This is a genomic window from Rhizobium sp. LC145, from assembly GCF_001005825.1.
In the GTDB taxonomy this organism is placed as follows: Bacteria; Pseudomonadota; Alphaproteobacteria; order Rhizobiales; family Rhizobiaceae; genus Neorhizobium.
The window spans coordinates 389979-444432 of the sequence record NZ_LBHV01000001.1; the positions used below are offsets into that span (position 1 = coordinate 389979).

Consider the following 54454-nt stretch of genomic DNA (forward strand, 5'->3'; position numbering starts at 1 on the left):
CACATGGACGATCGCGGTCGAATTCCAGTTCTACCTTCTGTTCCCGCTGCTTTTCGTCATTCTCAACCGCAGGGGTGGAGTTCAATCCATCCTCTGGATGATCTTGGCGTTCTATTTCCTTCGCCTTTTCCTCGGCCTAAGCAAAGGGGCCGAGATATATTACAATTCATACCACACACTGCTATCAAGGACCGATCAGTTCCTGATAGGTATGTTGGCCGCAAAGATTTGGATCACTAGTCGGCTTAACCGGAACGCCGCCCTATTTTTGTTATTCGCCGGACTTGGCATACTGACTGCCGATGTCCTTAACCATAAGGTCAACCTATATCGATTGACGATGGGCCTTACTGTCGAGGCGATTGCCTGGGCATTCGTAATCCTGGGATACGCCTCTATCTTCCGAGGGACTGGACTATTTTCCCGGCAGCTCGCGAAATTGGCGAATCTGACATTTTCCCTCTATCTTCTTCATCTGTTCTTTGGACGTCAGTTGTTTGAACGTGCGATTGAAAAAGGGTGGGGATTAGGTTCCCCGAGCCTAGATTTTCTACTCTATGCCTATCTCCCGACCCTCGCCTTGTCGGTCGTGACCTACATGGGGATAGAAAGACCCTTCCTGAAAATGAAGGTCAGCTATTTCCGCTAGACCACCCACCCCCTCAAAGTAGCGGTTCGGGACCGCTCCTTCTGTCTTGTTTCAGCTTCTTGATCGCGCGCACCGAAGAACCACATAAGGATCGCGGCAAGGCGCTCACCTCAGCAGCCAGCCGCAGGCCGGTGCCCAGTCTTGGGGTGCGCCGGCCGAAAGTCATCCGGCCGGCCACTCGATCGGCGCTATGCAGTCTCCAGCAGAGATATCCGTTCCGCCATCGCCTTCATTTCCGCTCTCTGCTCCAATACCATTAGCGTGAGGCTTTGAACGGCAGCTACGAGGTCAGGCGTCAATCGTCCGTGATCCACGGCCTGGTAGACCGGCCGTGTTCCCATCTTCACCCACTCAGCGCCCTCGATCTCGCCATTGCAGACGTTCTCAAAGACCTGTGCGGGAATGATCTGCTCCGACTGATCGCCCTGCGGCGGAATAACCTTCTCCGGGATGGTTGCCGTGCCGATGTCCTCCTCGGCATCTTTCTGGCCGCTCACAGCATGCGGTGCCGCCTGCTGAAGTTCGTGCGCGATGAAACCCGTCTGCAGTCCAGTCTCGGGATACTCCGACCAGGTGAAGCTCACCGGACGCATTGCCATCACCCGCAGGACCGCATCATCCAGCAGGTCGAATTGTTCGTCGGTGAGTGAGAAGCTTACCAGAGGCTCGACATTCGACTTCAGGCGGTAGTCGGACGCCGTCGAATAGGCGGTACCCGTGGCACTTGTATTAATGCTTCCGACATCGGTGTTCGCAGGGTTCTTGAACAAAATTGGCGCTGCCGTATCGACCCCGGCCCGCATGACAATGCCGTAACCTTGGTTGGCTCCGTAGCCAGACATGTAGAGCCGAGTGGCGTTCGCGACGGAACTGATGTCTAGCCATCCCGCAGGCGAAGCGTTTCCCATCAGGGCAATTGCGCCACTGGGAGTAATGCGGAGCCTACTGGAGTTGACCAACCCGCTGAAGAACCCGACGTCGAGCACTCCATTGCCAGCCAAATCCTGAAGAAGCGCCCAACTCCCAACCTGAATTCCGGCGCGTCTGGAAGCAGCGTGAGTAGACGCCGGCGCTACGAAGGCCGGCGGCGGAAAAGCTTCAGAGCTGGCCGCACCGGTAAGCACGCCGGTCATTGTGTCGCCAGCCTTGTTTACAGGGGTGAAGCCGAGCGAGTCCTGCTTGCCCGCGAGCGCTGCCTCGGTGGCAGTACTGACGGGCTTGTCGGCATCCGAGGTGTTGTCGACTTGATCAAGACCAATCCCTTGGCGAAACGCCGCCTCGTCTGCGTCGTCCAGGAGGGTCTTAGCGAAAGCGGATACACCCAACGTCGAAAGCAGCGCCGACGCATCCGGATCGTCCAGCAGCGTCCGAGCAAATGCCGTCAGCGCTGTGACATCCATCTGCCCCGCGCCGGTGAAGTACGGAAGCGTGTCTGCCGTGCCTTCAAGGCTTCCAAACGCCTCAAGATTTCCAGAACCGCCTAGCAAGTCCATCAAGGCGCGCGCCTGGGCGGAGAAGCGCGAGCCGTCACTCTGGTAGCGCAGGCGGTAGGAAGCACCCGAGAGCGCCCCTCCCTGCCACGGCTGGTCGAGCGTGAGGGCAGTGTTGCTTTCGACTGACCTCACGACGCCCGTATAGCCGTTTGCGAACAGCAGATCGCCCTCGCGGAAGCCTGCCGCCACCCAGCCTGTGTCAACACCGGTTACTGCTGTTCCGTCGGCCGCAACCGAAATCGTGCCGGAGGTGTAATCACTCAGCAGCGCCATTGTTCACCTCCTGCGGCTTAGTTTCAAGCGCAGCCGCCCTGGCTGCTTCAAGTTCCGCCCGCAACTGGTCGCGCTCGCTCGTCAGCTCGACGATCTGCTGCGCAAGGATGAGGGTGCGATTGCGCAGCATGGCTGCGAGCGCAGCTTCTTCGCGAAGCTGCGCCTCAAGACTGATGTTCATGGATTTCCTCAGCGTTTTTGCCACATCATCTTCGTGTCGAAGTTCGCGCCTGGCATGGTGCCGGTCGATTTCATGATCTGGACGCGGTAGGTGTTATTGCCGCGGATGTCGGCCACGGTGAGCGCCATGCTGTTGATGTCTCGGCTTTGCTGAGCCGACGAGCCCCCGGTCGAGAACGAGAACGAGTTGCTGAAAGCGACTTCGCCGGTCGTTTCGTTAACCACCCGCATGCTGAAGGTGCCGCTTGTATTCGGGCCGAGGCTACCGCTGTAGTTCCCGACGATGTGAAGCAAGACGGCCGTCGGGTTTGGGTTGGCAATCATCAAGGTGCCGATCGTCCACCAGACATTGTTCGCGTCGGTGAGCGCCAGACTGCCGGATCCATTGAACTGCGCACGAGCCGAGACGGAGTCGTAATCAAGGTTCGTCGTCCCAAATACGGCGTTGTTGATGACGGCATTCTCGATTTGCGCCCAGCCGATATTGACGTCGGTGATCTGCGCCCAATTGACGAACAACTCATTGGCGAAGATGGAGCCACCCTGCACCACGAAGGGGCGCTTGACGTCGTTGCCAGCGATGACCACGAACTGGTCGGCGTTGATCGCAACCCGGCTCAGGCCGCCAGCGATAGCATCAAGAAATATCGACGCCGAAGAAGTCTGGTCTCCTTCTGAAGCCGCAACGCTCAGGCCGATACGAGCAAGCGCGCCGGAAGGCGTCGCCTCGGTAGAAACCCGGAACTTGCCTTCAGCGGAGAACCGCCCAACCGTGCTATCGAGCTCGAGAATCGAGTTCGATACGGCGGTCACCTTCCCGTCGATCGTGCTGACCTCTGTCTGCAAAGCCGAGACAGCCGTAGCGACTGCTGGCAGACCGGTGTTCGGGTCAAAAACAGACGCGGTGAGGGTCTCAATACGCAGCGCAAGGGCGTGATCGGCTTCCGCCAGAACCTCAACCCTGCGCTCGTACTCAGCAGTCACCGTGTTATAGGTGACCTTCATCTGCTCACGAAGCTGCTGGCGCTCGTAGCTATTTCCACCTTCCTGGTCCGCGACACGCGCGTCCAGTTCCTCGAGCGTCTCATGGATGTCGCGAAGGCCGGTTCCGAGCCAGTCCTGATAATTCGCAAGATCAGGGCCGAGTTGGTCAAAGCCGACGACGCCGCTGTATGGATCGAAATCCAGGCCAGGCATCAACTTCACGTTATCGGTTGTGACGTCCAGCCAGCCGGACCAGTCAGCAGAGCGCGGCGAATCCGGCACGAACTGGCCGCGCACCTGATAGGTGGTGTTCGGCAGAAATGTACCGTTCAAAACCCACTGGTATGGCGCGTCATAAGCGGTACTGTCGCTGTCGAATACGACATCGCCGGAGGACTTCAGGCGCACCTGCACCCAGACATTGCGCACGTCGTCCTGATCCGGAGCGCAAATCACCCGGATCGAAGGGCGACGCGGATTTCCGTCGGAGTCGTAGAGGATTGCCGGCTCGACCTGCCACCCGTACATGGGCTGTGGTACAGGCCAGCCTGGAGCGATCGTGCCATCGACCGGCGGCCGATAGTCTGTCTCTTGATCCCAGTCGTAGTCGGTCGGGTCGACCTCGGTGATGTCGAGCACCACATCAAGGTTCGGCTGATCGATGACGCCATCAACGCGGAACTGCTTGTTGATGTAGCCGTTGCGCTCGCTCGTCCAGGCGATGACATCGCCGGGTTCAAGCACCCAGAACCGCGGTGGCATGACGATCGTGTGCCGGCGGGCTCTTCGAGCCTCAGCCAGCGCCGATTTCATCAACCGCTGGACCTGCCCCTTGTAGGGAACGAAGTCCAGATCCACGTCAGCGAGCAGCCGGCGGTTGCCGTCTTCCGCTTCATAGCCGGGATTGTAAAGCGGGGGCGCCTCTGCCGGGTTCCAGCCATTGTCCGGAGACGGATAGGTTGCCGTAATGCCGTTGACGGTATCGGAAAGTCCGAAGAACGGCGTGAAGCTCTGCGATTCCGTCGACAGGATGTCGTCGTCGGAGAAGAACATTGCCGGCGCGTCGGGTTCGCCCACGTATGGTTTGTAGACGCCGCCGATTTCGGCAAGCCTGCCCTGCCCTGCTGTAAGAATGCCTTCCAGCGCGTCTCGGATCGGAGCACCGACCTGAACCTCAGCGCCGGAGCGATAGGTTGGCTCGTTGCCATCTGGGCCAGCGATCAGCGCGCGGCATTTGGCAATCTGCTGGATCGCATGCGCAGCCGGAATGCGACGGATGCTGGTGTTCTGCAGGCCGTAGAGCCACTGCGTATTCCAGCGGATGCCGAGCAGCAGGTTGTAGACCTGAACCACCGGCAGATAGTCGCCGTCACCGCCCCATGTCGCCGGGTCGTTACGTCGCTGCGGTCCTACACCGCCCACCGTGTCATCGCGCGACGGGTCGTACTGACGCATGCCGTCAACGATGAACTTGAACTGCGGGAAGCCGGAATAGAGCTCGTCGTTTACGCGAGACGTGCAAATTGCATAGGCAATGCCTCGTCCAACGCGGCTTGGCTCATAGGGCCGCTCGCTACTGGAGACGGTGTTGACCACGAAGGAGTCGGACGTTGCCTGCGTGCCGTCGTAGAACTTTACCCAGAGGTGGTCTTTGCCGCCCTTGCGGTATTCGAGAACTGGAAAGCCATACTGCGCATGGGCCTGCGTTCCGAGCTCGCACAGAATGCCGTTAACCAGAATCCCGGTCAGCGCCTTTACCGGATAGTCGGCGAGCGAAATGACCTGGGTGATGTAGGCGTTCGGGGTGCCGCCCGACGAACCCCAGGTGTTGGCATAGACCAGCGATCCGGCCGTGGCGGTCTGTCCGACGACAATCGAGCGGGGAACGGTGCCACCGGTCTGAAGGCGCCCCTGCACGGAGAAGGATGCCTTGTCCTGCGGTTTGCCGGCGATCGCGCTGGCGAGCAGGTTGAGGCCAATGCCGGCGGCGGCCTTCAGGAGGGTAGCACCCAGTGCCGCCCAACCGCCAAGGAACGACGATACAGCCCCACCTATAGCAGCGCCAATCGCGCCGACGGCGGCGACGATGCCCGAAATAATAGCCATGATTGTCCTTGGGGATCAGCCGAGAGGCTTCACGAAATGCGTTTCGGCCGCGCGGTAGCCGCGGCGCTCGTAGATGCGCGAAACATCATTGGTGGAGAGCGCGGCCATGCTGATAACGGCGCAGCCCTTCGATGCGGCCCACGCCTCATAGGCGTCGAGCATGCGCATGCCTGCGCGGCCTCGATGGTCGGGCGCGATGTACCAGACCGTTTCCTTGGCCCAGAGGCCCGCGCCGAATGGATGATCGAACGCGGCGGCGAGCAGGACGCCTTGCGCCACGCCATCCACGTCGAGAACAATTGCGCACGCGGCATCGTCCTCCAGATGCATTTGAAAAAGCTTGTCGGCGCGTGCCGCTTCAAACGGGAAGGTGTAGCCGGCAGCCGCGTGGCTTTCCTCCAAGAGGCGGATCGCCCGCCACCTGTCGGATGGGGTTGCGCCCCTCACTATTGCCGCGGTCATTTCTCGTAGATGCCCTTGAGAAGCGGGCTGTCGCTCGACTTCTTACTGTCGATCTTGCCTTGCTTCCGGCCCCAGAACAGTTCCCACTCGCCCACGACCGCTGTGTCCTGATAGAAATTGTCGTTCGGATCGCGCAGCCTCTGGCTTGCGTCGGAGCGCGTGTCCGGGTTAGACCGCAGGATCTCCTGCGTATGCGAGGCGCAGGTCAGGACAACACCGCCGTCCTCGTTCTCGGATGGCGTCGTGATGTCGATCTTGTCGACGAAGCCGACGAAGCGCGGCTCTGCCGCCGCAACGAGCGTGCGGCTTTCCGGCGAAAACAGGCCTCGGAAGATTTCTACCTTCGCCTGTTTACAGTCGTAATCGCGCACCGTCTGCTGAACGAGATTGTCGATCTGGGACATCCGGATGCGAATGTTCTGGACCTCCATGGTGGAGACCAGCGGAATAGGATCGACCGAGATCAGCGTGCCGGAGCCGTGGAATGGCCGCACCACATCGGTGCCCGTTTCCGGGTCGATGACTGGCGCGTCCACCGAGCCGACGTCCGACCAGAAGCCGACCGATTCCGGCATGCCGGTGGAGCGGTTGCGCGCCACGATCCAGAGAAAATCGCGCGCGACAAGGCGCCTGTCGGCCAGAGCCGACAGGATTGCCGCTGGTAGCTGTCGCATTAGCGAGCCTCGATAGCCTGGAAGGAAATGCTGCCGCGCCCCGTTGACGGGTCGGCATCTGAATTGATGGAGCCGGGAACGATCCGCATTGGGCAGGATGGCCGCACAAGCGTTACGGCCGCAGGTGCTGATGCACCGGGCCAGAAGTGCGGGCGCACCTCAAACACCGGCGTGATGCCGGACCCACTTGCGGTCACCGCCTCCATGACGCGATGAAGGCCACTGCCCGCCACTTCGATGAGATCGCCGATGCTCAGCATGTAGCCAGCAGGCAAACCCACCAGCGTGCCGCTCTTGCGGTTTGTGCCGATCGACCCAAGCGTGACTGATCCGACGCCGAGGGCATCGTAAGCTGCCTTGGGATATGCGATCGGGTAGCACCGCGAGAGCGGATAACCCTTAAAGGTCTGCAGGCCGTTCTCGAGAGCGCCGAGGCGAGCGCGCCAAGTGTCCAATTCGTTCGGACGCAAGGAGCGAGACGACCAGGCCCCCTGCCAAAGCGGGGAGCCAAGGTCTTTCACATAGGTGACGCCGCCGGCCGTGCGCGACTGCTCTTGCCGAAACATCGGCTCGAATTTCGTCGACCAGCCGGGGAAGTCCGGAAGGAAGTCGATTGGGTAGGTTATTGCCATCTATTCAGGCCAGGATGGTAACGGTGCCCAAGCCAAAGCCAATCAGCATGACCTGGCGCGGTTCGCCGCTTTCGCCTTTTTCTGGCTGCCGGCTCTGGTCCTCGAACGAGGAGATCATGGCTTTTACATCGGCGACCGATCCGACAATACGCCCATCAGCTACAACAAGAGGATTGCCGTCTGCGTCGAAATGACGGCCAATTTCAACGTGCGAGTATTTCATTGCGGAGTCCTTTCGGGTGTGGTTCGATGCCGTTTTCTCAACAGGGGGTAGAAAATGGGCAACGACGGTCGGAACGAGATTGTGGATGGCTCAGTGGTGAAGCTCATCAAGGGGCCTCAGGGCTGGAGGCTCGAAATCCAACACAAAGACGGGGGCGTCTCAGGCCCGATGGCACCTTTCGAGACCCTTGAAGACGTCACCGGTTGGATAAAGGGGCACTACAACGTGAAATGATCGCCACTTTCACCCACCCCGACGGACGCCGGCTCGGCGCTCGGCGCTCACAAACGCACGCATGACCGCCAGCTCGATGTTATCCCAACGGATCGTCACCGGGTCTTCGCTAGTGTGTTTCTCAAGCGTCTGCTGGAGCCGGTCGATTTTGGACGCCGCCTCGCTCTTCTCAACGCACATTGCAGTTTCCTTCCCGGGGTTACCGAGCCCCATTCATCCGAACGCCTCTGGCGTTGGCGTCACTCACCGCATTAACCACGCGAGCCTCAAACGTTGCCCGATCGCGGGCCATCACCTGCTCAAGCCGCGCCACGGCCTCAACTGAGGCGCCGCGGGCGTCGATCTGAGGGGCGTAGGTTATGGATGGCGCGTTGCTGTTTGCGGCCGATTGCAGCCGTGGCATCCGCGGAGCACCGACCAAGCCGCCCTGCGCGTAGCCCTGCAACCTGCGAAGATTGTCCACGCCGATACGGCGCGTAGCCTCCGCGTCGAATACGTACTCGCCCTTATGGACTATGCCGGCAGGCTGGTACTTGCCGCCGGGGCCGGTATAGCCGCCGTCCGAATACAGCCCGACGGGAGCCGCGGGGAACTTAGAGCCGCCACCGCCGAAAAAGTCCAGTATCCCTGACAGGAAACCGCCGCCGCTGGATGCGCCATTAACCTGCAGAATGCTGTTCAGCACATCGTCAATGAGCTTGTCAGCAATCCTGCCGAGCGCATTTGCGAAGGCATCAGCAGCCTTCACTCCGTTCATCAGGTCGCTGACGAAACCCTTGGTGACGTCTTGAACGAGCTCGTTGTTCTCTTGTGCTACGCGAAGAGCTTCCGCCTGCTTTGCGTAGGCTTCGGCCTCACGCTGTATAGCGGCAATCTTCTGGTCGGAAAGTTGAATGCTTTCGACGTCAGTTTGATCTTTTTTGCGGGCCTCCTCACGAAGATGTTCAAGCGCCCTTTGCTCAAGCTCCAGCGCCGTTCGGCGCGCGATCTGCTGCTCATTCGACAAGCCGACGAGCTGCATCTCCTGCGCAAGTGCGGCAGTCCTATCCTTAATCGCCTGAATTTCTTCGCGAAACTGGTCGTCTGCGGTTTTTCGTGGCGCGCGAGAGGAACCACCCCTTGACCTAGAAGGAGCGTCTCCAAGAGTAACAGGGCGGCGACCCGGCGTTGGAACACCGGTCGTGTTGCCGTCAGAATTGATAACCGTAGGGTTCTGGTTGTTTATCCGACTTACAGCCTGCTGATACGCGTGCTCGATCTCTCTGACCGCGGCCTCGGTATTGTTCCGCGGGTCGGATAGGGCTTTGTCGCGGATCCGAGCGGCTTGCTCGAGGTCGGTGAACTGCGTTGGCGCAATACCGGAAAGATCCTGCAGTGCTTTCGATAGCGCGGCCACCCCTGCAACTTGGTTGACAGCGGTTCCGCCGATCAGTTCAAGCTGGTGCACCATCCCCGGAATGGATCTGGCAAGTTTCACGACCTCAGGATCGAAGTCGCGCATTTCCTTTGCAAGTTCTCGAACCCTCTCCGGCACTTCTTCATCGTTGGCGATTTCCGCCATCGCATTGCGGAAACTGATAAGGTCCGGCTCGCCCTCGCGGATTGAAGTGCGCAGGTCGATGAACGCTTGCCGCCACTCCTTGACGGTTTCTGTGCTCGTCTGCCCAGCAAATGGATCGATGAATTGCGAGTATGTTGATCTGGCTGCCGCGGCGTCGATGATGCCCTGGCGAGCGTCCTCAAGCCGGTCTCTTATGTCCGTAATCGTTCCGGACATGCCCTCGTTGACGTACTCTCGCAGGCCTTCGGCCGCCTCTCCGTACCGCTCCCTCAGAAGCGAAATGGTTTCCGCGTGACCTTTAAGGATTTCGTCTGCAGACTTTACATCACCCGCACTGGTAACGTACTGGATGAGCGCTGCGGACGCGCCGATAACACCGATCGTAACCAGCGAAACCGGATTAAGTATCTGCGCGAATGCGCCTGCAACGGCAGGACCGATGGCAGATCCACTCGCGCGTATGTCGTTGAAAACCTGCGATACTTGCGGACCCTGTTGAAGAGCGACCGTCCACCACGGCATGAACGCGGCTGTGGTCGCAACGTCGAAACCCTGCGCCGCTAGATTCGAGGTGTTGAAGCTGTTAGCTCCACCCGGCCCACCGGAGGTAACAACCCTCGCCTGTAGCGCTTGGTTGCGTCCCTTGATTGCCGCAGTCGCAGCTAGAGCCGCTTGCCGCTCCCGCTGGATCGCGGATGTCATCTCATCGGCTGAAATGGCTCCGAGAGCGTGGGCGCGGCGAATGTCTGTAACCGCGGTCTTGTATGTGTTTATGGTCGCGAATAGCGGCGAATAGCGAGCGCGGAGGCGCTCAAGCTCTTTCGCCTGGTCGGCGAGAGCGCCGTTCCATTCTTTGGTTGCTTTCACGCCAACGCCGGTTAGCGCGTCAATGCGCTGCTGCATGGCGGTCGTCATTGATTTGTCAATGCCGCGGCCCAACTGGGCGAATTTCTTCTCGATGGAGCCAGTCGTTGCCCCGATATCCGCCTCGAGCCGACGGATGCCCCGCTTGACCGCCGCCAGATCGGTGCTGATACTAATGACGAGATCGTCACTCATTTCATTCATGTGACGGCGTCCTAAAACAAAAAGGCCCGCGACAAAGCGGGCTGGAGGCTGGAGGGGAGATGGCTAAGTGCAACCAGTGCGGGCTGGATAAGCCCAAAGACGAGGTCTATCTCGGCGTATGCGATGACTGCTACCACGGGAGGGCTGCCCCCGCACCGACAGCGGCGAAAGTCACCGACAGCCACGACCACATCATCCTGACCACTTCCATCGACGTGCCAAAACGGAAAGTAGATTCAGTAGTCTCTATTGTGGCGACTGAGGCTGCTCTGGGGATGAATATCTTGCGCGATATCGCGAACAGCTTCCGCGACACGTTCGGAGGCCGATCGGAATCTTCACAGAAAGTGCTGGCGGAAGCGCGGCGAGCATGTCTCGATGATCTTAAGCGGGAGGCGGCGAAAGTTGGCGCCGATGCAGTCATCGCGGTCGATATTCATTACAACGAGATATCGACGGGAGGTTCGGGCGGCGGCATCTTATTCGTTGCCGCCTCCGGCACGGCTGTAAGACTCGAGCCGCCTGCGAGCCTCGCCCTCGCGTCCTAACCGCCATACTTCCTAGCCAGCGCCTCGACCTCGTCTTCAGACGGAGCCTCGGTCTTCGGCTTGACGCCGTTCGCGAGGTTCCAGCCTTCGATGGCCTGGAAGAATTCTGTGATCGTGGCAGACCAGAACTCTGAGGGGCGCCAACCAAGCGCCCCCAGACCGCTCTTCATCCAGTCTCGCCATGGAAACGGCGTTTCTACGTCGCCGCCTCGGCTGCGGCCTCGGCGTTTCCCTCGTCACCGTCAAAGTGGTGGGACAGGGCGGCGGAAAATGCTGCCGCGCACGCCGTAAAGTGCTTAAGCTTAAGCGCATCTATCGCGGCAAGTTTGTCACCCCTCACAGTCAGGCAGTCAATGGCGGCCACCGTGGCAGCTACCTCGACACCTGAGAGGCGCACGAATAGGTCAGCAAGCGACTTGCATTCGAGCCGGGTTGAAACCCTGGAAAGGCCTCCCAGTTCCGCGGCAATCACAAGCGGAACCTTATCGACCCATAGGCCAACTTCTCCGCGGGCGCCATTCACTTCCAACGGGAACGGCTTCGCTTCAGTAGCGGCCATGGTTTATGCCTCGACTTCAAACGTAAGCGGGCCAGCTGCAACGAAGGTTGCAGAGAAGTCCATATTACCTTCCATCTCGCCGCTGAACTCGAACTCCGAGACGAACCAGGCGCCGGTATAAGTGCCGAGACCCGGAACAATGACCTTCGCGTTGAACACGGTCGCGTCGTTGACGTGGGTCATGAAAGTGGTGGAGTTGGCACTCTTCACGAACTTTCCGGAACCACTAAACGTGCGGTTTTTGATGCCAGGCTCTGCGGTACGCTGCGGTGTGTTACCGGGATTGGCGCAGTCTGGAATGGTCGTGTCGACTTCGTTCGCCGACATATTGAAACTGCGGGTGGTAATGCCGCAGAGATTCGAAAATACTTCTGGGGTAGCGCCGTTTCCGATCTGAATCAGCAGAAGGCGGCCAACCTGTTGTCCGTCAGGCATTTACAGTCTCCAATGTGTGGTGTGGTGGTGCCCGCCTCTGTTGGTCAGGGCGTCTCTATGATCGCGGCGAAGTCCACGACGGCATGGCCGGTAATGCCATCTACGTCATAGAAGACCCGCTCACCGTGGTGCTCGAGTGTCACCAATCTTTTCGTTGGTAGAGCCAGCGGATAGTCATGAAGGGCCGTTGCCACGGCATCGGCAATGGCGCGAACGTCTTGCAGAGAATTACTAGAGATGCTGTAGGCATGGACCGTCAGATCGACGGTCGTAGACCTTCGGCACGTAACATCGCTACGCCGGGTGACAGCCTCCCCCATAGCAACATATGGCGGGCGCTCCTCGTCGGGGACTCGTAGGAAAACCCTATTGGCGCCAATCAGCGCCGTGAGCGGCGCATACGTCCGCAATCTGGCGGTCGCTAGACCAACCAGTTCATGCGATGGCGCACTCATGCTACTTCTTTCTGGATTGACGGATTGCCCTGTTGAGGGCGTTCCGAACATTCTTTAGCGCAGTAGGGCGATATTCTCGCCACGTCGGAAAAATGTGGGGGAAAGGCCGCGACCCAGGGTGTTGATAGCCGCCCCCCTCTCGCACCTTCATCTGACCCAGCACGGTTCCGCCGCCCTTTTGGGTATTGTGAGGAGCCGTGCCAAACTCCAGGAAACGCCAAATGAATTTGGCGAAGAGCCCTGCCGCGGTGGGATCCTTGCTTGACGCCCGGCCCGCGGCCTCCTGAATAGGCCTGTCGCTTAGTTGGTCACCCTCGATGCTTTCCATGTAATCGAGCGTTGCACCAGTAGGCGCTCTGGTACGAACGCGACTGGCCAACTCGTCCATTGCATTGAGCTTGGCCTCTGCCGTGTACCGATCCGCATTCGGAACGAGTTCATTGAGACGGCGCATTAACGCCTGCCGGCCGACGACTTTAGCTTTCAGCATCAGGACGGCTCTCCGTCAACGATCAGCATCTCCAGGTATTGGTTCTTCTGATCCGGATCCGATATCGCCTTGATGTTGAAAACCCTTTTATCGTTCCGCGCATCCACGAGACGCCATGCGGTGGTCACCTGCCTCGTGTTGGGGCTGGACCTGACGCGGGCCGTATAGGGTTGAATGCCCTGCAGTCGGCTTGCCATGACGGACTCTCCGCCAAGACGAGGAACAAGTTCAGCATAATCCTCAAACACAGTAGCGAACACATCGGAAGGTATAGGGTTGCCGTACTCGTCAGGCCCCATTCCTTTGGCTTGAAAGAGCATGCGCTGTCGCAGCCCACCCGCACCGGACTTACGAGCCATAGGGAACCCTCTCCGCGTCGTTCGGGCGCCTGACTATCTCGCCGCGTCCGGTCGCCACAGCTTTAGCGGCAGCGTCTCGTGTGACGAGCTTGGTGGTGCCGGCCTTAAAGGCGACCGTGAAACCAGGCTGGCGCCAATCAAAGTCTTTGGTGAAGCGGACCCAGGGCATGTTCAGCGCCGATCGTTACAAAGAAGTGCGTCAAATGCCGTCCAATCAGAAAGCGCATCGTTCTCGCGCTTTTCGTATGCGTCGGCTATCCAAAGCAGCATTGCATGCTTGATATTGGCCGGAAGCGTTTGGTACCCGACCACCGCAGTCAGCTTGATTCTCGACCCCGGTCTAATTGCTGGCCACTGATGGCCGTATTTTAGGACGATTGCTGCGTCGAGATTGTCGAATCGCTCTTCGTAAGCCGTTGTCGGAAGGGTCTGCTCGACGCCAGCGGTGTCGACATAGGCGATCGAAGTAACGGACTGAGCGGGTGTGACGGGAAGCCTGGCCATATCGCAAAAACCGTCGCACTTTACTTCAACGGTTTGGGTAGCCAGGGCTGTCCCTGTGTATTTCTCAACATAATCCCGAGCGGCAGTGATGTAACCTTCCAAAAGGTCATCGTCATCGTCGTGCAGGACGTTGCATTGCCGCTTTGCATCCGAAATGGATATAGGATTAGTTGGCGGCGCCGTCACCTTCGGTGGATACCACATCAGCCTTACCCTTCCTCGTGCGGCGCTCTGGAGCCGGCTGCGCTACCGCGCGCTCAATCTTCTCCTCGGCCGATGGCACGGCATAGCCGACGCTGATCAGCCGAATAGCTTCCTCGTTTGGAAACTCCCGCTCATCGCCAGGAGCGAGCGAGTATTCGTTGCCGGACAGGCCGACCAACATTCTGATATTCATGTCGTCTCCTTGGGTAGGAGGCGGGCCGAAGCCCGCCATCCAAACTCAGGCGGCAGCCATAACGAGGTGCTTGACCGCAGCGGTATCGCCGAGTTCACCGTCGAAGCGGATCAGACCCGCGATACCCAGATCCGGCCAGAAGCGCTCACGCAGAACACCGATAACCGGCGAGCCGACCTTGCGGACGAAGTACTTGGAGAAGTCACCGAAGATGACCGGCCTGGTGCCGGCGGCAATCTGCGGGACGTCGTCGTTGATCTCGTAGCGGTAGCCGAGAAGCGTACCCGGTTCGCCCTTCTGGATGTCGCCCATCGTCCAGATGTAACGGTTCTCCGAATCCTTCAGCTTGCGGATAGCAGCAAGGGTCAGGTCGGCGAACTGCCAGCGCGTCTTCGGCGAACGACGGTAAGCCGCGTTCACCGAGTGCTGCAGGTCGATAAGCTCATCGGCCGTAAGGGCGGCCGCAGCGGCTGCGGTCTTGCCGAGCGAAGACGCCGTCACCACGCCATGGGGATCGTCGGTGCCGTCGCCGATCGTGAGTTCGCGGTTGGCGATACGGCCAAGGCGCTCACCAAGCAGCACACCGAGCAGCGATTCCATGTTGAAGATGGAGTCGGATGCAAGTTCCATCGAGAACTTCACGAACTCGGTATCGTAGACATACGCCGAAAGTTGCTTCTGACCGAAGGCCGCGTCCTTGCCACCGTCATCGGTCAGCGGAGTACCTTCCGTGTGCTTCTCGGCCGTAACTGCGGTGTCGTCGACGGTCGGGATGTTGATGATGTTACCGGCGGCTGTGTTCAGCTCCGTTACAACGTCCGTGTCGTACATCGGACCCCAGTCCTTCATCGACTTGACGATGAAATCGGCAAGCTCAACCGGGACCGTATAGCCGCCGGCAGTGTTGGTACCGGTCGTCTGCATGCGGAATTCCTTGGTGGACTGGACACCAGTTTTCAGAATTCCTCGCTCTTCTGCGTCGAGTTCGCCCAGATCGGCGCCCGAAGCGAGGAACTTGTAGAATACCTCGCGGTACTCCTTCTTCTCGCCACTGTCTTGGCCGCGGGACTCACCGCCGGAAACCGGACGCTTGCTTTCGCGGTCTCTTCGCTGCCGCTCCTCAAAACGGGCCTCGATTGCCGCCAGGCGCTCCTCACGTTCGATGTTCTTCTCGATCTTGTCGAACTCGGCCATGATATCATCGTGGCGCTTGTCGAGCTCAGCAGAGCGGGCGTCGTCGGTGTTCTTGGTGATTTCGTCAAGAGCCTCGCGAGCCTGCGTCATAAGGCGGCCGCGCTTCTCCTGCAGTTCGGTAAGTGACATACTGGTCTCCATTATCGTGGTGGTTCGTGTGATGGCAGGATGATTGTCCGGCCCTCCGGCTCAAGCCGGGTGACTACGAGGCGCCCTGCCCGTCACCGACCGGTGACTGGATGCCCCGAAACTTTTGCTCCATACCGGCACGCTTCTCAGCGATCCGGCGAGCAGCGGCAGTCTTGTTGCGCGCGCCCGCCTCGGCGCGAGCCGCATCTAGCGAGCGCTTCGCGAGAATGGTGTCCTCGTATGCGGGCCAGGCGACGGCCGAGACCTCAAGGAGGTTCAGCTTCTCTATCGTCCTCACCGGAACGTCCCCGGTCTCGTCCCAGGTCTCCCTGGTGACGCGGAAGCCGAAGCTCATACCGGAGATGTCGCCGCGTCCGACCAATTCCCAAAGGTCGTTGCCTTCGGTCGTATTCGGCACATCGATCTCGACGTGAAGCCCGATGCCATCCTCCTTGAGCCGCAGCGTGCCGCTCTTGGTTCGTCCGATTACGCGCCCAGCGTCGTGGTCGACGAGCGCGCGAATATCGCCCTTTATGGCATCAGCAAATGCTCCAGGAGCAATCTTTTCCTGAAAGTAGCCGCCGATATCAGCGAGCCGCTCAAACACGGCGGCGTACCCCACCAACGTGCGCTTGCCATCGTCGGCGCGGTGCTCAACACCCCCAACGTAACTGCGCTTTTCAATGTCTGTCATGCGGCTTCCGCCTCATCTTCTTGGTTGTCGTTGGCTGGTGCAGGCGTTCTGCCGTCCTGCGGCTGCTGACCAAGGGGCACGGTTGCCCCCTGGATAAGCAGTTCGTCGCCATTTTCCATGCTGGGCCGGTTTTCCAGTGCGCGCGCTTCATTCGGCGTGATTTGTGCCGTCTGAATCGCTCTAGCCAAACCGTCAATCCGGCTCTTGAAGTCGCCCCGCATGAGGCCATCCAGCGAATGCTCAATCCATCGGCCGTTGTTATTGCGACCAAAAAACTTCAGATTTAGCTCGTCCTCCAGCGCCTTGGCCCATTGGCCGATAAGGTGCTTCACGAGGTGTAAGTCCTGCTGTTCCGCATTGCTGAACGTCGCGCGGGACAAATCCTGCAAGAACACAGGCGGCAACTGCCAGGCGCGAGCAATTTCCTCGACCTGAAAACGCCGCGCCTCGACCATCTGACCCTTCGCAGGGTCAAGGCCTACCGGTTGCAGCTTGTAACCAGCCGGAATAGCGAATACGGGCTCGCTTGCGTTCTTGGCGCCCTCGACCGACCTCATAACATCAGCGGTCGCACGCTTCATTGCGTCGGCATTTGCCGGCAATGGCCCTTCCAACGACAGCGGAGGGACGCCCCCACCGGCAAAGAAATTCGAACCGTAGTCGTTCATAGCAATCGCTAGTTGGATTGCCTTGGTCGCCCTCTGGATCGGCCCGTAGTGTTTCAAGCCGTCCGAATGAAGCATGAAGGGAACGTCGACCACGTCCTCTGCCGGATAGTCGCGCCCATCGAACTGATAGACGACCCGGAACCCGACCCGCTTGATCACGGTCTTTGCCGGGTCCATCGGCCACAGCGAATCGACGCCCTGCGGCGTTCGCTCAATGTAGGCCAGCCCACGGCCACCGGTAAATACCTGCTGCCAAAACCATTGCCAGAAAGCAAACGAGCCCATCGTCTCATTCGGAGAGCAATTGACTACCGTCTGAAGCTTACCGCCGACACGCTTAGCGCCGTCCTTACTGTCTCGATAGGCGTGCCGCGGGAGCGCCGCGAGGGTACGAGACATGAAGGCGACGGCAGCAAGCACAGCTGGCACGGTCAAGGCGGCGTCGATCGTAACCCGCGGCAGGCTGGCCTGCTGGACGCCGAAGAATGCCATGAAATTCTCGGCACTCACCGGAACGGTGGGATTTTCTATGGATGCCCGGGATTCTGTCGCGTTCGGGCGGAAAAGCCAGTCTTTTATAGCCATTATGCCGCCTTATTGAGTGAGAATTCCGGGTCATCCCAGGGGGACGTTGCTGGCAAAATGGGCACGAACTCTTCGGCGCAGGAAAGCGCCATGACGAGCGATGTCATTCCGTCAATACGCCCACGGCTGCCTGCTTTTGTCAGCTTGCGGTTCCCGGCGTCGTCCTTTTTAACGACGGCATTGCCGGCGCACATCGTCAATACGGGGTGGTCGCCATGCCGAATCTTGCCGTTCAGCAGCAGAGATTCCGTCGTTCGAAGCGCCGGAGACATGGACACAAAGCCCTGCCCGAACTCGACGAATTTTCCTTCGATCTCTTCCTCAGTGAATCCGGCTCGCGATAGCCAAGGTCGCAGGTGACGGAAGTTGTATCGGTCGAACGCCATCTTCTGGACGTCCATGTCGTCACAGACGTCGCGAAGGTGCCTCGCGATGTGCTCGTACTCGATGCTCTTGGCGCCCTCTACGGCCTCAATGTACCCGTCGGCAGCCCAAACATCGTAGCTGACGCGGTCCAGCCTTGCTTTTGCCGCTAGCCCCTCTCCTGGTAGCCAGAAATGGGGCCTCACGTCCCAAACGGTGCCCCCCTCCAACACGTCAGGGGCAACCAACACAAGGCTCGTCAAGTCGTTGCATTCGCTGAGGTCGAGTCCCCCAAATACGGGGCGACCGCCGAAGTCCCGATTAGGTTCAGACGCGTTCCCCATCCACACCTTGCGGGACACAAAGGGGTTGCTCGTTTCTACTCGCCTATTCAGGACGAGGTTTTCAAACTCCGCTGCACGGGCCGGCATGTTCCGCGCATCCTCCATCATTCCCAAGACTTCCTCTTGGTTCATGAAAAGATCGAATGCCGGATTCGCGGCCCTCACCGCCTCAACGGTGAACGGGTCCAGGTCGGGAGGAGCGGTCTGAAAACGCAGAACTGTCCGTGGATCTCGACCCTTTTTGGCATCATCGATGAGCACGGAAAGGAGGTCTGCATCGGTCGGAGCCTGCGTGCTGATGATAATCGAGAGAGGCTCGCCCTGCGCTGCGGTGGCCGTCTCCAATGCATCATACAGAGGCGACCGAGGCCCCTTGACCTGGCCGAGCTCATCGTGAATCGTGAGTACGGGGCTCAAACCGTATGCCGTGGCCGCGTCAGCGGACAACGCACGGTAGACGGTGCCCAACTGACGGCACACGATCCGCTTGCCGCTGTCCTTCGGCTCAGCGAATGCATTCAGGATCGGAGACATCCGGATCATCTTGGCCGCAAGCTCAAACAGAATAGCGGCCTGGTCACGAGACTGAGCCGCGCTGTACAACTGACTGTTTGGCTTTGCCTCCGGACCGCACAGATGCAGCAGAAGGATCATAGCGCTTTCAGTTGTTTTCGCGTTCTTTCGGCCACGCGAAATGATCGCGCGTCGCGTTCCGCTCGGATTATCGTATATCGCGCGCAGGTCATCTTTCATGAATTCAGCGAGCTTGATCGGCTGACCTACGAACTGCCCCTCGGGGATACGAATATGCTTTTCGAGCCATCTGATATTCCGCTCCGCGCGGCTAATCGTCTTCGCCATCATCTTCCCACGGTGCAATTATCTGGCCCGGCTTCTTCGCCGATTCAGCACGCACCGTTGCCTGCTGCGTGATCCTCATGCGGGTGGCGAGCGAGGATATCGCCCTGCCCTCGCGCTCCTGCATTTTTAGAAGCTTGTCATAGGCGTCGATATCGAAAGTCTTCGCCTTTTCCGCGCTCGCGATCAGTTGCGCGATCCTGCGCGCCGCAACAACGTGCCTGCAATACTGGGTGAGCATCCCATGCGTTTCGCGCGGGAACCAATCCGCCGGCATGCGGTCAACGACCGCTCGCCACTCGACCGCTTGCTCAATCGTCAATTCATTTGGCGGCTGCGGTCGATTGATAACCTCAACGTTGGAGGCAATCACAATCTCGGTGCTTGCCGCCGACTTGCGTCCGCGCGCCGCCATTCAAATCTCCGGTCTGAAAACTTTTTTTATACAAAATTAGCGAAAGTTGCCTTGGCCCCCGGTACGGGGCCGGACACTGCGAGAGCGCCAACCTCCCCCTCCCATCATCGGCCTTCGCGCCACTCCGGCCATCCGGTCGCATCGAGACGAGTGTCGATGCTGCCGCGCTCGATGCGCTGCTTAGTACCATCATGGTGGGCTTTGCAGAGGGACTGTAGGTTAAGTGGATCATGAAAGAGGTCGACTTGCCCGCGATGTGGGCGGATGTGGTCAACTACCTCGGCAGCCGTGATTTCTTCTGTTTCTAAGCAGAACTCGCAGAGTGGCCGCAGTGCAAGCTGGGCTTCCCGCAGGCGCTTCCACATGGCTGTTTGGTAAAGGTGATGGTATTCACTACGTGCCATGCATCACCATGATTGGTCGACTTGTGGTCTGCCATCGTGAACCAATCTGCGTCATTATGAGGTAAACGAGAGCAAAGTGCAGGAGGACTACTGAGTGTCCAAGCTCAACCACAATAGGTCCGCATTGAGGTCGATCGATCTGCGTAAGGGGAATGACAGATGGTCGCATGCGGAGCATGCGACATCATCATCGACATCTGCGCAGGCGAAACGCCGACACGAGGTTCGGATATCCTTTATCCGCGCATACACTTACGCGTCGCTCAAGGAGCTGGAGAAGCCAGAGATACCAAGTTTGTTGAAATCAAGGATCATGAAGTCGCACGGAGATACGGTCGACGAAAAGATCCAGTCATGGCTCAAACTTCAACAGGAATACAAGCGCATTGCTAATCAAGCAGCGGCCCGGCTTTCCTGACAACGAAAGCGGCCGGCTCAACCCTTTCGGGGAGCCAGCCGCACGTTGCCTGGCAGCGACGAGGAGTAGAGCGCGCCAAGGCAAGCTGAATTAAAGCGACGGGAGCGGGACGGCCGTCCAACCGCTCAACCGTCGCACACGCCAGCGCGGGTCGCAAATCGCGCCGGGCGTTCGTTGTTGTGGTAGTGGGATGGCCTCTATTTGGTCGATGTCGCCCTCGATTTCAAGTGGCCACCGCAATGGATTTGAGGCTGTCCCGGCGATCTTCGCGAGTTTGAACGTCCGCGGATCGGCAGCGCCCCAAAATGAAAACGGGCGCAAAACGCGCCCGTCGGAGTTTCCACCCCTTCATACTAAAGGGGTATATTCAGTGCATAAAGTCAGGCAGTTGATACGATTTTTTTTCGCTTCCTGAAAATTGTCGTTGGCCGCGACGAGCAAACGGCGCCCAGCCGCGATTGCATATTTCCCAGAATACCCTCGTGACTCACCCAGTTCTTGGAGGCTTCTTGCTGACATGGCCTGCGTCAGCGTCTGGACGTGCTCGTCTTTCATTCCCTGGAGCCATTTAGCAAACTCTTCGGCTTCGGCACGTTCCGAGTAGACATCTTCCCATCCCTGACTTCCGCTGTCACCGGTAGCCACCTTCACGAGACCCGGCCACAGTTGAGCTAGTTGCGTTGGCCCTGCGGGAAAACCCGTTGGGCATCTCTTTACTTCAGGCATGACAGGCGTATTGGCGATAGCATCCGCCAGCATCTGGCGAGCTTCAGCTTTGGTAATATTGCGCCGCTCCTCCGGTCCCGCTTTTCTTTTGACGCGGCGCGGCTTCTTCGCCTGGAACAATCCGCCCGGCATGTTCTCTGTAGGCCTCCCGGCAAAATAGTGGTTGGAGAGAGCAACCTCGACTGGATCCGCAACCGAGCCTTTGTCTCGTGTGGCTTTTTCCCGACAACCCAGCATCGCCCCGACAGGCATTGCAATCTCTGCTTCGACAACCTCACCCATAACAAGTTTGAGGCCCTTCTCGGTTTGATTGCCATTGCTGAAACGTAACCTTCCGATACGGACAATTGTCTTATGTCGCTTACCACAATCGTCGATGTGGTATCCGTATTCTATGTCCCCGGCCACTGGGTTGGCGTGAACCTCGCGGTGTGCTGCGCTATTCCAGAGTGGCATCTGGTGGCCGTCCGAAAGCATTACCGGCTCGGGCCTCTCAAACACATCCACATCCTTCAGCGATCTCTCGATCATTGCGAGCGATGGGATGTACTCAAACGCCTTCTCTCTCCCGCACCCCTCTTCCTGCACTTTGTTATCGTTCGCAGGTGACAAGCGCCAATTCGACTTGACCGTCGGCAGCTCTTCCGACGGGACGCCCTCAGCAACTCCGACCGGCCGCCGGTAGAATTCCAATAAAGCGCTGAGTTCAGCCAAGCCGCGGTGTCGGCGAGACTTCTCCCCTTTGGCTTTCTTCGGCTTTTCCCACAGCTCGATGTCGTCCGTAGGTGCTGTTGCCCTCCAAGCCTCGATTGCGTTGCGGTGTTCTTCGGTGCTTCTCGTCAAGCGGCATCCTCCTTCTTACAATTGTCATTGGCCGCCACGAGCGAGCCCGCGTCGGTGACATGCGGTCTCATGGCAGCGGCGTCATTCAACGCCTCGAACGCGGCTCGCTTGCCACGGGGCAGCACTTTGTCATGCACCATTGTCGGGGCGGCTCCGCGGCCTGGAAACGGGCCCCCTAGGTTTCGGTAAGAAGTGCGCGTGGGCATGGGGTCTCCTTCTATTGGAGGGTTGGTCGGCTGGGCGGTGTGATGATGGTGGCTGCAGCCAGTATATAGCGCCGACGTACGGGATCGGCTGGGACGGGCTGTGCCGCAGGTGGCGTGATGTTGCATGTCGGCCACAGGTAGGGCGGCGGTACAGGCTACCGTCCGGCACGGCGGTTGGGGTTTGATCTCTGCAGAACCGGCACACATTTACGGGTTGTTAAGCTACGTAGCCACATCGTCTCTCCGACCCTTTTTCGTTGGAGTTTGTTCATGCGTATCCACGGCGCCGCGGTTCTGTTGACGGTACCCCTCATTGCTATTTTGCTCCTTGGTGCATCCGTCGCGTGGCGCCAATTGGAGACGATCGACCCCGTTTTGACCGGGTCGATCAGGTAACCCGCGAAGGTAACCTGGCACTTCCCGCTGTCCAAAACCTGCTGAAAGCATCGAAAGCCGCAAAGAAAGGTTTATGGACTATCGCGTGGGGCACCGGCCTGCAATTAGGCCAATTATTGCAACGCTCCTTATCTGGGCGATCGGCTTGGGCCTCGCGCCTAAGCTGAAATTGTGAAGTTGTGCAAACTCTCTAGAGCAGAGGGGGAAATCACCAAAACCATGGGAGAACACACAGCTCCACAAGTTCACAAGTAAGAAAAAAGAAGATATATATATCTTCTAAACTATTGTTTTTCTTGTGGTTATATACCACACACCAACTTGTGGCGCCGACCCAAATACGTCACAACGCCACAAGTTTTTATTCACCCGCGTCACAAGTTGTGGCGATTATTGTGGCTCCGTCACAAGTTTGAACGATCCCCTGGCACCGGGTTTTGCTTGCGGCTTCAGGCTCTGTACCTTTCCTGTTTCAATGAGCCACTGGAGCGCCTTTGACACATCTTCCGCTTCGGCGCTGCTAACGCCCTCCCGCTGCAGAAGGTGCGACCAAGGAAGCGTCTTATCTGTCGCTACCTCCAAGGCCCTGATAATGGATTTCCTCAACGCTTCGGCCGTTGAGCCTGACATGTGACGGTCAACGCCTTCGGTAACGATCTGGATGGACCTGTGCACAATCGCCCACCCCCATCCCACATCGTCCTCGGTGATCACCGGTGTGGAGGGATCCCTGCTGACTGCGCGGATGGATGCTAACCGCAGCGTATTCTCCGCCGCACGCCCGTTTATATGATGCTCCTTCTCATTCCAGGCGGCATCGTGCTGCCAGAGGAATACCTGCGTCCAGAGCTTGTAGGCGTCTCCTTCTTCGTCGCCTTCGAACGGGATCATCAGCTTCCTTGCACCGGAGCCTTTAGGCTTTGGAAAGTCGGTTTGCGCCTGTTTCAGCGTGGCCACCAAAGCCGATGGCATGACGGCCTTGCGGTTGAGCGTGGGAGGCCTGATCTCTGCCGGCCCGTTCCCCTCAATGAAAATGAACCGCGAGAGGAAACCATCGTTGAGCGAGGCGTCCGAGAGGCCGGCGTAGAGCGTCGTCGGGGTGGTCATGCCCAACACGGTGAGGGCCGGACCGTCGATCGGACTGTCGTCCTTCTTGGTCTCATCGGAAGCATATTGACGACCATGGAAGACCGAGTCGGCTTGGTCGTAGATCGCCAGAAGGAACTTCCGGATCGATGCTGACGCTGCGTTGCTGCGCTTTGCATTGATGTCCTGAAGGGTGACACCGAATTCGTCCATTACGACGACTGTCGAGCTATTCCGCCTGAGCATGCGTTCGATAGCAGCGTAGCTGGTCGGGTCGCCGTTGGTGACCGCTCCGGGCTTTCCTGCGCTCGCCGCGAGAGCAACGATTGACTTGGGGGCGTGCCCCTTCCCGCTCGCAACACCCATGACAGTCGTGAGGAAGAGGTTGAGACCGCTGCGCGTCGGTCCCAAGGCCTTGTCGCCGAACATGCCGCCGAGAAGAGCTAGTGCGGACGTGAGCGACAGCTCCGGCACTGGAATGATCGCTGTAGACGTGATCCACCGGCTAATTTCCGCGAGAAGTCCGCCCGCCGCTTCAGGTGAGAAAGGATCTGGATGCATGCGCGGTAAAGCGGGTAGCGACCTCGGTGGGTCTTGCTCTGGCTCATTGTCGTTGGCCGCAGCCAGTGGTTGGGTCTTGGAGGTGAACTTCGCAATGATCCCCTTAGCTGCCTCCTCTCCGGTCGCCCTAGCTTCCTCATGCGGGGTACCGAATTTGGCCCACATCCTTTCAAAGTCGGCGCGCGCATCTCGGCTTTCGTAGCGCCTGAACCAATCGCCGGTAGCGGCCAGAAAAGCGGCGCAGGCTTGTTCGGCGGTCAGACCGTCGAACGCGAGCTGTTCGACGACTTTGGAGGCCCAGACTGAGCGGTCTCCGATATCACTGGCCGCGAGTAGCTCGATTGCAGTGTCCGAAAGAGCAATGCCGTCAAGCGAAGGCAGCTCCCCCAGTGTCACCGTTCGGTGACATTGTTCTGGCGACATCCATGGAGCGAGCACCCGCTGGAGTTCATCAACGCTGGTCAGGCTGCCGTCCCAAGCTTCGGCAACGGTGACAACGGCGGGTTCCGCCGACCGTCCGCGGGCGAGCTTCTTGGCATTTGGCCAATTTAGGCAACCTGGTACCCGCCAGACGTGCGACACGTCCATGGTGCAATGATCACTATTCGCCGCACGCTTCAGGGCGCCCGCGAGCGGCTTCGCCTCAGCAGGAGTGAGCGGCTTGTCCAGCAACAGCACGCACTGGTAGTTGCCGGGAGAGCTCTCCACAACATAGTTCGGTTCAAGTGGCATATGCCCGGATCTGCCGGTATCGTCGTCCATATCCGCGACCAGGGCGAGCACGGCGACAACGTCCACCTCGCTGCCCTTCTTGCCTCGCGGTAGCGAGGACCGCATCAAGTTGGGGCAAAGGTACACGTTCGCGTGGGGAGTGGCCGCGTGAGCCATCACGGCCTCTGTCGTACCGTCAACGTCGCCGACGGCATGGTGGCTAATAATGCCTCCGGCCTTATCCTCTCCGTTTGGGTTGGCGAAGAATACCGAAACCACGAACTTACCGGCGATGCCGGCCGCCAATTGATGAAGCACTTCGACGTGAGCGCGGACGGCCGTTTCGTCGAATGCGGGTGTGAGGTTAGGCTTCTGACTGATGGCGGACAATTTCGGCAATCTGGCCTCCAAGTGCTTTTGATGCGGCTTCTGTGATTTTCTCGGCTATGACCGGCTGGAAGGTCACCGCGTGGTGACCACCGATATTTCCCGAAACTGTGCGACGGGTGCCGTCGGTGTACTCGCGTAGCATCAGTCCGTTGATGCGAATGTCACCTAGCTGAACGCTGAAGCGGGCGATGGTGCGCCCGGATCCAGGTGATGAAGGCGGTCTTTCGACCGCCTCCAGATGTCGGATCACGGGATCCATCAGCGACGACCCGCAGCCACACGATCGAGATGCGCCCGGTCATTCTCGATCTTCTCTATGCATGCCTGCCAGACAAACTCGGCGGTCCGTTTGTCAGCGAAGAACGCATCTCCGACAGTCCGAACTGACGTGGACCCAGGTGACCGATCGACGAAGCGCAGTCGTGCGCGGTCACCGGCGACGCCCTCCGTTCGAGCAATGAGGTCGATGGCAAACTCCGATCGGTCCAGCAATCGAGCGTCCTGGGCGTAGCCATCCATGAAGTCCAGGGCGAGCGCGAAGCCTCTCAGGTTACGGATCTGCCGATCCTCCCCGAGCATCGCGGTACGTGGTTCACACAGTTGCAGATATTTAGACAATATTCCTCCTTCGCCGGCATGATGGCCGGTCGGTTGGTTGTTGATGGTGGTGATGTGATCGGGCACGCCGATCAATTTTACTGCTATCGGAAACCTCTCCCCTGCATTAGTGTTTACTAATGAGGAGGAAGCTGAAATGAAACACGTCGACAACCGGCAGGTACGGGTACCCGGTCCGCCACGCGATCACTGCGTCGAGACTTCATGCGGTAAAGCTGGTATCAGTGAGAAAGAAACGCAGAAGATGCTGCGGTTGTTGGGAAAGCGCGCGGCCATCCACGAGCTTTCGATCAATTTGAAAGACCGACCGCCGAAGTTCCGTTAGGCGGCAAGGATCGAGGCGCGGCTTCTTCGATCACGAAGGGTGCGTTCTGGGATAGATGGTTGGATAGTCTCCTCTTGTGGTGGTGCTCTCCCGGCGCTGGTAACGCCAGTGATGAACGCAACAACGGCGGTTACATTGGCCGATGTCAACCGTCAGAATAGGGACCGGATCTCCGCTTTTATCCATCCATGCAGGGCGTAGTGAGTGCGCGCAGTACTCCCGGCGCCGTGGCGCATAATGCATGGGGGGTACCAATATGTCTCATGAACCCGCCGGCGGTTTGCATCCGTAATGATTTTGCGCTGGATGATGGAGAAATATGCGACGCCGTTCCCGTCCTCATCTACGGTCACCATAGGCTTCTGGCCTTGAAGAAGCGTGGCGAGGCCGCAGTCGAATGCATAGTTTATGACGTTGACGATCTGCACGCCGAACTCATGGAAATCGATGAGAATCTTGCCCGGTCGGAGCTGACGCCCGCTGAGGAAAGCGCATACATTCTGCGCCGTAAGCAGATTTGGGAGGAGATGAATGGCCCCGTTGGTGGGCAAAATTTTCCCACCAACGATCTTCGCGTTGACGGGCGAAGAAAGGGTGAGCAACACCACAAGCAATTCGCCGCAGAAGTCGCAGAAGTCACCGGCTCATCCAAGCGCGACGTCAACCTCAAAATCGCCCGCGCCCGCGAACTTTGGCGTTAAGTCGGCTTGCGCCTAGACTTTGTCCACTCACCCAAGCGCTCTTGCCCATCCGGCGCCGTGGCGGCAAATCCTGCGGTAATCCCGAAATATGCGTCGTAAAATCGCCGGACGAGTGGGATGGGCCGTCCGTCATGTAACGGATCCCTACGCGGGAATCCCTTTCGCTCAAGCTGAGGGACCACCGTCTTGATCCACATGGCGGCGCGCTCTTTGCCGACGATAGCAATGGCGAGATCGTGATCGCTCGCGAAAAGGGGGAGTTTAGCGAGGGCGTCAGTCATCGCTGGTTCTTCCGGCGCGCATTCTCACGCTCATTGGCCAAACGGCGCAGCGTGGCCTTCGCCGCAGCAAGGGCTAGTTCGCCTTCATTCGTAGCCGACCCCTCCACCTTGAGTGGGGATTTCTGTTGAACTCGGCATAAGACTCTCATCTTTTCGATTTCTGACAAGGTTGTGTAATCCTTGCCCGCGATACGTTCGATAACAAGTCTTCCGCGCTGAAACTCTCGCCGTAGTCCCTTCTCGGTCATGGACCCATCTGGAAACGCCAATGCCGCTACGCGAGCTAGGCGCAGCGGTGTATTTTGGTCAATTCGATCTTTGTCAGGGGAGTGCATTTAGGAATCCAGCCAACCACAATTATTGCCACCGGCGCGAACGCCGAAAGCTTATTGATGTCTCCTCTTGTGGTGTCGCTGGTGAGGCGTGGGATGACGTTAGGGGGATGGACTTGCGCCAAACTTGCCTGTCACCAATGCGGATGCTCTCCTGCACGTCTGGAACCAGAGAACTCCGTACGCCGGAGCATTAGGCTCTTGGCCATCAGGTTTGCGCTCGCAGCTTTACGACGCCTTCGCCGCGATCATTGTTGATGAATTCGATGCCGGCGGATTCCAGTGCTGCGCGGATATCCGCCACCGTCCTCTCTTTCAATTCCTCTCCCGCCTCGAGCCTGGATACGGTGGCCGGCGCGACCTTAGCCAGCGCGGCCAGATCCCGAACGCCTAACCCAAGAGCGACCCTGGCCATCTTGCATTGGATCGGCAACATTTTTTGGAACCTCGTTATAAAAACATGTTGACGTTATCAAACCCTATGGTTATTAGAACCATGTACTCATTTTAGAGCTACAGTTCAACACGAGGAGCACACATGAACATGCACACCAACATCACGGCTGCCGATAGAACCCTCCTTCCTCGCGGTCTAATCGCGAGAAGACGCGCCCCAAGAGCGCGGTGGAAGTTCCAAATCGGCGCGATGGTCGAGTTTGGCGAATTGCTCGCGGTTGTCGCAGAGCGGAGCCTCTCCGCCCTCGGCCATCAGATTTTTACCCTCCACATTCTCGGCGAAGCGCACGGACGTCCGACCCGCGTGGTCCGTGCCGAGTACATCAGCAATGTCCCTACTTTGAAGGTAGTCGGCATCTACACGCCCCTGGTCGACCATGTCGAAGATCCGCCGATCCGTCCTTCTCAAGCTCTTTGACCGACAGGATGGGCGGTGCTGCTACTGCGGTGCCCTCGTCATCATCAGTGCTGACCGCGAGATGCAGCGGCGCCCAGATGCAGCGACGATCGAGCACATCCGGCGAAGGGCCGACGGAGGCACCAATCACATGGCCAATCTAGCCTGCGCATGTCTCCGCTGTAACCGGGAGCGAGGTGACCTGGACTGGCTTACCTACGCGACATTTAGGCGTGGGGAATTTCTCGAGTTCATGGCGGCCATCCGTCGCCCGTAAGTTTTCCGCCCGCTGATTTCGTCGCAAGTTCCGGCGGGCACTCGCCGGTGGCGCCTTGGTGGCTGCCCCGGTCTTTTATTCACGCCGCTGCACCACCGGGCATACGGCCCGAGCGGCTCACGGCCAGCGCGAGCACCACCGTCATATGACGCGCGCTGGCCGTCTCTTTCATCTTCCGCTATCATACGAATGTCGCGGCCAATCGCCATGCGAAAACCACTGGAAGATCGCCGCGGCAAGCCGCTCGACTCACAAGGTCGGGCGGCTTTTGGTACAACGAGAGGTACAACATCCTCCCCGAGATGCCGAATTTCCAGGCCTGTCCGTCCAGTCGATCATCGGGGCCACGGCGAAAATCTTGCCGCCGGTTGCCAGTGCCTCTGCGTACATCGAAAACCCTTTCTCGGCGGCTCTCATACAGCAAACAAAAATTCTTCGCCAGTTCGTCCCCGCCCCCCTCAAAAAGTGCTAGGATCGGCGCGCGATTTGGGGGACAAAGGGCGCCGTCGTTTTCCGCCCTTTCCTTGTTCAGGAGTTTCCCATGCTCGCGACCGTGATCCCCGCCCTCGAACCCGTGCTGCTTCCGGTCGAAGGCGTGACGGAACGGTTTCCGGTGCGCCGGGTCTATTGCGTCGGCCGCAATTATGCCGACCACGCAATCGAGATGGGGCATGATCCGTCGCGCGAGCCGCCCTTCTTCTTCCAGAAGAACCCGGACAATCTCTATGCCGGCACCGAATTCCCCTACCCGCCGCTCTCCTCCGACGTGCATTACGAGGTCGAACTGGTGATGGCGCTTGCCGAAGGCGGCGCGGATATCCCGGCCGCCGGGGCGCTGTCGAAGGTCTACGGCTAGGGCGTCGGCGTGGATTTCCCCCGCCGCGACCGGCAGGCCGAGGCCAAGAAGATGGGAAGGCCGTGGGAGGTTGCCAAGGCCTTCGAAAAATCCGCGCCCGTCTCCGCCCTCGTCCCGGCGTCGAAGATCGGCCATCCGCAGCAAGGCGCCGTCTGGCTGGACGTCAACGGCGAGCGCCGGCAGTCCGGCGATCTCGCCCAGATGATCTGGAAGCTGCCGGAAATCATCGCCGAACTCTCCAAGCTCTTCACCCTCGCGCCCGGCGACGTCATCATGACCGGCACGCCCGCCGGTGTCGGTCCGGTCAAGCGCGGCGATACGGTCGCCTGCGGCGTGGACGGCGTCGGCGAACTGACGCTGACGGTCGTCTGAGCCACGGAATTCGGGAGGAGAAGACATGCCGCTTTACGCGCTCGGGGATTACCAGCCGAAACTGCCGGAAGCCGGCCGCTACTGGATCGCCCCCAATGCCACGCTCATCGGCAAGGTGGAGCTCGGCGAGGATGTCGGCATCTGGTTCAGCGCGGTGCTGCGAGGTGACAACGAGCCGATCGCCATCGGAGCGCGCAGCAATATCCAGGACGGCGTGATGATCCACAACGATGTCGGCCTGCCGGTCTCCATCGGCGAAGGCTGCACCATCGGTCATCACGCGATCATTCATGGCTGCACGATCGGCGACAATTCGCTGGTCGGCATGGGCGCGACGATCCTGAACGGCGCGAAGATCGGCCGTAATTGCCTGATCGGCGCCAATGCGCTCATCACCGAGGGCAAGGAATTTCCTGACAATTCGCTGATCGTCGGCTCACCGGCGCGGGTCATCCGGACGCTGGACGAGGAAGCGGTCGCGAGGCTGCGGCAATCGGCGGATCATTATGTCGCGAACTGGCAGCGCTACGCCAAGGACCTGCGCGAGATCTAGGCCGCGCAGGCGCTGCAGAGGCCGCGGATCTCGATCGTCGTCTTGGCGGGCTTGAAGCCCTTTTGCTTCGCCCAATCGCCGAGGCGATGATCGACCGCGTGGTCGTGAAATTCGGAAACATGGCCGCAGCTTTCGCAGATGGCGAAGGCAACCGTGCCATGACCCTTGCTGCAGCAATCGCTCTGCGCATGCGAGCAGGCAACGAAGGCGTTCAGGCTTTCGAGCCTATGGATGAGGCCGAATTCCAGCAGCTTGTCGAGGGCCCGGTAGACCTGCAGGGGGGCGCGGAAACCCTGGTCCCGAAGCCGGTCGAGGATCGTGTAGGCGCTCATCGGCGCATCGGAGCGGTTGAGCACGTCGAAGACGAGCGACTGGTTCTTGGTCAATGCCGGTGCGATCATGAGCGCACTCCCTTGTTGCCGGCCGGTTCCGTCCCGCTTTTCCCCGCCATCCAGAACAGGCTCAGAATAAAGAGGATCAGAGCCGCAACCACGATGGATGGGCCGGAAGGCGTATCGTAGTGGAGCGATCCGAAAAGACCGCCGACCACCGCAAGCGCACCGATCAGGGATGCGAGAACGGCCATGGCCTCCGGCCCGGTGGAAAAGCGCCGCGCGGTCGCGGCGGGAATGATGAGCAGCGAGGTGATCAGCATAATGCCGACGATCTTCATGGCGATCGCGATGGTCAGCGCCATCAGGAGCATGAAGAGAAGCCGCGTGCGTTCCGGGCTGAGGCCTTCGGCCTCGGCCACTTCCTCGCTGACCGTGGAGGCGACGAGCGGCCGCCAGAGAAAGGCGATCGCGGCAAGCACGAAAAGCCCGCCGCCCCAGATAAGGGCGATGTCGGATCTCGTGACCGCCAGGATATCGCCGAACAGGAAGGCGATGAGATCGATGCGCACCCAACTCATGAAGGCGACCATCACGAGGCCGATCGCGAGCGCCGAGTGGGAGAGTATGCCGAGCAGCGCGTCGGCGGAAAGCGTCTGCCGCCGCTGCAAGAGCAGGAGCAGGAGCGAGACCACCAGCGCCACCGCAAATACGGTGACCAGCAGGTTTATGTTCAGCAAGAGGGAAAGCGCGACGCCGAGCAGCGCCGAATGGGCAATGGTATCGCCGAAATAGGCCATGCGGCGCCAGACCACGAAACAACCGAGCGGCCCGGCGGTCAAGGCGACGCCGATGCCGGCAACCAGCGCGCGGGTGAAGAAATCGTCAAGCACGGCGCTCTCCCTCTTTCGCATGCGCATGATGGTGGTGCTCATGGTGGTGTTCGTGGGAGTGATCGCCATGCGCGTGATGGCCGTCTTCGGGATGGCAATGATCGGTGATCGAGCCATCCTCGTGCAGCACACGGCCATCCGGAAGATGGGTATGGTCGTGATGATGGCTGTAGACGGCGAGCGAGCGCGTATTGCCGAACAGCTTCAGGTAATCGCTGCTCTGGCTCACGGCTTCCGGCGTGCCGCGGCAGCAGACATGACCGTTGAGGCAGATCACCGTGTCGGTGCCGGCCATGACCATGTGGAGATCATGGGAGATCATCAGAATGCCGCAGCCGGTCGATTGGCGTATGAAACGGATGAGATCGTAGAGCGCGCTTTCGCCGGCGAAATCCACGCCCTGAACCGGTTCGTCCAGGACCAGCAGATCCGGCTTGCGGGCAATCGCCCGCGCCAGCAGCGCCCGCTGAAATTCGCCGCCGGAAAGATGCCGCACCTCGGCCTCGGCAAGATGCGGAATGCCGGTGGCGGTCAATGCTGCGACAAGCTCGTTCTCCGGCAGCGGCGCGGTCAGCCGCATCAGCCGGCGGACGGTGAGCGGCATGGTCCAATCGATCGAGAGCTTCTGCGGAACATAACCGATGGTCAGCCCCGGCATCCGGGAGACCGATCCCTCATCGGCACGCAGAACGCCGATCGCAAGCTTGGCGGTGGTGGACTTGCCGGCGCCGTTCGGGCCGATGAGCGTTACCACTTCGCCCCTGCGGATCGAAAACTCGACTCCGCGGACAAGCCACCGGCCATCCCGGCGAATGCCGGCATTGTCGAGCGATACAAGCCTGTCTTCGCCCTGGTGAGCTTCGGCTCTGTTCCTCATCAGCATGTTTTTTCCTGGTGCTTTTTTCTTTGGGTCCAGTTGCCACCGGCTATGACACACGTTATAGCATAACGCAATTGATGTAATAACATTACATTCCACATGCAAGGAAGACCTGCCATGAAAAACGCCTCCCTCCTGCTCCTCTCCTCGGCCGCGTTTCTCGCCGCAAATGCCGCGATCGCCGCACCGGATGTGGTCGTTTCGATCAAGCCGATCCATTCGCTGGTAGCTTCGATCATGCAAGGCGTGGGCGAGCCGAAGCTGATCGTCGATGGAGCAGCTTCGCCGCATACCTTCACCTTGAAGCCCTCCAACGCGCAGCAACTGGAGAAGGCGGAGGTGATCTTCTGGATCGGCCCCGGCATGGAAGCCTTCCTCGAAAAGCCGCTGGAAGCCCTGGGCAGCAAGGCAACGGTGGTGGAACTGGAGGACGCGCCTGGCCTGGAAAAGCTTCCCTTCCGCGAAGGCGGGGCTTTCGAGGCGCATGACCATGGCGACGGGCACGGACATGAGCACGGCGAGCACGAGCATGAACATGCCGAAGGCGAAGGGCATGAAGGACATGGGCATGAAGGGCACGACCACGGCGCCTTCGATACCCATCTCTGGCTGGACCCGATGAACGCCAAGGCGATCGCCGCCGAGATCGAAAAGACGCTCGTCTCCGCCGATCCGGAAAATGCCGCTACCTATCAGGCCAATGCGGCAGCCCTGATGCAGAAGATCGACACGCTGGACACGGAACTGAAGGCGACTGTCGAACCGGTCAAGGACAAGCCCTTCGTCGTCTTCCACGACGCCTATCAGTATTTCGAACACCGCTACGGCGTGAAGGTGGCCGGTTCGATCACGGTGAGCCCGGAAACGATGCCGGGCGCCGACCGCATCAGCCAGATCCACAAGAAGGTGACGGAACTCGGCGCCACCTGCGTCTTCGCCGAACCGCAATTCGAGCCGAAGCTGGTCGCGGTAGTGACGGAGGGAACGCCCGCCAAATCCGGCACGCTCGATCCGGAAGCGGCAACGCTCACCGCTGGTCCGGACCTCTATTTCGATATGATGCGCGGTATCGCCACCTCGATGAAAACCTGCCTTTCGCAGGGCTCCTAAGAGACGAACCGGGAAAGGCGGATATTTCCGCCTTTTTCAATCACCTTGAATGTTACGTTATAACAATACGAAAGGCATGAAATGCTCGAGAAGCTACCGGTCACCGTTCTCTCCGGCTTCCTGGGAGCCGGCAAGACGACGCTGCTCAACCACATCCTCGGCAACCGCGACGGTCTTCGCGTCGCCGTCATCGTCAACGACATGAGCGAGGTGAATATCGACGCGGCGCTGGTGCGCGACGGCGGCGCCGATCTCTCCCGCACTGAAGAACAGCTCGTGGAGATGACCAATGGCTGCATCTGCTGCACGCTGCGCGACGATCTGTTGAAGGAAGTCCGTCAATTGGCGGAGCAGAAGCGTTTCGATTACCTGCTGATCGAATCCACCGGGATCGCCGAGCCCCTGCCCGTCGCCGCGACTTTCGAATTCCGCGATGAAAACGGCGAGAGCCTTTCCGATGTGGCGCGCCTCGACACGATGGTGACGGTCGTCGATACCGCCAATCTGCTGAAGGATTACGGCTCGGCGGATTTCCTGGCGGATCGCGGCGAAACCGCAGGCGACGGCGACAACCGCACCCTGGTAGATCTTCTGGTCGAGCAGATCGAATTCGCCGATGTCGTCGTGCTCAACAAGGTATCGGCCGCCTCCCCCGACGAGCTGGATGCCGCCCGCAAGATCGTCGCCGGCCTCAATCCGGATGCGAGCATTGTCGAAACCGATTTCGGCAAGGTCGCGCCGAGAGTCCTTCTCGGAACCGGCCTTTTCGATTTCGCCAAGGCGGAGACCCACCCACTCTGGTTCAAGGAGTTGCACGGCTTCAAGGATCATGTGCCGGAAACAGAGGAATACGGAATCCGCTCCTTCGTCTACCGCGCCCGGCGGCCGTTCGATCCGGCGAAGTTCCACGATTTCGTGCAGCGGTCGTGGCCAGGCGTCATCCGCGCCAAGGGTTTCTTCTGGCTGGCGACGCGGCCCTATCATGTAGGCGAGATCAGCCAGGCTGGCGCGCTGGTACGGACCCAGAAGCTCGGCATCTGGTGGGACGCGGTTCCGAAGGAAAGATGGCCGCAGGACGAGGAGTTCCGCGAAGGGCTGGCGCGCTATCTCGACCCCGTCTGGGGCGATCGGCGGCAGGAGATCGTCTTCATCGGAGCGGACCCGATGAGCGAGGCCGCGATCCGGGCCGAGCTCGATGCCTGTCTGATTGGGGCCGACAAATTCCAGCCGGACCGCTGGCGGGATCTGCCCGATCCCTTCGCTTCCTGGAACCGACAGGCGGCGTAATCAGATTTTCAGAGGCATGCCCGCCGCAACGCAGAGCGGTGGCTTGCTTGGCCTGCGGGCGGGGCAAAGCCCTCTCCGCCCGCAGGCCAATCCCATTACCGGCCAGCGATAATGCTGGCGATGACGCCCGACGTGATGCCGACAAGCAGGAAGTCGTTATCGGCCCTGACCCAGCGATAGCCGCGCGGAGGCGCCGACAGGCGATAGCGGCGATAATCGCGGATTTCGGCCATGCGGCGGCGCTCGGCGGCCGTCATGCGGTGACCCTTGCTCCAGCGATGCTTCCTGACGACCTTCTTCTCGATGGTAACCGAGCGTTCGACATGCCGGCCGCGATCGCGGTCACGACCGTGGTCGCGGTAACGTTCCTGTGCCTGGGCCTCGGCCAGCGGAGCGGCCAGAACGGTGGCGGTGAGCAATACGGCGAAGAGCTTTTTCATGGGGCGATTCCTCTTTTGAACACGCCCCGAAACTATGGTCGAATTGGTGAACCGGAACTGAACGGTTCGATTACATTTTCGTAATGAAATTAATCCGTTTCAGCGGGTTTTTCGTGTGGCTCGCATAGTCGAACCGATGTGGATCAAGCCCCTCATCCGGCTGCCGCCACCTTCTCCCCGTCCTGACGGGGAGAAGGGATTCGTGGCACCGTCAGTGCTCCAGCCTCCTTCTCCCCGTGAACGGGGAGAAGGTCCCGGCAGGGGGATGAGCGGCCCCTAAATTTTGAGCTTCAATGCTTGCGTTCAGGCCCCTTGCGCTCGGCGGAAGCGGCCCAGAGATTGATATCGGCCTCCTTGGCGTGGACGTCGATCTTCGCAAGCTCCTCGGTCGTGAAATCGGACCTCTCCAGAGCCTTGACGCAATCCTCCACCTGTTCGGGCCGGCTGGCGCCGATCAGCGCGGTCGTGACGCGGCCGCCGCGCAGGACCCAGGCGATCGCCATCTGCGCCAGCGTCTGGCCGCGGCTTTCGGCAATCGCGTTCAAGGCGCGGAGGTTTTCGACATTCTTCTCGTTCAGGAACTCGGAGCGCAGCGACTTGCCCTGCGCGGCGCGGCTATCTTCCGGAACGCCGGAGAGATATTTCGAAGTCAGCATGCCCTGCGCCAGCGGCGAGAAGACGATCGAGCCGATGCCGAGATCGTCGAGCGCATCGAGAAGCCCGTCCTCCTCGACCCAGCGGTTGATCATCGAATAGCTCGGCTGGTGGATGAGGATCGGCGTGCCGAGCTCCTTGAGGATCGCGGCAGCCTCCCGCGTGCGCTTCGAATTGTAGGAGGAGATGCCGATATAGAGCGCCTTGCCCGAGCGCACGATGTGATCCAGCGCGCCGCAGGTCTCCTCCAGCGGCGTATCGGAATCGAAGCGGTGCGAATAGAAGATATCGACGTAATCGAGGCCGAGCCGCTTCAGGCTCTGATCGCAGGAGGAGATCACATATTTGCGGCTGCCCCACTCGCCATAGGGACCCGGCCACATGTTGTAGCCCGCCTTGGAGGAGATGATGAGCTCATCCCGGTAGCCGGCGAAATCGTTGCGCAGGATTTCGCCGAAGGCGATTTCGGCGCTGCCGGGCGGGGGGCCGTAATTGTTGGCGAGATCGAAATGGGTGATCCCGAGATCGAAGGCTTTCCGGACGATCGCCTGCTTGCGCTCGTGGGGCGTATCGCCGCCGAAATTGTGCCAGAGCCCGAGCGAGATCGCCGGCAGCTTGAGGCCGGAGCGGCCGCAGCGGTTATACTTCATCGTCTCATAGCGGTTTGCCGCCGGTTGCCAGCTCATGGACCTCTCCCTTCAATGAAAAACGCGCGGGCGAGGAGCCCGCGCGGGGACAATATCGCCTCGACCGTTTACTTCAAGAGCGCAAGCGCTTCCTCGATGCCGAGGGCGGCGGGCTGGGTGCAGGTGGTCGAAAGCTCGATGAAGCGATGCTCCTCGCCCGATTTCAAGATCGAGGTCATGACATCGACGCCGTGCAGGGCCCGATCGAGCGAGCAGCGGGCATCGCGGCCCTCGATGATCGCCACCGCCATGTCGGCAAGGCCGGCCGTGCGGTAGTTGGCGCGCGGCCCCTGCGGGCTTTCCTGGTTGAACTTGCCGAAGGGATGATCCCAAGGCTCCAGCGGCTGGATATCCTTGTTGCGGCCGCTCGCTTCCACCACGCCGCCGAAGAAGTTCGGGTCCGGCACGAAGAGCGAGCCGTCGGTGCCGTAGAGCTCCATATTGGCATGGCGATGCGACCAGACATCCCAGCTCGCGGAGAGCGTGACGGTGGCGCCGTTTGCAAATTCCAGGAGAGCATGGATATCGGTCGGGGTCTCGACCGGTATCTCCTGGCCCTTCAAGGGCTCGCTGGTGATGGTGCGGGTCTTGCGCGCCATGGAGGTGAGCGCCCCCACCCGCTTCACCGGGCCGATCAGGTTGACGAGATTGGCGATGTAATACGGCCCGAGATCGAGGATCGGCCCGCCGCCTTCGAGGAAGAAGAAGCCGGGATTGGGGTGCCACATCTCCATGCCGGGGCTCATCACATGGCAGGTGCCGGAGGTGATGCGCCCGACGCCGCCCTGATCGATATAGTTGCGGGCGAGCTGGTGCGCGCCGCCGAGGAAGGTATCCGGCGCGCAGCCGACGGACAGCCCCTTTTCCTTCGCGAGCTTCTGCAGCGCCTTGCCCTCTTCGAGCGTGACGGTGAGCGGCTTTTCCGAATAGACATGCTTTCCGGCCTCCAGGATCGCCCTGGAGACGGAGAAATGGGCCGCCGGTATCGTCAGGTTGACGATCAGATCGATCTCGTCATTGGCGAGAAGCTCGTCGATCGTCTGGGCCTTGACCCCGTATTCCTGGGCTCGCAGCTCGGCCGCCTCGCGGTTGAGGTCGGCGCAGGCGAGCACCTTGAGCCCCTTGAAGAGCGGCGAGAGCGCGAAATAGGTGGTGGAAATGTTGCCGCATCCGATGATGCCGACGCCTAGTTCCCTTGGCATGGAAGACTCCGGAATTTCTTGAGATCAATAGGACTTGAAGGAAGCGATGGAGCGGGTGACGAGCCGATCGAGATCGTTCGGGTTGTCGTGTTCGAGGACGTAGTGCCGGGCCGACATCCTTGCGAGCGCGCCCATCAGATCCTTCCACGGCACGGTGCCATGGCCAAGATCGGCCCAGCCGTCCTCATCCTTGTTCTCGCCGGCGGGCGCGATGTCCTTCACATGCACCGCCGTGATGCGGCTGCCGTAGCGCTCGATCCAGGCGAAGGGATCGGCATTGCCGCGGATGATCCAGGCGATATCCGCCTCCCAGGAGAGATCGGGGCCGCCGGCAAGGATCTGCTCCTGCGGCGTCGAACCATCCTCGAGTTTCTGGAATTCGAAATCGTGATTGTGCCAGCCGAACGTGTAGCCGGCATCCTGATAACGCTTGCCGGCTTCCTGCAACCGCTTGCCGAAATCGAACCAGCCCTTGGCGCCGCTCGGCCGCTGGTCGGGCAAGAGATAGGGGCAATAGATCGCCTCGATGCCGAGCGTCTTGGCGACGAGGAGCGCCTGGGCCGGTTCCTTTTCGAGCATGTCCAGGCCGAAATGGCCGGTCGGCATGGTGAGCCCGTTGCGGTCGAGTTCGGCCTTCAGCGATTTCAGCGAAGCTTCGTCCAGCGTGGCGTAGATACCGCCATAGCCTTCCACCTGCTTGTAGCCGTTCCGCGCCAGAAGCGGCAGCACATCGGAAAGCGGGGGAAAATTGCGGGCGCTGTAAAGTTGAAAACCAAGGGTCGTCATCATCATTCTCCTTCGGGCAAAAGAAAACTCAACCTGCCGACTGGCAGGAATAAAGGTCGTAGATGCGGAACTGCGGCGACGCTCCGTCCGGAGCGGCGGGTGTGGCGACGGGTGTAAACGTGATGCGGCGGCTCTCGCCGGCGGCAAGATCGAAGGCGTTGTCGGAATAGCGGCCGGCCGTAGCGCTCTCGAGCATCACGAAGAGCGCCAGGCCCTTCGCCTGGACCAGAAGGTCGAGGGCTCCGTCACCGGTCGGTGATACGGAGAATTCGAGCCCCGGCGGTTCGAGATCCAATGCCTTATAGGTGCTGGCCACATAATGTCCCTCCCCGCCCATGCCGTTCGAGGCAGTGAAGCCCCAGGCGAGAATGCAATCGGCCGGAATTTCATCCGCCGCAATCGCCAGAGCCGTCACCGCCGCATCCGGGGAACAGACCGCCTCGACGCTCTTGAGCGGACGCCGCTCGCCAGACAGGGTGAGGACGGAAAGGTTGATGGTGACCGTCACGTCGGCGAGGGTATCGTTGACCAGCGACAGGCGGATTTCCCGGCCGTCCTCCGAGGGGATCGCGGCCACCGCGACCGGCTGGTAGAAGCGCCGCGCCATGTAGTGCAGCACCTTCCAGCTTCCGCCGTAATCGAGGCTCGACCAGGAGGCGACCGGCCATGTGTCGTTGAGCTGCCAATAGAGCGTGCCCATGCAATGGGGTTTGAGCGACCGCCAGAACTCCACCGCCGTCTTGATGGCGACGCCCTGCTGCACCTGGCTCAGATAGACGAAATTGGAAAAATCCCTCGGGAAGCGGAAATTGCGGAACATGGTGCCGGCGATGCGCTCGTTGCCGCCGGCATTCTTCTGGTGATGCTCCATCACCGGCGAGGCGATGTTCATGTCCTTGCGGTCCGCATAAGTCTCGATCACCGGCAGCGAGGTGTAGGACTGGAAGCCGAATTCCGAGCAGAAGCGGGGCTTGACCGAGCGGTAATTGTCGAACGGCTTGTTCTCGTGCCAGACGGACCAGTAATGCATGTCGCCGGAGCCATCCGCATGCCAGGCATCGCCATAGTCGAGATAGCCGGAAGCGGGGCTCGACGGCCACCAGATGGCATCGGGAGCTGCCTTCGCGAGAGCCTGTTCGATCACCCGGTTGAGGCGGTCGTAGGACACGAGATAGCGGTCGCGGTTCGCCCGCGACTCCACGAACCAGTTGAGCGCGCCGACCAGTTCGTTGTCGCCGCACCAGACAACGATCGAGGGATGCGAGACGAGCCTGCGGGCCTGGTAATCCACTTCCGCCGCGACGTTTTCGAGGAAATCCGGCGTCGATGGGTAGAGGTTGCAGGCAAACTGGAAATCCTGCCAGATCATGAGGCCGAGCCGGTCGCAGAGATCGTAGAACCAATCCGCCTCGTAGAAACCGCCGCCCCAGACGCGAATCATGTTCATGTTGGCATCGACTGCCGAGCGGAGCAGGTCTTCGGTCTTTTCGCGGCTGGTCAGCGAGAAGAGCGCATCGGCCGGAATCCAGTTGGCGCCGCGGCAGAATATCTCGCGGCCGTTGATGCGGAAGGCGAAGCGGCTGCCCGCCTCGTCGGGATCGGTCAGAAGCTCGACGGTGCGGAGACCAATCTGCCGGGTGACCGTCTCGCCCGGAATTTCGACCGAGAGTCGGTAAAGCCTCTGCTCGCCGCTGCCCGCCGGCCACCAGAGTTCCGGGTTTTCGATATCGAAGACGTGGCGGATGACCGTTTCGCCCGCCTCGATGCCGCAGTCGAGCCGCACCCGCTCGCCGTCGAGATCGAAATGCAGCGGGACGATGCCCGGATCGCGGGCATGGAGCGTCACCGCCACATGCAGTTCGGCCCTGCCTCCGACATGTCTCTGACTGGTGACGACGTGCTCGATCCGCGCCGTTTCGAGCCTCTTCAGCGCGATCGCGCGATAGAGGCCGAGCGGTGCGATGGCGATATTCCAGTCCCAGCCGAAATGGCATTGCGGCTTTCGCAGCATGTTGCCGTTCGGGATCGGCGAATTGGCCGTCGAATACGGGATGTAGAAGGGCTGGCGCGCCTGCCGTTCCGCCCCTTCCGCGATGCTGGAGCGGAAGAGAATGCGGATAACGTTCTCGCCGGATTTCAGCGCCTTCGAGACATCCGGCCGGTAGCGGCGGAAGCAATTGTCCGCCTCCAGAACCGAGTGACCGTTGACGAAAACCGTCGCCACCGTATCGAGATCGGTAATGTCGAGATACCAGGCGCCATCCGCATCATCGAGCGTGAAGCGGCGCTCGATCACCCAATCCCGATGAGCAACCCATTGCACGTCGTTTTCGTTGCGCCCGACATAGGGATCGGGAATGACGCCCGCCGTTTTCAGCGCGCTGTGTACATCGCCGGGGATAGGCATCTCGGTGCGATGCTGGCCGTCAGCCGACGCGAGCTCCCATGTGCCGGAAAGGTCGAGAATTGTCATGAAGCCTGTCCGGAACCGTTATTTCTTTCGGACGCTACCCCCCTCTGGCCTGCCGGCCATCTCCCCCTCAAGGGGGGAGATTGGATAGATGCGCGCTCACCATTCCCCATCACACGCGCCGCATGCCGGGCCGGCAGTTGTGACGCGCTGCTCATGCCGCTTGTAATCTCCCCCCTTGAGGGGGAGATGGCCGGCAGGCCAGAGGGGGGTATTTCACGCATGAAGAGCATCAAATCCGGTCCTCGGTCTCAGCATCGAAGAGAGAGGCGAGCGACATGTCGAAGCTCAGCTCCACCTTGCTGCCGACCGCATAGCGCCGCGCGCCGCCGATGCGGACGGAGAGCGTATGGCCGGCATGCTTGAGCCAGAGCAGGTTGTCGGCGCCCATCGGCTCCTCGATATCGACCACCGCCTCATGCGTTTCGCCGCCCGTCTTGCCGTCGACGGTGATGTGTTCCGGGCGCACGCCGAGCACGACCTTGCGCCCTGCCCTCAAGGGTTCGGCTGCATCGTAGCGGTCGAGCGAGAAATTGACGCCATGGGTGCGGAACACGACGCGACCGCCCTCCTCCGCCAGTTCGCCGCGCAGGAAGTTCATTGAGGGAGAGCCGATGAACCCGGCGACGAAGAGGTTTTTCGGCCGATTGTAGATATGGATCGGATCGTCGAGCTGCTGGATGACGCCGCTCTTCATGATGGCGATGCGATCGGCCAGCGTCAGCGCCTCGATCTGGTCGTGGGTGACGTATATCATGGTGTTCTTGAGCGACTGGTGCAGCCGCTTGATCTCGACGCGCAATTCCGAGCGCAGCTTGGCATCGAGGTTCGACAGCGGTTCGTCGAACAGGAAGACATCGACATCGCGCACCAGGGCACGGCCGATCGCAACGCGCTGGCGCTGGCCGCCGGAAAGTTCGGCCGGCTTGCGCTTCAACAGCGGGCCGATCTGCAGGATTTCAGCGGCGCGCGCGACCCGCTTGTCGATCTCCTCTTTCGGCACCTTGGCGACCCGCAGCCCGAAGGAAAGGTTCTTCTCCACCGTCATCTGCGGATAGAGCGCATAGGACTGGAAGACCATGCCGATGCCGCGATCCTTCGGCTCCTCCCAGGTGACGTTCTTCTCCTTGATGAAGATCTGTCCGTCGGTCGGCTCCAGAAGGCCGGCGATGCAATTGAGCAGCGTGGACTTGCCGCAGCCGGACGAGCCGAGCAGCACGAGGAACTCGCCGTCGCGGATATCGAGGTCGAGGTTCTGCAGCACGCTCACCGCACCGAAGGAGAGCGACAGGTCCCTGATGGAGACGCTGGGATTCGTGATTGAAACATTGGAGTTCATCAGGCTTACCCCTTGACTGCGCCGGCGGCGATGCCGCGGACGAAAAGACGGCCGGAAACGAAATAGACGATCAGGGGAACGGCGCCCGTCAGAAGCGTCGCGGCCATGTTGACGTTGTACTCCTTCACGCCCTGGACGGAGTTGACGATGTTGTTGAGCTGGACGGTCATCGGATAGGTGTCCGGCCGGGTGAAGACCACGCCGAAGAGGAAATCGTTCCAGATGCCGGTGACCTGCAGGATCATCGCGACCACGAAGATCGGCAGCGCCATGGGCAGCATGATCCGGAAATAGATCGACCAGAAACCCGCGCCGTCGATGCGCGCCGCCTTGAAGAGCTCCACCGGAAGCGAGGCGAAATAGTTGCGGAAGAGCAGCGTCAGGATCGGCATGCCGAAGATGGTATGGACGATGACGAGGCCGGTGAGCGTGCCGTAGACGCCGAGTTCCCTGAGCACGATGACGACCGGATAGATCATCACCTGATAGGGAATGAAGGCGCCGATGATGAGGATCGAGAAGAAGAGTTCCGATCCTTTGAAGCGCCAGTTGGCAAGCGAATAGCCGCTGACCGAAGCGACCGCGATGGACACCACCACGGAGGGCACGAGGATGCGCACGGAATTCCAGAAGCCGCGTGAGAGGCCATCGCAATTGAGGCCCGTGCAGGCCTCGGCCCAGGCCTTGACCCAGGGCTCGAAGGTGATCTCCATCGGCGGGGAGAAGATGTTGCCCATGCGGATTTCCGGCATGCCTTTGAGCGAGGTCACGACCATCACGTAAAGCGGCAGCAGGTAATAAAGGGCGGCGACGAAGAGCGTGCCGTAGAGCATGATGTTGCGGGGCGAGAGCGCCCGCCGGGGACGCCGCCCGCGCGGTCCTGACGCGACCCTGTCTGCGACGGCATCGAAGCCGGCGGCGGTGCGGTTGAGGGTGCCGATATCAGCCACGCTTGCGTCCTCCGAATTCGAGATAGGCCCAGGGGATGATGATGATGGCGACGGTCAGCAGCATCATCGTGGAGGCGGCGAAGCCCTGGCCGAGGTTCTGAGCCTGGAACATGTAATCGTAGACGTATTTCGCCGGGACTTCGGAGGCATTGCCGGGGCCGCCGCTCGTCTGCGCGACGACGAGATCGTAAACCTTGACGATGCCGCTCGCGATGATGACCAGCGTGGTGACGAAGACCGGCCGCATCATGGGAATGACGACGAAGAGATAGGTCCGCCACATCGGAATGCCGTCGACCCGCGCCGCCTTCCAGATATCCTCGTCGATGCCGCGCAAGCCGGCGAGCATGAGGCACATTACCAGTCCGGTTCCCTGCCAGAGCGCAGCGATCAGGATGCCGTAGATGACGATCTGCGGATTGTAGAGCGGGTCGAAGCTGAAACTCGTCCAGCCAAGCGAACGCACCACGGATTGCACGCCGAATTCCGGATTGAGCACCCATTGCCAGACAAGGCCGGTGACGATGAAGGAAAGCGCGAAAGGATAGAGAAAAATGGTGCGGAAGGTGTTTTCGAAACGGATCTTCTGATCCATCAGGGCCGCCAGCATGAAACCGATGACCAGGCTGAAGATCAGCGAGAGAATGCCGTAGATCGCCAGGTTCTGGATCGAGATGATCCAACGGGACGAGGCCCAAAGGCGCTCATACTGCTCGATGCCGACGAAGGACAGGCGCGGCAGGAGCCGCGAATTGGTGAAGGAGTAGAACACCGTCCAGATCGTGCCGCCGAGGAAGATCACGGTGGCGACCAGGATCATCGGAATGGAGGCGATCTTCGAATTGAGATTGCGGAACAGATGGTTCGGCCGTCCGGCCGCTGCCTGTTTGACCATGCCTGGCCATCCTCCGTTTGAGCAAAATAAACCGGTATGGGAGCCGGCCACTGCCGGATTCCTCAAGGTTCAAAACCGTGCCGATATTCCGCCGGCTGCGGGACAGCCGCCATGAAGACGACCGCCCCGCGCCGGGAGAAATCAATCGGCCGAGGCGATGATATCCACGAAGCGCTTCTGCGCGTCTTCCGGGGTTATGGAGGTGCTGGCGAAGAACTCCGACATCAGGTCCTCCTTCTGCTTCTGCGTATCCTGCGACAGAAGCTGATCCGTGCTGATCAGCACGGAGCCCTTGGCGAGGATATCGATGCCCTTCTTCATGCAATCGTTCGCGGCGGCGACATCGACGTCACCACGGACAGGCAGCGAGCCCTTCTTGAGATTGAAGGCGACCTGCACCTTGGGATCGACGATGGTCTCGGCCAGGATATCCTGCGCCTTTGACTTCTCTTCGTCCTCGATCAGCGGGAAATAGAAGGCGTCGCCGCCGGTCGCGAGATATTCGTTGAGGCCGAGGCCCGGCAGGCAGGAATAATCCGTCCCAGCCGTCTTTCCGGCGATCTGGAATTCGCCCTGCGCCCAGTCCCCCATGATCTGGCCGCCGGCCTTGCCGGTGATGACCATATTGGTCGCCTGGTTCCAATCCTGGACATTGCTGCCCTTGGCCATATCGCGGGCCTGGCTCGCGGCCTGGAAAATCTTCGCCATTTCCGGGCCGGCGGCAACTTCCGCATCCTTCTCCTGGTAGACCTTCTCGTAGATCTCCTTGCCGCCGATCGAGATGATCAGCGTATCGAAGAGGCCGTTCGCTTGCCAGGGCTGGCCGCCGAGCGCGAGCGGCTGGATGCCGGCCTCCTTGAGCTTGGGTGCGGCGGCGACGAACTCGTTCCAATCCTTCGGAACCGGCACGCCCGCCGTCTTGAAGGCGTCATTGGAAAGCCACAGCCATTGCCAGGAGTGGATATTGACCGGAGCGCAATAGATCTTGCCGTCGATGGTGCAGGAATCGAGCAGGCTCGCGGGACGGATGACTTCCTTCCACTTGCCCTTTTCCGCGACCTCCGTGAGATCGCGCATCAGGCCTTCCTGCACCAGTTCCTCGGCCTGGCGGCCGTGGTTGAACTGGGTGGCGCCCATCGGATCACCGCCGGTGATGCGGCTGATCATGATCGGCCGCGCCGTGCTGCCGGAGCCGGCGATCGCGCCGTCGATCCATTTATTGCCTGTCGCGTCGAATGCCTTGGCAAGCTCGCCGACCGCCGCCGCCTCGCCGCCCGATGTCCACCAATGGGTCACTTCCAGATCAGTCGCATTCGCAAGCCCGAAAGGCAGCGCGACGGTCGCGGCCAATGTGGCCGCCATGGCACGGATGTTCATGAGTGTCCTCCCTCACTGAAACGTTGCCGTAAAAAGCTATGTCAATCGCTCGCGGCAGGCAACCGTCTTTTCCGGAAAAATCTTTTGAAGGAGACAAATACAATCTGAAGATGTGCAATCCTTCTCCCGACACATACATCGTGCCCATGCAATATCGGGGGAAACAGCCTTCAATTTAACGAATTTACGCTTTGCAGGCGGATCAACGACCTCGCAGGCGCACAAAAACATCTCGCGGCTGCGTTGTACAACTTCCGGGATCGGCATTTCTGAAACGCTGCGAATTACCCCTCGACATTTTTCCTGTAACGTTTCAGTTTATTGCGTAAATCGAAGGATTTGGGAGGGAGCCCGGACGTTTCCAGGCAGCCAAAAGCGCACTATAGTGAAGGCCTGAATCGGGCGGCGACAGCATATGGATGACAGTGGAAGACGACGGACGGAGGGAGCGCAGGCCGCGCTTCGCGAACGCCCGACCTTGAAGACAATCGCCTTCATGACGGGGCTCGGCATCACCACCGTCTCGCGGGCGCTGAAGGATGCGCCGGATATCGGCGCCGAAACGAAGGAGCGGGTGCGGCTCGTCGCCAACCAGCTCGGCTATCAGCCCAACCGCGCCGGCGTGAGGCTCAGAACCGGCAAGACAAACGTCATCGCCCTGGTGCTGAGCTTCGAAGAGGAGCTGATGGGCTTCACCAGCCAGATGGTGCGCGGCATTTCCGAGGTGCTGGTGGGCACCCAGTATCACCTGGTGGTCACGCCGCATTCCTTCCAGAAGGACCCGATGGTGCCGGTGCGCTATATCCTCGATACGGGATCGGCGGACGGCGTCATCATCTCGCGCATCGAACCTGACGATGCGCGGGTGCGGCTGATGACGGAGCGGAACCTGCCCTTCGTCACCCATGGCCGGACCGACATGGGCATCGTCCACCCCTATCACGACCACGACAACGAGGCTTTCGCCTATCAGGCCGTCGAACGGCTCGTGAAAAAGGGAAGAAGGCGGATCGCCTTCCTGCCACCGCCCAACCGCCTCTCCTTCTATTTTCACAGCCGGGCGGGATTCGAGCGCGGGATAGCGGATTTCGGCGCGACCGAGGTGCCGATGGGGCGCGTCAATATCGAGATGCCGCTCGAGGAAATACGCGCCCATGGCGAGGCGATGATGCGCTCCGCCGATCCGCCGGAAGGCATCATTTCCATCAGTGGTTCTTCCACGATCGCGCTCGTGGCCGGTATCGAGGCCGCAGGGAAAAGGCTCGGCGTCGATGTCGACATGGTATCGAAGCAATCGGCGGAATTCCTGAACTGGATCCGGCCGGAAATCTACACGGTCAACGAGGACGTCCGCCAGGGCGGGCGCGAGCTCGCCAAGGCGCTTTTGGCGCGCATCGACGGCGTGGAACCGCAGCTTCTGCAAAGCATCAGCCCGCCTTCCTGGTCCTCGATGGCGCCAGGGGATTGAGCGTTTTTCACAAACCGCTTGCAGGGAACAAGGCAGATACAAAAATGGCCCCTTTCGGGGCCATTCTTTTTGCTGTTCGCTAAATCGCTATTAGCGCGAATAGAATTCGACAACCAGGTGCGGCTCCATGATGACCGCGTACGGTACGTCGGAGAGCGAGGGAACGCGAACAAAGGTCGCGACCATCTTGTTGTGATCGACTTCGATATAGTCCGGAACGTCACGCTCGGCGAGCTGGACGGCTTCCAGAACCGAAACGAGCTGCTTGGACTTCTGACGGACTTCGATGACGTCGCCCGGCTTGCAGCGGTAGGAACCGATGTTAACGCGAACACCGTTCACGGTCACGTGGCCGTGGTTGATGAACTGACGCGATGCGAAAACGGTCGGCACGAACTTGGCGCGATAGACGATCGCGTCGAGGCGCGATTCCAGGAGGCCGATCAGGTTCTCCGAGGTGTCGCCCTTGCGGCGGTTGGCTTCGTCGTAGGTGGCGCGGAACTGCTTCTCGCGGATATCGCCGTAATAGCCCTTCAGCTTCTGCTTGGCGCGGAGCTGCACGCCGAAGTCGGAGAGCTTGCCCTTGCGGCGCTGGCCGTGCTGGCCGGGGCCGTATTCGCGGCGGTTGACCGGGGACTTCGGACGGCCCCAGATGTTTTCGCCCATACGGCGGTCAATTTTATACTTGGACGATTCGCGCTTGCTCATCGCATTTCCTTCTCAAACGGTTACACCGGCTTGTTGCCAAACCGGATCAAGGAAACACGCCCTCCTCTGAACCTCGATTTGAGAGGCTCTGACAGGTTTCTCACGAAAGCGATCGGAGACAACCACGGGACATGTCAAATGAAACACCGGGCGTTTCCACCCGGCGTTGGCGGGGTCTTTAGGCCGGCCGCATAAAAATGTCAACCGGGCTCTTGAAGCGGATGCCTGGAACAACGATCTAGCCGAGGTGGGATCCGGGCCCCTCTGGCGTATTCCGGACATGCGTGATGTCGGATTCCCCTTTAGAGCCAACCTCGTCCGGATAAGGTTGACTGATGGACTTCCTATTTTTGGATTTTCTCGGCACGCCCGCATGGATGTGGGCGCTCTTCCTCTCGCTCGTCCTCGGACTTCTCATTCTCGATCTTGGCGTCCTTCATAAGGAATCGAAGGAAATCGGCGTCAAGGAAAGCATGTGGATGTCTGCTTTCTATATCGCGATGGGCCTCGCCTTCGGCGGCTGGATCTGGTTCCAGTCCGGCCAGCAGCCCGCGATCGAATATCTCACCGGCTTCGTCGTTGAGAAAAGCCTGGCGATGGACAACATCTTCATCATCGCCATGATCTTCTCCTATTTCGCCATTCCCAGGCAGTACCAGCACCGCGTGCTGCTCTACGGCATCCTCGGCGTGATCGTGCTTCGCGGCATCATGATCGCGGGCGGTGCTGCGATCGTGGAAAACTTCCACTGGGTACTCTACCTGTTCGCGGCCTTCCTGCTCTTCACCGGCATCAAGATGCTGATCTCTTCCGACCATAGTGAGGAGGATATCGGCAACAACGCGGTGCTGAAATTCCTGCGCAGGCGATTGCCGGTAACGCAGGGCTTGCGTGGAGAGAGTTTCTTCGTGCGTGAAAAGGATGGGACCGGCCGACTCAAGACCTTCGTGACGCCGCTCTTCCTGGCGCTCATCATGGTGGAGCTGGCGGACCTCGTCTTCGCGGTCGATTCGATCCCCGCGATCTTCGCGATCACGACGGACCCGTTCCTGGTCTATACCTCGAACATCTTCGCGATACTCGGCCTGCGCGCGCTCTATTTCGCTCTCGCAGCCCTGATGCACCGCTTCGCCTATCTGAAATATTCGCTGGCGGCGGTGCTGATCTTCGTCGGCTCGAAAATCTTCGTGGCCGACATGCTGGGTATCGCAAAAATCCCGCCGTCTATCTCCCTCGGCGTTACGATCTCCATCCTGGCGGCCGGCATTCTCGGCTCGCTCTGGGCGACGCGCAAGGAGAACGAAGCGACCTGACATGAAATCGGCTCTCCCGTCCGCTACCAGGCGGGAGAGCTATTCCGCTGCCGCCCTCGCCTCGCCCTCGTCCGGCGCATCGGCATTGCCGGGCGCGGTCTCGGCTTGCAGATCCGGGAAAGCGACGATGCGCTTGCCGGAAAAATCCGCGTGCACCACGATCAGCCCCTGCTCCTCGAAATAACCGAGAAGACGACGCGCGCGACGCGCGGAGTGGGTGCCATAGGCGCGGGCGATGCGGGCATCTGACGGGCATTCCTCGCCGCCGATCGCGGCCTTCGCCATCATCAGGAACACGCCCTGGAGATCGTCCGAAACGCCGGAGGAAAGCGAAAGCGCGGTCGCCCAAGCCTCGCTGGCCGCCGTTTCCGCATCCACGCCCGAACGGGCGACCGCCACGCGGCGGCGGAACTCGGAGAGCGACAGCGGCGGACCGGGCAGACGGCGCATGCGGGCGCGCACGAGGAAATCCTGATAGAGAACGGAATCCGTGCGGTAGGCCGATTGCGGATCGTCGAGGATTTCCGAGAGCACGACCGACAGGCGCTCCTCCCGCTCTTCCGGCGAAAGCTCCGGCTGCGGAGCGCGTGCCTCCTGCGCGGTCGAGGACGCTGCGGCCGGAGTGGAGCGCGAGAGCTCCGCCAGGATATCCGTGGTCGGGCGCGGCTGCGGAGGGGCGCGGCGGACGATCGGCCGGGTAAACTCCTCCGGATCAGGCGTGAAGATCAGATCCTCGACATCCTGCGGCGCATCCGGCAGCGGCATCAGCTTGGGGCTCGACGAGCGCGCCGAGGTTTCCACCGCGCCGATGACGATCGGCAGCGGGCGGCGCGAGAGCGCCGGGCCGAGCGCGACAAAATTGCCGCGCTTCAGGTCGCGGAACATTTCCGCCTGGCGGCGGTCCATGCCGAGAAGATCGGCGGCGCGCGCCATGTCGATATCCAGAAAGGTGCGCCCCATCAGGAAGTTCGAGGCTTCCGCCGCAACGTTCTTGGCAAGCTTCGCCAGCCGCTGCGTGGCGATCACGCCCGCCAGTCCGCGCTTGCGGCCACGGCACATCAGGTTGGTCATCGCGCCGAGCGACATCTTTCTGGCGTCTTCGGAAACATCGCCGCCAACGGAGGGCGCGAACATCTGCGCCTCGTCCACCACTACCAGAACCGGATACCAGTAGTCACGATCGGCATCGAACATACCGTTCAGGAAGGCTGCGGCGGCGCGCATCTGCTCTTCGAGGTCGAGACCTTCGAGGGTGAGGACGCAGGAGACGCGATTCTTGCGGATGCGGTTGGCGATGCCTGCAAGTTCCGCCTCGGTGCGCTCGCCATCGACAACGACATGACCGTACTTATCGGACAGCGTGACGAAATCGCCTTCCGGATCGATCACCACCTGCTGCACCCATGGAGCCGATTGCTCCAGAAGACGGCGAAGCAGGTGCGACTTGCCGGAACCGGAATTTCCCTGCACGAGCAGACGCGTGGCCAGAAGCTCCTCGATATCGAGCTTGGCCGGAGCACCCCCGGTCACAGTTCCCATATCGATGCCGACCTGCAAAGCACTTCCCTCGTAAGCTGTCTCTTAGCGGTGACGCCAACGCGCGCCGCGACTCCGTCCCTCTAGCAGAGATCGGGATTCGTTTCGCCGGGCAAGAGCGAAAATGCACAGGCTTTGCGGCTACTCGAAATTGAGCTGCCAGGAAACGCCGAAGCGATCGTTGAGCCAGCAGAATTTCCGGCTGAAGCCGTAATTGCCGATCGGCATCAGAAACGCCCCGCCCTCTCCCAGGCGCAGGGCCAGCCGCTCCAGCTCCGCTTCCGTTGCGCATTCTACGAAGAAGGAAAAGGAGGGCGTGAACTCGAAGGCATGCTTGACCGGGCTATCGATGCAATCCACCTGCTGGCCGGCAAGCTCGAAGGTGGCGCGATACACGCTGCCTTCCGCGCCCATCTCGCCCGGCCCGTAGCGCTTGATATCGACGATCCGGCTTTCCGGCAGCACTGACGTATAGAAGGTGATCGCCTCCTCGCAGGCATTGCCTTGGAACATCAGGAACGGCCGCACGGATTTGACTGCTTTCGACATGACATCCTCCCTTACGTGGCGGCCCTTCGATAGAAAGCCAGCGATCCCGCGAGCATCAGGAGCGCACCGCCGCAGAACCGGTCGAGCCACAGCGCGCCCTTGTTCTTCAAGAGATGCACGGCTTTCGATCCGAGCATCGCATAGGCGAACATGACCGTGAAATCGATGATCGCGAAAACGACGGCGAGCATCGCATATTGCGGCAATTGCGGCTCGCCGGCCATGATGAACTGCGGCAGGAAGGCGGAGAAGAAGAGATAGCCCTTGGGATTGGTGACGGCGACCAGGAAGCTCTTGAGGAAGATCGACCTCGGCGAAGCCGAAAGCTTCGGCATTCCCTCGCCCTCAATATCGAGCGAGCCCTTGGAGCGGAGCAGCATCAGGCCGAGAAAGGCGAGATAGCCGGCACCGACCCATTTGACGACCGAAAACCAGAATTCGGATGCCGCCAGCAGGGCACCGAGGCCGACCGCAACGGCACCGATCAGCACGAAATCGGAAGCCATGGCGCCGGCCATGCCCGGAAGCGCGCGACGAACGCCGTAACGAGAGCCGTTGGTGAGTGCCAGAAGCACGGTCGGACCCGGCGTGGCGATGCCGATGAAGGATACGATGACGAATGCCAGCAGCGTCAGTTCGGTCATCGCTTACCCTCCCTACCAGAGATGCCGGCCGTCGATGACCGTGTGCGGCCATTCCTCGGCATCGAAATCGTCAAGCAGCCGGGCATTCACACCGATCCGGCGCGTCTTGCCGTCCCAGGTGCCATCCATCTGGAAATCCGGGCTGTCGCTATAGGTGCCGCAACCGCATGTGCCGCAGAAATGATGCGCCACCAGTTTCGAATTCCAGCGATAGACGCGATCGCTTGCCGGATCGGCCGTCACCCTCACCTGCTTCGGCTCGTAATAGGCATAGAGCGTGCCGCGCCTGGAGCAGAAGGTGCAGGTGCAGCGGGTGAGCGCCTGCGGCAGTTCGCCGGCGATCTCGAAAACGGTGTCGCCGCAATGGCATCGGCCTGTCAGCATCGGTTCCTCCTCCCGAACAGAGCTTTACGCGGCGGCCCTCTTGAAGCCGAGCGACAGAAGGCCCGCGCCGATCATCAGCGAACCGCCGGTGCGGTTGACGATCCTCTGGACCTTCGGCTTGCGGATCGTGTTGCGCGCCATGGCGGCGAGCAGGCCGTAAAGCGCAGCGTTCAGGGTCGCCAGCACCAGGAAGGTCACTTCGAACACCGCCATCTGGAAGAAGAGCGGCTTCGAAAGATCAAGGAACTGCGGCAGGAAGGCGACGAAGAAGACGATGCTCTTGGGGTTGAGCGCGGTGACCGCATAGGTGTGCAGGAAGATGCGGACGGGCCGTGCAGACGGCGCATCTTCCTCGATCACTTCCTGACGCTCCGAGACCGGGGCACGCCAGAGCTTGAGACCGAGATAGACGAGATAGGCCGCACCCACCCATTTCAGCACGGTGAAGAGCGTTGCCGATGTCGCCAGCAGCGCGCCGAGGCCGAGCATGGAGGCCGTCATCGCCGTGAAATCGCCGAGCGCCACGCCGGCAACGGTCGCAGAGGCCACCTTTCGGCCATGACTCAGCGCATAGGAAATGACGAGCAGGATCGTCGGGCCGGGAATGGCGAGCAGAACCGCGGAAGCGGCGACGAAGGCGAGCCAGTGTTCAAGCGACATGCGGAAACTCCTCCAGCAAACGGAGCGAGCAAGCCACCGAATTGCCGGCTTGGCAAGGGCTTAGAAAATTAAGCCGCTTCATCGTTCAGGGGACGAACGGGCGGCTGCTCGCGCTCTCTCGCCTGCGCCAGATCATAGTTCGTCTGCATGGACAACCATGCACGTGCCGTGCTGGCCCCTGCCCTTTCCAAGCGCAGGGCGAGATCAGGGCTGACGGCCGCATGGCCGTTCAGCACGCGAGATAGAGCAACACGCGAGATATTGAGGCGGTCAGCGGCATCCGTTACGGACAGGCCCAAAGGAACCAGCACATCTTCGCGGAGCAACTCACCGGGATGAGGAGGAGATTTCATCATAGCCAACGCTCCTTCCCGGGCTGGTCGCGACATTAAGCAAGCCATCGAATTGCCGGCTTGGCAAGGGGCGTTTCATTCCGATCTCATCCATCGATAGAGCACGTCAGGCTCCCGCTCCTCGTTGTCGGCACCGTCGGTTTCCCGGATGGACTGAAAGCCGTGGCGTTCATAGAAGCGGCGGGCAGCGAGATTGCGCTGAAAGGTCCAGAGAAAGAGCTGCGGATGGGCATTCCTCGCTACCTCCAGAAGCTTCGAACCAATTCCCTCGCCCTGCGCTCCCGGCAGAAGATAGAGCTGGTCGACCCAGTCCTTCCGAAAAGCAATAACACCGAGGAGGCCGCTTCCCTTCTCGGCACCCCATATTTCGCAGCTCGGGAAAAGATGATCGCTCCAATAGCGGCGGTCCTCCTCCGGCGTATGCAGGCCGGCGAGCCAAGGCAATCGCTCGTCAAAGGAAGCGCGGTGAACTCGGGCCGCAGCCGGCATTTCAGATTGGCGAAGCCTGCGAACGACTATGCTCATGATACCTCCGGCAGCAGCCCCGGCGGGTTACCGCCGGGGCCTAAAAGCTCAACTTAATTCCCGGCGCGCCCAGGAGACCAGAACCACTCCAAAGGGAAGCGATCCGTAACCTTCGCCTGGTGCATCCTCGCTCTCCGGAAGACCGATATCGCGGCGCATCCAGTTCGACAGGTGAGCTACCTGGTTTTCCGCCTGACGACGCCGCCGGACAGCCAGGATCAGCGCCCACACGGTTCTCCAGGCGCCGAATTTCCGGTAAAGTTCATCGACCGTTGCCGCAAGGGTGTCGGCAACCACTACTTGTGATTCACGCATGAGTTTCCGTCCCGGCGCCGTGCAGACAGCCAGGTCCTCTCGAAGTTCGAAAGACGTGCGGATGCGGACACAGAGGTGCGAACAATCGCTGCGTCAGCCGGTCACGTCAGATCAGATGGAAAGTGCCAAAACGGCGGAGAAACCTTGGCTTAGAAGCCTCGGATGCCAATTTGATATGGCATAAAGCTGCGATGAATCATCATCATGACAGCGGCTCCGCCGAAGAGGCATGCAAGCGCGATATTAGACATTT

General features: G+C 60.3%; 62 protein-coding genes and 2 pseudogenes (1 of these 64 running past the window's edge). 14 read left to right on the forward strand and 50 right to left on the reverse strand.

Translation table 11 applies throughout. The annotated features are described in order from the left end of the window. Window positions 1-649 carry the 3' portion of an acyltransferase gene (locus YH62_RS01975; RefSeq protein WP_046792461.1) on the forward strand. Its footprint begins 455 nt before the window's first position, so the window shows 649 of its 1104 coding nt (coding positions 456-1104); its start codon lies beyond the left edge, outside the window; its stop codon occupies window positions 647-649. Between the two features lie 188 nt (window positions 650-837). Here YH62_RS01975 and YH62_RS29055 read toward each other — a convergent pair whose 3' ends face one another. From YH62_RS29055 to YH62_RS02015, 7 genes are read right to left on the reverse strand one after another with little or no spacing between them, the layout of a single operon-like run. Then, the gene (locus tag YH62_RS29055) at window positions 838-2415 is read right to left on the reverse strand and encodes a tail fiber domain-containing protein (protein ID WP_052760325.1); all 1578 of its coding nucleotides are present in this window, start codon (window positions 2413-2415) and stop codon (window positions 838-840) included. Further along, complete coding sequence (locus YH62_RS01990) at window positions 2399-2596, reverse strand: hypothetical protein (RefSeq protein ID WP_046792462.1); 198 nt, start codon at window positions 2594-2596, stop codon at window positions 2399-2401. Before YH62_RS01990 ends, YH62_RS29055 begins: the two co-directional genes overlap by 17 nt. 8 nt (window positions 2597-2604) lie before the next feature. Continuing rightward, window positions 2605-5685 (reverse strand): phage tail protein, encoded by a 3081-nt coding sequence (locus YH62_RS01995; protein WP_052760326.1) that lies wholly within the window; start codon window positions 5683-5685, stop codon window positions 2605-2607. A gap of 15 nt (window positions 5686-5700) precedes the next feature. Beyond that, complete coding sequence (locus tag YH62_RS02000; RefSeq protein ID WP_046792463.1) at window positions 5701-6147, reverse strand: GNAT family N-acetyltransferase; 447 nt, start codon at window positions 6145-6147, stop codon at window positions 5701-5703. Continuing rightward, a complete protein-coding gene (locus YH62_RS02005) occupies window positions 6144-6821 on the reverse strand; it encodes a hypothetical protein (protein WP_046792464.1) in 678 nt (225 codons plus the stop codon). Before YH62_RS02005 ends, YH62_RS02000 begins: the two co-directional genes overlap by 4 nt. Then, a complete protein-coding gene (locus YH62_RS02010) occupies window positions 6821-7453 on the reverse strand; it encodes a hypothetical protein (protein WP_046792465.1) in 633 nt (210 codons plus the stop codon). Before YH62_RS02010 ends, YH62_RS02005 begins: the two co-directional genes overlap by 1 nt. A 4-nt stretch (window positions 7454-7457) precedes the next feature. Further along, entirely contained in the window at window positions 7458-7676 is a 219-nt protein-coding gene (locus YH62_RS02015; RefSeq protein WP_046792466.1) for a hypothetical protein, read from the reverse strand. A gap of 54 nt (window positions 7677-7730) precedes the next feature. Between YH62_RS02015 and YH62_RS02020 the strand changes: the two genes are divergently transcribed. After that, window positions 7731-7910 (forward strand): hypothetical protein, encoded by a 180-nt coding sequence (locus YH62_RS02020; RefSeq protein WP_046792467.1) that lies wholly within the window; start codon window positions 7731-7733, stop codon window positions 7908-7910. Window positions 7911-7919: 9 nt separating this feature from the next. Here the strand turns inward: YH62_RS02020 and YH62_RS29970 are convergent, their stop codons facing one another. Together YH62_RS29970 and YH62_RS30705 are read right to left on the reverse strand one after the other, a co-directional pair. Beyond that, window positions 7920-8090, reverse strand: coding sequence for a hypothetical protein (locus YH62_RS29970; RefSeq protein ID WP_156176921.1), 171 nt, complete (start codon window positions 8088-8090; stop codon window positions 7920-7922). Between the two features lie 19 nt (window positions 8091-8109). Further along, window positions 8110-10539 carry a phage tail length tape measure family protein gene (locus YH62_RS30705; RefSeq protein WP_046792468.1) on the reverse strand — a complete coding sequence of 810 codons (2430 nt, stop codon included), beginning with the start codon at window positions 10537-10539 and terminating at the stop codon, window positions 8110-8112. A 59-nt stretch (window positions 10540-10598) separates the two neighbouring features. Between YH62_RS30705 and YH62_RS02030 the strand changes: the two genes are divergently transcribed. Further along, window positions 10599-11087 (forward strand): YbjQ family protein, encoded by a 489-nt coding sequence (locus tag YH62_RS02030; protein ID WP_052760327.1) that lies wholly within the window; start codon window positions 10599-10601, stop codon window positions 11085-11087. On the opposite strand, the pseudogene YH62_RS29310 reads toward YH62_RS02030, so the two are convergent. The 14 genes and pseudogenes from YH62_RS29310 to YH62_RS02100 all read right to left on the reverse strand — a co-directional run. Then, window positions 11084-11263 (reverse strand): annotated as a pseudogene (locus tag YH62_RS29310) (phage tail assembly chaperone); the annotation flags it as partial. The gene YH62_RS02030 and the pseudogene YH62_RS29310 sit on opposite strands and share 4 nt — an antisense overlap. A gap of 20 nt (window positions 11264-11283) precedes the next feature. Then, window positions 11284-11646 carry a hypothetical protein gene (locus YH62_RS02035; protein WP_046792469.1) on the reverse strand — a complete coding sequence of 121 codons (363 nt, stop codon included), beginning with the start codon at window positions 11644-11646 and terminating at the stop codon, window positions 11284-11286. A gap of 3 nt (window positions 11647-11649) precedes the next feature. Beyond that, entirely contained in the window at window positions 11650-12081 is a 432-nt protein-coding gene (locus YH62_RS02040) for a phage tail tube protein (RefSeq protein ID WP_046792470.1), read from the reverse strand. Between the two features lie 44 nt (window positions 12082-12125). Continuing rightward, window positions 12126-12587, reverse strand: a complete 462-nt coding sequence (locus YH62_RS02045) for a DUF3168 domain-containing protein (protein ID WP_082118210.1) — start codon at window positions 12585-12587, stop codon at window positions 12126-12128. Then, window positions 12538-13026: a hypothetical protein gene (locus YH62_RS02050; protein ID WP_046792472.1), complete on the reverse strand. Its 489-nt coding sequence runs from the start codon at window positions 13024-13026 to the stop codon at window positions 12538-12540. The genes YH62_RS02045 and YH62_RS02050 overlap by 50 nt, the downstream gene beginning before the upstream one ends. Next, complete coding sequence (locus tag YH62_RS02055) at window positions 13026-13385, reverse strand: head-tail adaptor protein (protein WP_046792473.1); 360 nt, start codon at window positions 13383-13385, stop codon at window positions 13026-13028. Before YH62_RS02055 ends, YH62_RS02050 begins: the two co-directional genes overlap by 1 nt. A gap of 171 nt (window positions 13386-13556) precedes the next feature. Further along, window positions 13557-14093: a head-tail connector protein gene (locus YH62_RS02065; protein ID WP_046792475.1), complete on the reverse strand. Its 537-nt coding sequence runs from the start codon at window positions 14091-14093 to the stop codon at window positions 13557-13559. Further along, the gene (locus YH62_RS02070; RefSeq protein WP_046792476.1) at window positions 14056-14286 is read right to left on the reverse strand and encodes a hypothetical protein; all 231 of its coding nucleotides are present in this window, start codon (window positions 14284-14286) and stop codon (window positions 14056-14058) included. Before YH62_RS02070 ends, YH62_RS02065 begins: the two co-directional genes overlap by 38 nt. A gap of 45 nt (window positions 14287-14331) precedes the next feature. Next, entirely contained in the window at window positions 14332-15609 is a 1278-nt protein-coding gene (locus YH62_RS02075) for a phage major capsid protein (protein WP_046792477.1), read from the reverse strand. Window positions 15610-15682: 73 nt separating this feature from the next. Next, on the reverse strand, window positions 15683-16303 hold the full coding sequence (locus tag YH62_RS02080; RefSeq protein WP_046792478.1) for an HK97 family phage prohead protease: 621 nt from the start codon (window positions 16301-16303) through the stop codon (window positions 15683-15685). After that, window positions 16300-17556, reverse strand: a complete 1257-nt coding sequence (locus YH62_RS02085; protein WP_046792479.1) for a phage portal protein — start codon at window positions 17554-17556, stop codon at window positions 16300-16302. Before YH62_RS02085 ends, YH62_RS02080 begins: the two co-directional genes overlap by 4 nt. Next, window positions 17556-19127, reverse strand: coding sequence for a terminase TerL endonuclease subunit (locus YH62_RS02090; RefSeq protein WP_046792480.1), 1572 nt, complete (start codon window positions 19125-19127; stop codon window positions 17556-17558). The genes YH62_RS02085 and YH62_RS02090 overlap by 1 nt, the downstream gene beginning before the upstream one ends. After that, window positions 19108-19536 (reverse strand): hypothetical protein, encoded by a 429-nt coding sequence (locus YH62_RS02095; protein WP_046792481.1) that lies wholly within the window; start codon window positions 19534-19536, stop codon window positions 19108-19110. Before YH62_RS02095 ends, YH62_RS02090 begins: the two co-directional genes overlap by 20 nt. 104 nt (window positions 19537-19640) lie before the next feature. Beyond that, the gene (locus YH62_RS02100; protein WP_046792482.1) at window positions 19641-19940 is read right to left on the reverse strand and encodes an HNH endonuclease signature motif containing protein; all 300 of its coding nucleotides are present in this window, start codon (window positions 19938-19940) and stop codon (window positions 19641-19643) included. 94 nt (window positions 19941-20034) lie between these two features. Here YH62_RS02100 and YH62_RS02105 point away from each other — a divergent pair, with 94 nt between their 5' ends. Next, window positions 20035-20358: a hypothetical protein gene (locus YH62_RS02105; protein WP_046792483.1), complete on the forward strand. Its 324-nt coding sequence runs from the start codon at window positions 20035-20037 to the stop codon at window positions 20356-20358. A 348-nt stretch (window positions 20359-20706) separates the two neighbouring features. Here YH62_RS02105 and YH62_RS02110 read toward each other — a convergent pair whose 3' ends face one another. The 4 genes from YH62_RS02110 to YH62_RS02125 all read right to left on the reverse strand — a co-directional run bounded on the left by YH62_RS02110 (window position 20707) and on the right by YH62_RS02125 (window position 25970). Then, complete coding sequence (locus YH62_RS02110; protein ID WP_046792484.1) at window positions 20707-21927, reverse strand: hypothetical protein; 1221 nt, start codon at window positions 21925-21927, stop codon at window positions 20707-20709. 992 nt (window positions 21928-22919) lie between these two features. After that, a complete protein-coding gene (locus tag YH62_RS02120; RefSeq protein ID WP_245282027.1) occupies window positions 22920-25286 on the reverse strand; it encodes a DUF3987 domain-containing protein in 2367 nt (788 codons plus the stop codon). Beyond that, window positions 25252-25536 (reverse strand): hypothetical protein, encoded by a 285-nt coding sequence (locus YH62_RS29980; protein ID WP_137326570.1) that lies wholly within the window; start codon window positions 25534-25536, stop codon window positions 25252-25254. Before YH62_RS29980 ends, YH62_RS02120 begins: the two co-directional genes overlap by 35 nt. Continuing rightward, window positions 25536-25970, reverse strand: coding sequence for a hypothetical protein (locus YH62_RS02125; RefSeq protein ID WP_046792486.1), 435 nt, complete (start codon window positions 25968-25970; stop codon window positions 25536-25538). The genes YH62_RS29980 and YH62_RS02125 overlap by 1 nt, the downstream gene beginning before the upstream one ends. 61 nt (window positions 25971-26031) lie before the next feature. Here YH62_RS02125 and YH62_RS02130 point away from each other — a divergent pair, with 61 nt between their 5' ends. Further along, complete coding sequence (locus YH62_RS02130) at window positions 26032-26220, forward strand: hypothetical protein (protein WP_046792487.1); 189 nt, start codon at window positions 26032-26034, stop codon at window positions 26218-26220. Between the two features lie 263 nt (window positions 26221-26483). Then, window positions 26484-26921 carry a ParB N-terminal domain-containing protein gene (locus YH62_RS02135; RefSeq protein ID WP_046792488.1) on the forward strand — a complete coding sequence of 146 codons (438 nt, stop codon included), beginning with the start codon at window positions 26484-26486 and terminating at the stop codon, window positions 26919-26921. 277 nt (window positions 26922-27198) lie between these two features. Here YH62_RS02135 and YH62_RS02145 read toward each other — a convergent pair whose 3' ends face one another. Both YH62_RS02145 and YH62_RS02150 read right to left on the reverse strand, forming a co-directional pair. Further along, a complete protein-coding gene (locus YH62_RS02145; protein ID WP_245282028.1) occupies window positions 27199-27450 on the reverse strand; it encodes a hypothetical protein in 252 nt (83 codons plus the stop codon). A 292-nt stretch (window positions 27451-27742) separates the two neighbouring features. Further along, entirely contained in the window at window positions 27743-27970 is a 228-nt protein-coding gene (locus YH62_RS02150; protein WP_046792491.1) for a DNA-binding protein, read from the reverse strand. A gap of 102 nt (window positions 27971-28072) precedes the next feature. On the opposite strand from YH62_RS02150, the gene YH62_RS29985 reads away from it, so the two are divergent. The 4 genes and pseudogenes from YH62_RS29985 to YH62_RS02170 all read left to right on the forward strand — a co-directional run bounded on the left by YH62_RS29985 (window position 28073) and on the right by YH62_RS02170 (window position 30445). Continuing rightward, window positions 28073-28408: a hypothetical protein gene (locus YH62_RS29985; RefSeq protein ID WP_137326569.1), complete on the forward strand. Its 336-nt coding sequence runs from the start codon at window positions 28073-28075 to the stop codon at window positions 28406-28408. Continuing rightward, the gene (locus YH62_RS02160) at window positions 28368-28664 is read left to right on the forward strand and encodes an HNH endonuclease signature motif containing protein (protein WP_046792493.1); all 297 of its coding nucleotides are present in this window, start codon (window positions 28368-28370) and stop codon (window positions 28662-28664) included. The genes YH62_RS29985 and YH62_RS02160 overlap by 41 nt, the downstream gene beginning before the upstream one ends. A 541-nt stretch (window positions 28665-29205) precedes the next feature. Next, a pseudogene (locus YH62_RS02165) lies at window positions 29206-29892 on the forward strand (fumarylacetoacetate hydrolase family protein). A 25-nt stretch (window positions 29893-29917) separates the two neighbouring features. Then, the gene (locus YH62_RS02170) at window positions 29918-30445 is read left to right on the forward strand and encodes a gamma carbonic anhydrase family protein (protein ID WP_046792494.1); all 528 of its coding nucleotides are present in this window, start codon (window positions 29918-29920) and stop codon (window positions 30443-30445) included. On the opposite strand, the gene YH62_RS02175 is transcribed toward YH62_RS02170, so the two are convergent. The 3 genes from YH62_RS02175 to YH62_RS02185 are packed head-to-tail and all read right to left on the reverse strand — an operon-like array spanning window position 30442 to window position 32553. Next, window positions 30442-30846 (reverse strand): Fur family transcriptional regulator, encoded by a 405-nt coding sequence (locus tag YH62_RS02175; protein ID WP_046792495.1) that lies wholly within the window; start codon window positions 30844-30846, stop codon window positions 30442-30444. The two genes, YH62_RS02170 and YH62_RS02175, sit on opposite strands and share 4 nt — an antisense overlap. After that, window positions 30843-31670 (reverse strand): zinc ABC transporter permease subunit ZnuB, encoded by an 828-nt coding sequence (znuB, locus tag YH62_RS02180; protein WP_046792496.1) that lies wholly within the window; start codon window positions 31668-31670, stop codon window positions 30843-30845. Before znuB ends, YH62_RS02175 begins: the two co-directional genes overlap by 4 nt. Further along, a complete protein-coding gene (locus YH62_RS02185) occupies window positions 31663-32553 on the reverse strand; it encodes a metal ABC transporter ATP-binding protein (RefSeq protein WP_046792497.1) in 891 nt (296 codons plus the stop codon). Before YH62_RS02185 ends, znuB begins: the two co-directional genes overlap by 8 nt. Before the next feature lie 114 nt (window positions 32554-32667). Here YH62_RS02185 and znuA point away from each other — a divergent pair, with 114 nt between their 5' ends. Together znuA and zigA are read left to right on the forward strand one after the other, a co-directional pair. Further along, entirely contained in the window at window positions 32668-33660 is a 993-nt protein-coding gene (gene znuA, locus YH62_RS02190) for a zinc ABC transporter substrate-binding protein ZnuA (protein ID WP_046792498.1), read from the forward strand. A gap of 81 nt (window positions 33661-33741) precedes the next feature. After that, window positions 33742-34947, forward strand: a complete 1206-nt coding sequence (zigA, locus tag YH62_RS02195; RefSeq protein ID WP_046792499.1) for a zinc metallochaperone GTPase ZigA — start codon at window positions 33742-33744, stop codon at window positions 34945-34947. Window positions 34948-35042: 95 nt separating this feature from the next. Here the strand turns inward: zigA and YH62_RS02200 are convergent, their stop codons facing one another. The 9 genes from YH62_RS02200 to YH62_RS02240 form a co-directional block, all read right to left on the reverse strand. Beyond that, a complete protein-coding gene (locus tag YH62_RS02200) occupies window positions 35043-35387 on the reverse strand; it encodes an RcnB family protein (protein ID WP_046792500.1) in 345 nt (114 codons plus the stop codon). Between the two features lie 290 nt (window positions 35388-35677). Next, window positions 35678-36727: an L-glyceraldehyde 3-phosphate reductase gene (gene mgrA, locus YH62_RS02205; protein WP_046792501.1), complete on the reverse strand. Its 1050-nt coding sequence runs from the start codon at window positions 36725-36727 to the stop codon at window positions 35678-35680. Between the two features lie 68 nt (window positions 36728-36795). Then, window positions 36796-37929, reverse strand: a complete 1134-nt coding sequence (locus YH62_RS02210) for a Gfo/Idh/MocA family oxidoreductase (protein ID WP_046792502.1) — start codon at window positions 37927-37929, stop codon at window positions 36796-36798. A 24-nt stretch (window positions 37930-37953) separates the two neighbouring features. Continuing rightward, window positions 37954-38715, reverse strand: a complete 762-nt coding sequence (locus YH62_RS02215; RefSeq protein WP_046792503.1) for a sugar phosphate isomerase/epimerase — start codon at window positions 38713-38715, stop codon at window positions 37954-37956. Between the two features lie 28 nt (window positions 38716-38743). Then, window positions 38744-41188, reverse strand: a complete 2445-nt coding sequence (locus tag YH62_RS02220; protein WP_046792504.1) for a glycoside hydrolase family 2 protein — start codon at window positions 41186-41188, stop codon at window positions 38744-38746. 229 nt (window positions 41189-41417) lie between these two features. Further along, a complete protein-coding gene (locus tag YH62_RS02225; protein ID WP_046792505.1) occupies window positions 41418-42524 on the reverse strand; it encodes an ABC transporter ATP-binding protein in 1107 nt (368 codons plus the stop codon). Window positions 42525-42529: 5 nt separating this feature from the next. After that, complete coding sequence (locus tag YH62_RS02230) at window positions 42530-43474, reverse strand: carbohydrate ABC transporter permease (RefSeq protein ID WP_046792506.1); 945 nt, start codon at window positions 43472-43474, stop codon at window positions 42530-42532. Further along, window positions 43467-44369: a sugar ABC transporter permease gene (locus tag YH62_RS02235; RefSeq protein WP_046792507.1), complete on the reverse strand. Its 903-nt coding sequence runs from the start codon at window positions 44367-44369 to the stop codon at window positions 43467-43469. The genes YH62_RS02230 and YH62_RS02235 overlap by 8 nt, the downstream gene beginning before the upstream one ends. A 141-nt stretch (window positions 44370-44510) precedes the next feature. Further along, complete coding sequence (locus YH62_RS02240) at window positions 44511-45746, reverse strand: ABC transporter substrate-binding protein (protein ID WP_046792508.1); 1236 nt, start codon at window positions 45744-45746, stop codon at window positions 44511-44513. Between the two features lie 415 nt (window positions 45747-46161). Between YH62_RS02240 and YH62_RS02245 the strand changes: the two genes are divergently transcribed. Beyond that, window positions 46162-47214 (forward strand): LacI family transcriptional regulator, encoded by a 1053-nt coding sequence (locus tag YH62_RS02245; protein ID WP_046792509.1) that lies wholly within the window; start codon window positions 46162-46164, stop codon window positions 47212-47214. A 90-nt stretch (window positions 47215-47304) separates the two neighbouring features. On the opposite strand, the gene rpsD is transcribed toward YH62_RS02245, so the two are convergent. Beyond that, window positions 47305-47922, reverse strand: coding sequence for a 30S ribosomal protein S4 (gene rpsD / locus YH62_RS02250; RefSeq protein ID WP_046792510.1), 618 nt, complete (start codon window positions 47920-47922; stop codon window positions 47305-47307). A gap of 335 nt (window positions 47923-48257) precedes the next feature. Here rpsD and YH62_RS02255 point away from each other — a divergent pair, with 335 nt between their 5' ends. Then, window positions 48258-49235 carry a TerC family protein gene (locus YH62_RS02255; protein ID WP_046792511.1) on the forward strand — a complete coding sequence of 326 codons (978 nt, stop codon included), beginning with the start codon at window positions 48258-48260 and terminating at the stop codon, window positions 49233-49235. Between the two features lie 39 nt (window positions 49236-49274). Here YH62_RS02255 and YH62_RS02260 read toward each other — a convergent pair whose 3' ends face one another. From YH62_RS02260 to YH62_RS02295, 8 genes are all read right to left on the reverse strand, one after another. Then, window positions 49275-50792, reverse strand: a complete 1518-nt coding sequence (locus YH62_RS02260; protein WP_046792512.1) for an ATP-binding protein — start codon at window positions 50790-50792, stop codon at window positions 49275-49277. A gap of 120 nt (window positions 50793-50912) precedes the next feature. Continuing rightward, window positions 50913-51320 (reverse strand): VOC family protein, encoded by a 408-nt coding sequence (locus YH62_RS02265; protein WP_046792513.1) that lies wholly within the window; start codon window positions 51318-51320, stop codon window positions 50913-50915. A gap of 11 nt (window positions 51321-51331) precedes the next feature. After that, entirely contained in the window at window positions 51332-51964 is a 633-nt protein-coding gene (locus YH62_RS02270) for a LysE family translocator (RefSeq protein WP_046792514.1), read from the reverse strand. A gap of 12 nt (window positions 51965-51976) precedes the next feature. After that, on the reverse strand, window positions 51977-52348 hold the full coding sequence (locus YH62_RS02275) for an aldehyde-activating protein (RefSeq protein ID WP_046792515.1): 372 nt from the start codon (window positions 52346-52348) through the stop codon (window positions 51977-51979). A gap of 24 nt (window positions 52349-52372) precedes the next feature. Next, on the reverse strand, window positions 52373-53008 hold the full coding sequence (locus YH62_RS02280) for a LysE family translocator (RefSeq protein ID WP_046792516.1): 636 nt from the start codon (window positions 53006-53008) through the stop codon (window positions 52373-52375). A 68-nt stretch (window positions 53009-53076) separates the two neighbouring features. Further along, entirely contained in the window at window positions 53077-53364 is a 288-nt protein-coding gene (locus tag YH62_RS02285) for a HigA family addiction module antitoxin (protein WP_046792517.1), read from the reverse strand. A 72-nt stretch (window positions 53365-53436) separates the two neighbouring features. Continuing rightward, window positions 53437-53886, reverse strand: a complete 450-nt coding sequence (locus YH62_RS02290) for a GNAT family N-acetyltransferase (RefSeq protein ID WP_046792518.1) — start codon at window positions 53884-53886, stop codon at window positions 53437-53439. Window positions 53887-53934: 48 nt separating this feature from the next. Continuing rightward, window positions 53935-54201, reverse strand: coding sequence for a DUF1127 domain-containing protein (locus tag YH62_RS02295; protein ID WP_046792519.1), 267 nt, complete (start codon window positions 54199-54201; stop codon window positions 53935-53937). Window positions 54202-54454: the final 253 nt, after the last annotated feature.

What these genes read in the sequence shown, in the direction of transcription:
- YH62_RS29055 (WP_052760325.1), bottom strand. Translation starts at nt 2,415, where the DNA reads ATGGCGCTGCTGAGTGATTACACCTCCGGCACGATTTCGGTTGCGGCC.
- YH62_RS01990 (WP_046792462.1), bottom strand. Translation starts at nt 2,596, where the DNA reads ATGAACATCAGTCTTGAGGCGCAGCTTCGCGAAGAAGCTGCGCTCGCA.
- YH62_RS01995 (WP_052760326.1), bottom strand. Translation starts at nt 5,685, where the DNA reads ATGGCTATTATTTCGGGCATCGTCGCCGCCGTCGGCGCGATTGGCGCT.
- YH62_RS02000 (WP_046792463.1), bottom strand. Translation starts at nt 6,147, where the DNA reads ATGACCGCGGCAATAGTGAGGGGCGCAACCCCATCCGACAGGTGGCGG.
- YH62_RS02005 (WP_046792464.1), bottom strand. Translation starts at nt 6,821, where the DNA reads ATGCGACAGCTACCAGCGGCAATCCTGTCGGCTCTGGCCGACAGGCGC.
- YH62_RS02010 (WP_046792465.1), bottom strand. Translation starts at nt 7,453, where the DNA reads ATGGCAATAACCTACCCAATCGACTTCCTTCCGGACTTCCCCGGCTGG.
- YH62_RS02015 (WP_046792466.1), bottom strand. Translation starts at nt 7,676, where the DNA reads ATGAAATACTCGCACGTTGAAATTGGCCGTCATTTCGACGCAGACGGC.
- YH62_RS02020 (WP_046792467.1), top strand. Translation starts at nt 7,731, where the DNA reads ATGGGCAACGACGGTCGGAACGAGATTGTGGATGGCTCAGTGGTGAAG.
- YH62_RS29970 (WP_156176921.1), bottom strand. Translation starts at nt 8,090, where the DNA reads ATGTGCGTTGAGAAGAGCGAGGCGGCGTCCAAAATCGACCGGCTCCAG.
- YH62_RS30705 (WP_046792468.1), bottom strand. Translation starts at nt 10,539, where the DNA reads ATGAATGAAATGAGTGACGATCTCGTCATTAGTATCAGCACCGATCTG.
- YH62_RS02030 (WP_052760327.1), top strand. Translation starts at nt 10,599, where the DNA reads ATGGCTAAGTGCAACCAGTGCGGGCTGGATAAGCCCAAAGACGAGGTC.
- YH62_RS02035 (WP_046792469.1), bottom strand. Translation starts at nt 11,646, where the DNA reads ATGGCCGCTACTGAAGCGAAGCCGTTCCCGTTGGAAGTGAATGGCGCC.
- YH62_RS02040 (WP_046792470.1), bottom strand. Translation starts at nt 12,081, where the DNA reads ATGCCTGACGGACAACAGGTTGGCCGCCTTCTGCTGATTCAGATCGGA.
- YH62_RS02045 (WP_082118210.1), bottom strand. Translation starts at nt 12,587, where the DNA reads ATGTTCGGAACGCCCTCAACAGGGCAATCCGTCAATCCAGAAAGAAGT.
- YH62_RS02050 (WP_046792472.1), bottom strand. Translation starts at nt 13,026, where the DNA reads ATGCTGAAAGCTAAAGTCGTCGGCCGGCAGGCGTTAATGCGCCGTCTC.
- YH62_RS02055 (WP_046792473.1), bottom strand. Translation starts at nt 13,385, where the DNA reads ATGGCTCGTAAGTCCGGTGCGGGTGGGCTGCGACAGCGCATGCTCTTT.
- YH62_RS02065 (WP_046792475.1), bottom strand. Translation starts at nt 14,093, where the DNA reads ATGTGGTATCCACCGAAGGTGACGGCGCCGCCAACTAATCCTATATCC.
- YH62_RS02070 (WP_046792476.1), bottom strand. Translation starts at nt 14,286, where the DNA reads ATGAATATCAGAATGTTGGTCGGCCTGTCCGGCAACGAATACTCGCTC.
- YH62_RS02075 (WP_046792477.1), bottom strand. Translation starts at nt 15,609, where the DNA reads ATGTCACTTACCGAACTGCAGGAGAAGCGCGGCCGCCTTATGACGCAG.
- YH62_RS02080 (WP_046792478.1), bottom strand. Translation starts at nt 16,303, where the DNA reads ATGACAGACATTGAAAAGCGCAGTTACGTTGGGGGTGTTGAGCACCGC.
- YH62_RS02085 (WP_046792479.1), bottom strand. Translation starts at nt 17,556, where the DNA reads ATGGCTATAAAAGACTGGCTTTTCCGCCCGAACGCGACAGAATCCCGG.
- YH62_RS02090 (WP_046792480.1), bottom strand. Translation starts at nt 19,127, where the DNA reads ATGATGGCGAAGACGATTAGCCGCGCGGAGCGGAATATCAGATGGCTC.
- YH62_RS02095 (WP_046792481.1), bottom strand. Translation starts at nt 19,536, where the DNA reads ATGGCGGCGCGCGGACGCAAGTCGGCGGCAAGCACCGAGATTGTGATT.
- YH62_RS02100 (WP_046792482.1), bottom strand. Translation starts at nt 19,940, where the DNA reads ATGGCACGTAGTGAATACCATCACCTTTACCAAACAGCCATGTGGAAG.
- YH62_RS29980 (WP_137326570.1), bottom strand. Translation starts at nt 25,536, where the DNA reads ATGGATCCCGTGATCCGACATCTGGAGGCGGTCGAAAGACCGCCTTCA.
- YH62_RS02130 (WP_046792487.1), top strand. Translation starts at nt 26,032, where the DNA reads ATGAAACACGTCGACAACCGGCAGGTACGGGTACCCGGTCCGCCACGC.
- YH62_RS02135 (WP_046792488.1), top strand. Translation starts at nt 26,484, where the DNA reads ATGAACCCGCCGGCGGTTTGCATCCGTAATGATTTTGCGCTGGATGAT.
- YH62_RS02145 (WP_245282028.1), bottom strand. Translation starts at nt 27,450, where the DNA reads ATGACCGAGAAGGGACTACGGCGAGAGTTTCAGCGCGGAAGACTTGTT.
- YH62_RS02150 (WP_046792491.1), bottom strand. Translation starts at nt 27,970, where the DNA reads ATGTTGCCGATCCAATGCAAGATGGCCAGGGTCGCTCTTGGGTTAGGC.
- YH62_RS29985 (WP_137326569.1), top strand. Translation starts at nt 28,073, where the DNA reads ATGAACATGCACACCAACATCACGGCTGCCGATAGAACCCTCCTTCCT.
- YH62_RS02160 (WP_046792493.1), top strand. Translation starts at nt 28,368, where the DNA reads ATGTCGAAGATCCGCCGATCCGTCCTTCTCAAGCTCTTTGACCGACAG.
- YH62_RS02170 (WP_046792494.1), top strand. Translation starts at nt 29,918, where the DNA reads ATGCCGCTTTACGCGCTCGGGGATTACCAGCCGAAACTGCCGGAAGCC.
- YH62_RS02175 (WP_046792495.1), bottom strand. Translation starts at nt 30,846, where the DNA reads ATGATCGCACCGGCATTGACCAAGAACCAGTCGCTCGTCTTCGACGTG.
- YH62_RS02185 (WP_046792497.1), bottom strand. Translation starts at nt 32,553, where the DNA reads ATGCTGATGAGGAACAGAGCCGAAGCTCACCAGGGCGAAGACAGGCTT.
- znuA (WP_046792498.1), top strand. Translation starts at nt 32,668, where the DNA reads ATGAAAAACGCCTCCCTCCTGCTCCTCTCCTCGGCCGCGTTTCTCGCC.
- zigA (WP_046792499.1), top strand. Translation starts at nt 33,742, where the DNA reads ATGCTCGAGAAGCTACCGGTCACCGTTCTCTCCGGCTTCCTGGGAGCC.
- YH62_RS02200 (WP_046792500.1), bottom strand. Translation starts at nt 35,387, where the DNA reads ATGAAAAAGCTCTTCGCCGTATTGCTCACCGCCACCGTTCTGGCCGCT.
- mgrA (WP_046792501.1), bottom strand. Translation starts at nt 36,727, where the DNA reads ATGAGCTGGCAACCGGCGGCAAACCGCTATGAGACGATGAAGTATAAC.
- YH62_RS02210 (WP_046792502.1), bottom strand. Translation starts at nt 37,929, where the DNA reads ATGCCAAGGGAACTAGGCGTCGGCATCATCGGATGCGGCAACATTTCC.
- YH62_RS02215 (WP_046792503.1), bottom strand. Translation starts at nt 38,715, where the DNA reads ATGACGACCCTTGGTTTTCAACTTTACAGCGCCCGCAATTTTCCCCCG.
- YH62_RS02220 (WP_046792504.1), bottom strand. Translation starts at nt 41,188, where the DNA reads ATGACAATTCTCGACCTTTCCGGCACATGGGAGCTCGCGTCGGCTGAC.
- YH62_RS02225 (WP_046792505.1), bottom strand. Translation starts at nt 42,524, where the DNA reads ATGAACTCCAATGTTTCAATCACGAATCCCAGCGTCTCCATCAGGGAC.
- YH62_RS02235 (WP_046792507.1), bottom strand. Translation starts at nt 44,369, where the DNA reads ATGGTCAAACAGGCAGCGGCCGGACGGCCGAACCATCTGTTCCGCAAT.
- YH62_RS02240 (WP_046792508.1), bottom strand. Translation starts at nt 45,746, where the DNA reads ATGAACATCCGTGCCATGGCGGCCACATTGGCCGCGACCGTCGCGCTG.
- YH62_RS02245 (WP_046792509.1), top strand. Translation starts at nt 46,162, where the DNA reads ATGGATGACAGTGGAAGACGACGGACGGAGGGAGCGCAGGCCGCGCTT.
- rpsD (WP_046792510.1), bottom strand. Translation starts at nt 47,922, where the DNA reads ATGAGCAAGCGCGAATCGTCCAAGTATAAAATTGACCGCCGTATGGGC.
- YH62_RS02255 (WP_046792511.1), top strand. Translation starts at nt 48,258, where the DNA reads ATGGACTTCCTATTTTTGGATTTTCTCGGCACGCCCGCATGGATGTGG.
- YH62_RS02265 (WP_046792513.1), bottom strand. Translation starts at nt 51,320, where the DNA reads ATGTCGAAAGCAGTCAAATCCGTGCGGCCGTTCCTGATGTTCCAAGGC.
- YH62_RS02270 (WP_046792514.1), bottom strand. Translation starts at nt 51,964, where the DNA reads ATGACCGAACTGACGCTGCTGGCATTCGTCATCGTATCCTTCATCGGC.
- YH62_RS02275 (WP_046792515.1), bottom strand. Translation starts at nt 52,348, where the DNA reads ATGCTGACAGGCCGATGCCATTGCGGCGACACCGTTTTCGAGATCGCC.
- YH62_RS02280 (WP_046792516.1), bottom strand. Translation starts at nt 53,008, where the DNA reads ATGTCGCTTGAACACTGGCTCGCCTTCGTCGCCGCTTCCGCGGTTCTG.
- YH62_RS02285 (WP_046792517.1), bottom strand. Translation starts at nt 53,364, where the DNA reads ATGATGAAATCTCCTCCTCATCCCGGTGAGTTGCTCCGCGAAGATGTG.
- YH62_RS02290 (WP_046792518.1), bottom strand. Translation starts at nt 53,886, where the DNA reads ATGAGCATAGTCGTTCGCAGGCTTCGCCAATCTGAAATGCCGGCTGCG.
- YH62_RS02295 (WP_046792519.1), bottom strand. Translation starts at nt 54,201, where the DNA reads ATGCGTGAATCACAAGTAGTGGTTGCCGACACCCTTGCGGCAACGGTC.